Annotated in this window: 59 protein-coding genes, 9 tRNA genes, 1 rRNA gene and 2 pseudogenes; 9 read left to right on the top strand and 62 right to left on the bottom strand. The window is 43.6% G+C overall.

Features of this window, described 5'->3' with window-relative positions:
- Nucleotide 1 precedes the first annotated feature (1 nt).
- From P4361_RS08460 to acpS, 7 genes are all read right to left on the bottom strand, one after another.
- Nucleotides 2-358, bottom strand: coding sequence for an STAS domain-containing protein (locus tag P4361_RS08460; protein ID WP_007200230.1), 357 nt, complete (start codon nt 356-358; stop codon nt 2-4).
- 12 nt (nt 359-370) lie between these two features.
- Complete coding sequence (locus P4361_RS08455; RefSeq protein WP_091010564.1) at nt 371-1,186, bottom strand: STAS domain-containing protein; 816 nt, start codon at nt 1,184-1,186, stop codon at nt 371-373.
- Between the two features lie 171 nt (nt 1,187-1,357).
- Nucleotides 1,358-1,708: a type II toxin-antitoxin system endoribonuclease NdoA gene (gene ndoA, locus P4361_RS08450; protein ID WP_007200228.1), complete on the bottom strand. Its 351-nt coding sequence runs from the start codon at nt 1,706-1,708 to the stop codon at nt 1,358-1,360.
- 4 nt (nt 1,709-1,712) lie between these two features.
- The gene (locus P4361_RS08445) at nt 1,713-1,994 is read right to left on the bottom strand and encodes a CopG family ribbon-helix-helix protein (RefSeq protein ID WP_053356092.1); all 282 of its coding nucleotides are present in this window, start codon (nt 1,992-1,994) and stop codon (nt 1,713-1,715) included.
- Between the two features lie 187 nt (nt 1,995-2,181).
- Entirely contained in the window at nt 2,182-3,327 is a 1,146-nt protein-coding gene (gene alr / locus P4361_RS08440) for an alanine racemase (protein ID WP_328089018.1), read from the bottom strand.
- A 135-nt stretch (nt 3,328-3,462) separates the two neighbouring features.
- Nucleotides 3,463-4,497: a LolA family protein gene (locus P4361_RS08435; RefSeq protein ID WP_062240149.1), complete on the bottom strand. Its 1,035-nt coding sequence runs from the start codon at nt 4,495-4,497 to the stop codon at nt 3,463-3,465.
- A gap of 157 nt (nt 4,498-4,654) precedes the next feature.
- Nucleotides 4,655-5,014 carry a holo-ACP synthase gene (gene acpS / locus P4361_RS08430; RefSeq protein WP_053356095.1) on the bottom strand — a complete coding sequence of 120 codons (360 nt, stop codon included), beginning with the start codon at nt 5,012-5,014 and terminating at the stop codon, nt 4,655-4,657.
- A gap of 88 nt (nt 5,015-5,102) precedes the next feature.
- Between acpS and P4361_RS08425 the strand changes: the two genes are divergently transcribed.
- Nucleotides 5,103-5,708, top strand: a complete 606-nt coding sequence (locus P4361_RS08425) for a rhomboid family intramembrane serine protease (RefSeq protein ID WP_053356096.1) — start codon at nt 5,103-5,105, stop codon at nt 5,706-5,708.
- 126 nt (nt 5,709-5,834) lie between these two features.
- Here P4361_RS08425 and P4361_RS08420 read toward each other — a convergent pair whose 3' ends face one another.
- The 7 genes from P4361_RS08420 to P4361_RS08390 all read right to left on the bottom strand — a co-directional run bounded on the left by P4361_RS08420 (nt 5,835) and on the right by P4361_RS08390 (nt 11,019).
- Entirely contained in the window at nt 5,835-6,062 is a 228-nt protein-coding gene (locus P4361_RS08420; RefSeq protein ID WP_328089016.1) for a hypothetical protein, read from the bottom strand.
- A 379-nt stretch (nt 6,063-6,441) separates the two neighbouring features.
- Nucleotides 6,442-7,662 (bottom strand): D-alanyl-D-alanine carboxypeptidase family protein, encoded by a 1,221-nt coding sequence (locus tag P4361_RS08415; protein WP_256227765.1) that lies wholly within the window; start codon nt 7,660-7,662, stop codon nt 6,442-6,444.
- Between the two features lie 194 nt (nt 7,663-7,856).
- On the bottom strand, nt 7,857-8,801 hold the full coding sequence (locus P4361_RS08410) for a magnesium transporter CorA family protein (protein ID WP_328089013.1): 945 nt from the start codon (nt 8,799-8,801) through the stop codon (nt 7,857-7,859).
- A 26-nt stretch (nt 8,802-8,827) separates the two neighbouring features.
- On the bottom strand, nt 8,828-9,169 hold the full coding sequence (locus tag P4361_RS08405) for a hypothetical protein (RefSeq protein WP_053356100.1): 342 nt from the start codon (nt 9,167-9,169) through the stop codon (nt 8,828-8,830).
- Between the two features lie 24 nt (nt 9,170-9,193).
- Nucleotides 9,194-9,607, bottom strand: a complete 414-nt coding sequence (locus tag P4361_RS08400) for an NUDIX hydrolase (RefSeq protein ID WP_328089012.1) — start codon at nt 9,605-9,607, stop codon at nt 9,194-9,196.
- Nucleotides 9,608-9,627: 20 nt separating this feature from the next.
- Nucleotides 9,628-10,020 carry a VOC family protein gene (locus P4361_RS08395; RefSeq protein WP_328089010.1) on the bottom strand — a complete coding sequence of 131 codons (393 nt, stop codon included), beginning with the start codon at nt 10,018-10,020 and terminating at the stop codon, nt 9,628-9,630.
- A gap of 111 nt (nt 10,021-10,131) precedes the next feature.
- Nucleotides 10,132-11,019: a hypothetical protein gene (locus P4361_RS08390; protein ID WP_053356102.1), complete on the bottom strand. Its 888-nt coding sequence runs from the start codon at nt 11,017-11,019 to the stop codon at nt 10,132-10,134.
- 225 nt (nt 11,020-11,244) lie between these two features.
- Here P4361_RS08390 and P4361_RS08385 point away from each other — a divergent pair, with 225 nt between their 5' ends.
- Nucleotides 11,245-12,516: a tetratricopeptide repeat protein gene (locus P4361_RS08385; RefSeq protein WP_328089008.1), complete on the top strand. Its 1,272-nt coding sequence runs from the start codon at nt 11,245-11,247 to the stop codon at nt 12,514-12,516.
- Nucleotides 12,517-12,530: 14 nt separating this feature from the next.
- Nucleotides 12,531-12,761 (top strand): hypothetical protein, encoded by a 231-nt coding sequence (locus P4361_RS08380; RefSeq protein WP_062240124.1) that lies wholly within the window; start codon nt 12,531-12,533, stop codon nt 12,759-12,761.
- A 31-nt stretch (nt 12,762-12,792) separates the two neighbouring features.
- On the opposite strand, the pseudogene P4361_RS08375 reads toward P4361_RS08380, so the two are convergent.
- The 7 genes and pseudogenes from P4361_RS08375 to uvsE form a co-directional block, all read right to left on the bottom strand.
- Nucleotides 12,793-13,128, bottom strand: a pseudogene (locus tag P4361_RS08375) (L,D-transpeptidase); the annotation flags it as partial.
- 45 nt (nt 13,129-13,173) lie between these two features.
- On the bottom strand, nt 13,174-13,701 hold the full coding sequence (locus P4361_RS08370) for a DNA-3-methyladenine glycosylase I (protein ID WP_328089005.1): 528 nt from the start codon (nt 13,699-13,701) through the stop codon (nt 13,174-13,176).
- Between the two features lie 120 nt (nt 13,702-13,821).
- Nucleotides 13,822-14,370: a signal peptidase I gene (gene lepB, locus P4361_RS08365; protein WP_082683654.1), complete on the bottom strand. Its 549-nt coding sequence runs from the start codon at nt 14,368-14,370 to the stop codon at nt 13,822-13,824.
- A 412-nt stretch (nt 14,371-14,782) separates the two neighbouring features.
- On the bottom strand, nt 14,783-15,130 hold the full coding sequence (locus P4361_RS08360; protein ID WP_328089004.1) for a VOC family protein: 348 nt from the start codon (nt 15,128-15,130) through the stop codon (nt 14,783-14,785).
- 11 nt (nt 15,131-15,141) lie between these two features.
- Nucleotides 15,142-16,167, bottom strand: a complete 1,026-nt coding sequence (locus P4361_RS08355) for an S-adenosylmethionine:tRNA ribosyltransferase-isomerase (RefSeq protein ID WP_328089002.1) — start codon at nt 16,165-16,167, stop codon at nt 15,142-15,144.
- Nucleotides 16,167-16,892 (bottom strand): SDR family oxidoreductase, encoded by a 726-nt coding sequence (locus P4361_RS08350; RefSeq protein WP_328089001.1) that lies wholly within the window; start codon nt 16,890-16,892, stop codon nt 16,167-16,169. The genes P4361_RS08355 and P4361_RS08350 overlap by 1 nt, the downstream gene beginning before the upstream one ends.
- Before the next feature lie 153 nt (nt 16,893-17,045).
- Nucleotides 17,046-18,011 (bottom strand): UV DNA damage repair endonuclease UvsE, encoded by a 966-nt coding sequence (gene uvsE / locus P4361_RS08345; protein WP_328089000.1) that lies wholly within the window; start codon nt 18,009-18,011, stop codon nt 17,046-17,048.
- Between the two features lie 134 nt (nt 18,012-18,145).
- Here uvsE and P4361_RS08340 point away from each other — a divergent pair, with 134 nt between their 5' ends.
- On the top strand, nt 18,146-19,075 hold the full coding sequence (locus P4361_RS08340) for a DMT family transporter (RefSeq protein ID WP_062240104.1): 930 nt from the start codon (nt 18,146-18,148) through the stop codon (nt 19,073-19,075).
- 239 nt (nt 19,076-19,314) lie between these two features.
- Here the strand turns inward: P4361_RS08340 and P4361_RS08335 are convergent, their stop codons facing one another.
- The 10 genes from P4361_RS08335 to P4361_RS08290 form a co-directional block, all read right to left on the bottom strand.
- Nucleotides 19,315-20,241, bottom strand: coding sequence for a DUF4097 family beta strand repeat-containing protein (locus P4361_RS08335; RefSeq protein ID WP_328088998.1), 927 nt, complete (start codon nt 20,239-20,241; stop codon nt 19,315-19,317).
- A gap of 2 nt (nt 20,242-20,243) precedes the next feature.
- Entirely contained in the window at nt 20,244-20,795 is a 552-nt protein-coding gene (locus P4361_RS08330) for an HAAS signaling domain-containing protein (protein WP_328088997.1), read from the bottom strand.
- Nucleotides 20,782-21,111 (bottom strand): PadR family transcriptional regulator, encoded by a 330-nt coding sequence (locus P4361_RS08325; RefSeq protein WP_053358400.1) that lies wholly within the window; start codon nt 21,109-21,111, stop codon nt 20,782-20,784. The genes P4361_RS08330 and P4361_RS08325 overlap by 14 nt, the downstream gene beginning before the upstream one ends.
- Before the next feature lie 182 nt (nt 21,112-21,293).
- Entirely contained in the window at nt 21,294-21,752 is a 459-nt protein-coding gene (locus P4361_RS08320) for a C40 family peptidase (protein ID WP_328088995.1), read from the bottom strand.
- Nucleotides 21,753-21,859: 107 nt separating this feature from the next.
- Nucleotides 21,860-23,191 carry a hypothetical protein gene (locus P4361_RS08315; protein ID WP_328088994.1) on the bottom strand — a complete coding sequence of 444 codons (1,332 nt, stop codon included), beginning with the start codon at nt 23,189-23,191 and terminating at the stop codon, nt 21,860-21,862.
- Nucleotides 23,178-23,723 (bottom strand): RNA polymerase sigma factor SigX, encoded by a 546-nt coding sequence (gene sigX / locus P4361_RS08310; protein WP_328088993.1) that lies wholly within the window; start codon nt 23,721-23,723, stop codon nt 23,178-23,180. Before sigX ends, P4361_RS08315 begins: the two co-directional genes overlap by 14 nt.
- 259 nt (nt 23,724-23,982) lie before the next feature.
- On the bottom strand, nt 23,983-24,606 hold the full coding sequence (locus tag P4361_RS08305; protein ID WP_328088992.1) for a TetR/AcrR family transcriptional regulator: 624 nt from the start codon (nt 24,604-24,606) through the stop codon (nt 23,983-23,985).
- 75 nt (nt 24,607-24,681) lie between these two features.
- Nucleotides 24,682-25,599 carry a GNAT family N-acetyltransferase gene (locus P4361_RS08300; protein WP_328088990.1) on the bottom strand — a complete coding sequence of 306 codons (918 nt, stop codon included), beginning with the start codon at nt 25,597-25,599 and terminating at the stop codon, nt 24,682-24,684.
- Between the two features lie 180 nt (nt 25,600-25,779).
- The gene (locus tag P4361_RS08295) at nt 25,780-26,316 is read right to left on the bottom strand and encodes a general stress protein (protein ID WP_328088989.1); all 537 of its coding nucleotides are present in this window, start codon (nt 26,314-26,316) and stop codon (nt 25,780-25,782) included.
- Nucleotides 26,317-26,383: 67 nt separating this feature from the next.
- Nucleotides 26,384-26,677, bottom strand: a complete 294-nt coding sequence (locus P4361_RS08290; RefSeq protein ID WP_062240075.1) for a hypothetical protein — start codon at nt 26,675-26,677, stop codon at nt 26,384-26,386.
- Between the two features lie 189 nt (nt 26,678-26,866).
- On the opposite strand from P4361_RS08290, the gene P4361_RS08285 reads away from it, so the two are divergent.
- On the top strand, nt 26,867-27,208 hold the full coding sequence (locus P4361_RS08285; protein WP_256227745.1) for a DUF962 domain-containing protein: 342 nt from the start codon (nt 26,867-26,869) through the stop codon (nt 27,206-27,208).
- Nucleotides 27,209-27,344: 136 nt separating this feature from the next.
- On the opposite strand, the gene P4361_RS08280 is transcribed toward P4361_RS08285, so the two are convergent.
- Together P4361_RS08280 and P4361_RS08275 are read right to left on the bottom strand one after the other, a co-directional pair.
- Nucleotides 27,345-27,794 (bottom strand): DinB family protein, encoded by a 450-nt coding sequence (locus P4361_RS08280; RefSeq protein WP_328088987.1) that lies wholly within the window; start codon nt 27,792-27,794, stop codon nt 27,345-27,347.
- Nucleotides 27,791-28,876 carry a hypothetical protein gene (locus tag P4361_RS08275; protein ID WP_328088986.1) on the bottom strand — a complete coding sequence of 362 codons (1,086 nt, stop codon included), beginning with the start codon at nt 28,874-28,876 and terminating at the stop codon, nt 27,791-27,793. The genes P4361_RS08280 and P4361_RS08275 overlap by 4 nt, the downstream gene beginning before the upstream one ends.
- 312 nt (nt 28,877-29,188) lie before the next feature.
- Between P4361_RS08275 and P4361_RS08270 the strand changes: the two are divergent.
- Nucleotides 29,189-29,383, top strand: a pseudogene (locus P4361_RS08270) (YjcZ family sporulation protein); the annotation flags it as partial.
- Nucleotides 29,384-29,473: 90 nt separating this feature from the next.
- Here P4361_RS08270 and P4361_RS08265 read toward each other — a convergent pair.
- The 5 genes from P4361_RS08265 to proS all read right to left on the bottom strand — a co-directional run bounded on the left by P4361_RS08265 (nt 29,474) and on the right by proS (nt 37,178).
- Nucleotides 29,474-32,626 carry an efflux RND transporter permease subunit gene (locus P4361_RS08265; RefSeq protein WP_328088985.1) on the bottom strand — a complete coding sequence of 1,051 codons (3,153 nt, stop codon included), beginning with the start codon at nt 32,624-32,626 and terminating at the stop codon, nt 29,474-29,476.
- A 15-nt stretch (nt 32,627-32,641) separates the two neighbouring features.
- A complete protein-coding gene (locus tag P4361_RS08260) occupies nt 32,642-33,082 on the bottom strand; it encodes a MarR family winged helix-turn-helix transcriptional regulator (protein ID WP_256227741.1) in 441 nt (146 codons plus the stop codon).
- A gap of 156 nt (nt 33,083-33,238) precedes the next feature.
- Nucleotides 33,239-34,705 carry a sodium/proline symporter PutP gene (gene putP, locus P4361_RS08255; RefSeq protein ID WP_328088984.1) on the bottom strand — a complete coding sequence of 489 codons (1,467 nt, stop codon included), beginning with the start codon at nt 34,703-34,705 and terminating at the stop codon, nt 33,239-33,241.
- A gap of 181 nt (nt 34,706-34,886) precedes the next feature.
- Complete coding sequence (locus P4361_RS08250) at nt 34,887-35,330, bottom strand: DMT family transporter (RefSeq protein ID WP_328088983.1); 444 nt, start codon at nt 35,328-35,330, stop codon at nt 34,887-34,889.
- Between the two features lie 411 nt (nt 35,331-35,741).
- Nucleotides 35,742-37,178, bottom strand: a complete 1,437-nt coding sequence (proS, locus tag P4361_RS08245; RefSeq protein ID WP_425590238.1) for a proline--tRNA ligase — start codon at nt 37,176-37,178, stop codon at nt 35,742-35,744.
- A gap of 495 nt (nt 37,179-37,673) precedes the next feature.
- Between proS and P4361_RS08240 the strand changes: the two genes are divergently transcribed.
- Nucleotides 37,674-38,747, top strand: coding sequence for an FUSC family protein (locus P4361_RS08240; protein WP_328088981.1), 1,074 nt, complete (start codon nt 37,674-37,676; stop codon nt 38,745-38,747).
- Nucleotides 38,748-38,800: 53 nt separating this feature from the next.
- On the opposite strand, the gene P4361_RS08235 is transcribed toward P4361_RS08240, so the two are convergent.
- The 5 genes from P4361_RS08235 to P4361_RS08215 form a co-directional block, all read right to left on the bottom strand.
- Entirely contained in the window at nt 38,801-39,967 is a 1,167-nt protein-coding gene (locus tag P4361_RS08235; protein ID WP_328088979.1) for a mannitol-1-phosphate 5-dehydrogenase, read from the bottom strand.
- 1 nt (nt 39,968) lies between these two features.
- The gene (locus P4361_RS08230; protein ID WP_053356132.1) at nt 39,969-40,403 is read right to left on the bottom strand and encodes a PTS sugar transporter subunit IIA; all 435 of its coding nucleotides are present in this window, start codon (nt 40,401-40,403) and stop codon (nt 39,969-39,971) included.
- A 1-nt stretch (nt 40,404) separates the two neighbouring features.
- On the bottom strand, nt 40,405-42,525 hold the full coding sequence (locus P4361_RS08225; protein WP_328088977.1) for a BglG family transcription antiterminator: 2,121 nt from the start codon (nt 42,523-42,525) through the stop codon (nt 40,405-40,407).
- A 171-nt stretch (nt 42,526-42,696) separates the two neighbouring features.
- Nucleotides 42,697-44,514, bottom strand: coding sequence for a PTS mannitol-specific transporter subunit IIBC (locus tag P4361_RS08220; RefSeq protein ID WP_328088975.1), 1,818 nt, complete (start codon nt 44,512-44,514; stop codon nt 42,697-42,699).
- A gap of 87 nt (nt 44,515-44,601) precedes the next feature.
- On the bottom strand, nt 44,602-44,748 hold the full coding sequence (locus tag P4361_RS08215) for a hypothetical protein (protein WP_256227734.1): 147 nt from the start codon (nt 44,746-44,748) through the stop codon (nt 44,602-44,604).
- Between the two features lie 238 nt (nt 44,749-44,986).
- Here P4361_RS08215 and P4361_RS08210 point away from each other — a divergent pair, with 238 nt between their 5' ends.
- Nucleotides 44,987-45,277, top strand: coding sequence for a hypothetical protein (locus P4361_RS08210; protein ID WP_053356135.1), 291 nt, complete (start codon nt 44,987-44,989; stop codon nt 45,275-45,277).
- A 173-nt stretch (nt 45,278-45,450) separates the two neighbouring features.
- Here P4361_RS08210 and P4361_RS08205 read toward each other — a convergent pair whose 3' ends face one another.
- From P4361_RS08205 to sigW, 7 genes are all read right to left on the bottom strand, one after another.
- Entirely contained in the window at nt 45,451-45,723 is a 273-nt protein-coding gene (locus P4361_RS08205) for a hypothetical protein (protein WP_328088974.1), read from the bottom strand.
- 343 nt (nt 45,724-46,066) lie between these two features.
- A complete protein-coding gene (glmS, locus tag P4361_RS08200) occupies nt 46,067-47,869 on the bottom strand; it encodes a glutamine--fructose-6-phosphate transaminase (isomerizing) (RefSeq protein WP_328088973.1) in 1,803 nt (600 codons plus the stop codon).
- A gap of 468 nt (nt 47,870-48,337) precedes the next feature.
- Complete coding sequence (glmM, locus tag P4361_RS08195) at nt 48,338-49,678, bottom strand: phosphoglucosamine mutase (protein ID WP_328088971.1); 1,341 nt, start codon at nt 49,676-49,678, stop codon at nt 48,338-48,340.
- A 3-nt stretch (nt 49,679-49,681) separates the two neighbouring features.
- Nucleotides 49,682-51,103, bottom strand: a complete 1,422-nt coding sequence (locus tag P4361_RS08190; RefSeq protein ID WP_328088969.1) for a CdaR family protein — start codon at nt 51,101-51,103, stop codon at nt 49,682-49,684.
- Nucleotides 51,087-51,917: a diadenylate cyclase CdaA gene (gene cdaA / locus P4361_RS08185; RefSeq protein WP_305586218.1), complete on the bottom strand. Its 831-nt coding sequence runs from the start codon at nt 51,915-51,917 to the stop codon at nt 51,087-51,089. The genes P4361_RS08190 and cdaA overlap by 17 nt, the downstream gene beginning before the upstream one ends.
- A gap of 226 nt (nt 51,918-52,143) precedes the next feature.
- A complete protein-coding gene (locus P4361_RS08180) occupies nt 52,144-52,761 on the bottom strand; it encodes an anti-sigma factor family protein (RefSeq protein ID WP_256227729.1) in 618 nt (205 codons plus the stop codon).
- Between the two features lie 5 nt (nt 52,762-52,766).
- Complete coding sequence (sigW, locus tag P4361_RS08175; protein ID WP_062240018.1) at nt 52,767-53,342, bottom strand: RNA polymerase sigma factor SigW; 576 nt, start codon at nt 53,340-53,342, stop codon at nt 52,767-52,769.
- A gap of 212 nt (nt 53,343-53,554) precedes the next feature.
- Between sigW and P4361_RS08170 the strand changes: the two genes are divergently transcribed.
- The gene (locus P4361_RS08170) at nt 53,555-53,722 is read left to right on the top strand and encodes an aspartyl-phosphate phosphatase Spo0E family protein (protein WP_082316072.1); all 168 of its coding nucleotides are present in this window, start codon (nt 53,555-53,557) and stop codon (nt 53,720-53,722) included.
- A gap of 26 nt (nt 53,723-53,748) precedes the next feature.
- On the opposite strand, the gene rocF is transcribed toward P4361_RS08170, so the two are convergent.
- The 12 genes from rocF to P4361_RS08110 form a co-directional block, all read right to left on the bottom strand.
- A complete protein-coding gene (gene rocF / locus P4361_RS08165) occupies nt 53,749-54,651 on the bottom strand; it encodes an arginase (protein ID WP_053356158.1) in 903 nt (300 codons plus the stop codon).
- 248 nt (nt 54,652-54,899) lie between these two features.
- Nucleotides 54,900-54,975: transfer RNA gene (locus P4361_RS08160), tRNA-Ala, on the bottom strand.
- Between the two features lie 4 nt (nt 54,976-54,979).
- Nucleotides 54,980-55,053: transfer RNA gene (locus tag P4361_RS08155), tRNA-Gly, on the bottom strand.
- A 49-nt stretch (nt 55,054-55,102) separates the two neighbouring features.
- Nucleotides 55,103-55,178 (bottom strand) — tRNA-Lys (locus P4361_RS08150).
- A 31-nt stretch (nt 55,179-55,209) separates the two neighbouring features.
- Nucleotides 55,210-55,293 (bottom strand) — tRNA-Tyr (locus P4361_RS08145).
- A gap of 37 nt (nt 55,294-55,330) precedes the next feature.
- Nucleotides 55,331-55,406 (bottom strand) — tRNA-Thr (locus tag P4361_RS08140).
- A 19-nt stretch (nt 55,407-55,425) separates the two neighbouring features.
- Nucleotides 55,426-55,501: transfer RNA gene (locus P4361_RS08135), tRNA-Val, on the bottom strand.
- A gap of 35 nt (nt 55,502-55,536) precedes the next feature.
- Nucleotides 55,537-55,611, bottom strand: a tRNA-Glu gene (locus tag P4361_RS08130).
- A gap of 3 nt (nt 55,612-55,614) precedes the next feature.
- Nucleotides 55,615-55,690, bottom strand: a tRNA-Thr gene (locus P4361_RS08125).
- Between the two features lies 1 nt (nt 55,691).
- A tRNA-Asn gene (locus P4361_RS08120) sits at nt 55,692-55,766 on the bottom strand.
- A 39-nt stretch (nt 55,767-55,805) separates the two neighbouring features.
- Nucleotides 55,806-55,921 (bottom strand): 5S ribosomal RNA (gene rrf, locus P4361_RS08115).
- 108 nt (nt 55,922-56,029) lie between these two features.
- The gene (locus tag P4361_RS08110; RefSeq protein ID WP_328088965.1) at nt 56,030-56,173 is read right to left on the bottom strand and encodes a hypothetical protein; all 144 of its coding nucleotides are present in this window, start codon (nt 56,171-56,173) and stop codon (nt 56,030-56,032) included.
- Nucleotides 56,174-56,247: the final 74 nt, after the last annotated feature.

The following is a 56,247-nucleotide window of genomic DNA, read 5'->3' as shown; positions in this document are numbered from 1 at the left end:
CTCATCCCTCCAGTTCCAGTCGCAATTTATCAAGCCCTTGTTCAAGATCAAGCGCCGTCGGAACCTCTCTCATTGAAATCCCTAAATCAATCAGTGTAATTGCAACTGCAGGCTGAATACCAGTCAAAACCACTTGTGCTCCCATCAGTTTTGACATACGGACGACATCTCCTAATACTTTGGCGATGAAGGAGTCGATCATATCTACGGATGTCAGGTCAATTACTACACCTTTGGCGCCGGTGTCATGAATCTTATTAAGCAGATCTTCTTGAAACTGCAGAGCTGTCTGATCGTCGAGCTCTACTTGAATCGTAATAAGAAGATACTCATGCAGTTTCAAAATAGGAATCCTCATTTTCCCCACTCCCTATTTATCCTTAACGATTTGTTGGTTTGTAATTTCCAGAGCTCTTTCCATCCCTTTTTGCAGTGTGCTTTTCGTAGGAAAAAGGCTTAAATCAATGCCAAGACTAACAATGGTCTGGGCGATTTCCGGCCTGATTCCGACCAGAATACAAGTGGAGCCCAGCAGCCTGACTGCATCAGCAGCCTGGATAATATGGTGAGCAACCATTGTATCGACAACGGGAACACCTGTAATATCAATAAGAACGACTTGAGAACGGTATTGAATCACTCCCTCGAGCAGGTTCTCCATAATCAGCTTTGCGCGTTCTGTATCGATGGTTCCAATCAGCGGCATAACACTAATATGCTGAAATACCGGAATAAGCGGTGCTGATAATTCAAGCAACGCTGACTTTTGAATAGAAACGGTACGTTCCCAAATCTGAGAAGAATTTTGAACTACTGAATTTAAAATAGGATCCATCCAGCGGTCTACTTCCCTGTATATATCTATTGCTGTATCCTTTTGAATATCTTCCTCAATAATAATCTCCAGAACAATCCTTCGAAACGTCTGAAGACCTTGTGTTAAATATTCAAGCGGCATGTTCGTCCGCAATACTTTATCGAAAAAACGTTCCAATGTCCCATCAGCTGAAATATCGCCCTGGCTGATATGATGAATCAGCAATGATAAAAATTCCTTGTTCAGCTGATTGTACATGTGGGGTGTCATAACGCTTGTCTCACTTTTGAAAGCATTAAGCTCCCTGGACCAAAGCTCATCTATTTCGTTGCGTTTACTTAAGATAATATTGATGATGGCCGCGTTCATTCTATACCCCCTTACGATCGGTACACTATATTTATTATTCCATTTCTCACTCATTCTTGCAATCTTTTGCTATATAGTTCGCCTGCAATTCCCAAAAGCTGTGCTTATTTACATTAGTAAAAATTTTCAATTAAAAAGACTGCCAATTCCCAGGGAGAAATGGCAGTTTGTTTAAAAGTCTATAAGACCGAGACTGATTTGTAACGCTTCATCAACGCGACGCATCATCTCATCATCAAGATGCGTGATTTTGTCGGTCAGCCTTTGTTTATCAATCGTACGTATTTGCTCCAGCAAGATAACAGAATCCCGTTCGAATCCATATTTCTTCGCATTGATCTCAACATGCGTCGGCAGTTTTGCCTTTTGGATTTGAGCGGTTATGGCTGCGACAATAACAGTAGGACTAAATCGGTTACCGATATCATTTTGAATAATCAAAACCGGTCTGATTCCCCCTTGTTCCGATCCAACTACAGGGGAAAGGTCTGCAAAGTAAACGTCTCCGCGTTTTACGATCAAAGGGCTACACCCCGCTAACTAAGCGGTCTAAGGTAATTTCAGCTTCCTCCTCTAAAAGAAAGGCTTCTGATGCAATGTTCAAATTGATTTTTGCCATTTCCATATAACCCTGTCTCATAGATTCACGAATGTGACGTTTCTTCTTCTCGCGGATATACATCTTAGTCGCCTGATGTATAAATTCGCTGCGGTCCAAATTCTCATTCTTAATCATCCGGTCTACCTCATTGATAATCTGTTGAGGAAGACTAATTACGATCCTCTTTGTGTTAGCCAATTCGGACACACCTACACCTCCAGAGCAAAGCTTATCTACGATTTGCTACGATCATTCTTAACCAAATATAATCTTATCACTTAAGATAAGGGTTTGCAAAACGATTTCAAAGTAAATATTCTTCAAGATTTTTAATAGTCCTGCTAATATTCTGCTAAAAATTTAAAATTACATTCATTTTTTCTAAAATTCGACCTTACTTTTTGTAAACACGGGGGACACGAGATGTAATTAAACACGGAATTTCGTAGTTTATCGTACCGATTTGAGCGGCAAGATCATCAATAGAGATCTTTTCGTCCCCCTGGCAGCCGATTAACGTAACAAGATCACCGACCTTCATCTCACGGGGAAGGCGGATCATGCATTGGTCCATGCAGACCCTTCCTGCGAACGGAACTTTCCTGCCCCCAGCCAGTGCATGACCTTTTTCAGCATAGCGTCTCATCCAGCCGTCGGCATAGCCGATCGGAAGCGTGCCGATCCACTCTTCCTCCTTGGCGGTATAGGTGGCGCCATAGCTTACTGTATCTCCCCGTTGAACTTTTTTTACATGAACAAGCCGGGTATGCAGGGAAAAGGCTTCTTTTAACGGAATAGGAAGTACGCTTTTCACTTCCTCTGAAGGAGCGAGTCCGTACATCGAGATTCCGATTCTTGCAATATTAAAGACTCTGTCAGGGAACCTTAGAGAGGCCGCACTGTTTCCGCAATGGATAAAGAGCGGTGCTGCACCCGTTTCACGGATCCATTCCAAGCTTCGCGCAAACCTTTCAAATTGTTTGTCCACCAGATCAGATTCCAGTTCATCCGCCGTGGCAAAGTGGGTAAACACGCCCTCCAGGCAAAATTGGGGAATTTCCTCTATTTTCAAGGCCAGATTCTTCGTTTCCTCTGCTTCTCTCGTTCCAATCCGTCCCATTCCCGTGTCAATTTTAAGGTGGAGGTTGACCCTCTTCTCTCCTTGAATATAAACTGAAGCCTCATCGACCCAGTCCGCTTGAAAAACGGTAAGTGAAATATCATTTTCCGCTGCAAGTGCTGCATCTACCGGCCTGGTCCGGCCCAGTACAAGAATTGGTGCCTGTATGCCTTGTTTTCGAAGAGACAGTGCTTCATCCAATAATGCAACTGCAAGATAGGTTGCCCCTGCTTCAAGTGCCGTTTTTGCGACAGGCAGCGCTCCGTGTCCGTATCCATCCGCTTTCACTACGGCCATAATTTCCGTTCGGTCTGGAAGCAGGCCGCGGAATGAGCGAATATTCTCTTTGATGCTGGACAAATCAACCTCTGCCCAAGTGTCTCTGTAAAACTCCCGAGTATCCAAACTTATCCGTCCCATCTATCTATATCTTCTTCTTATAGAAATTCGTCTATTCGTTATTCTACAACATTCATCCTATTTACGTAAGGGCAAATACAGAATAAAAAAGGCTGATTCACAAAATGCGAAATCAGCCAAATCCTTTTAACTTTATTATTTTGAGCCTTGAGCGGAAACCGAACGCGCAATGGCCATCAGTTCTTCCTGATCAAGCGAATTGGATGCAAGGAAAAAATCCACTCCCTTATACGTCCATGATATCGACTTATCATTCATCGCTCCAACGGTGTAGCCCAGATCAACGGGTTCTCCGCCAGGCATGGTCAGCCTTTCTGGTTTTCCGGCAGTTGTCTGAACGGCTTCATTTTTTCTTTCAATCAATGTAAATGTTTTTTTATTATTTTCATCCGAGAAACTGAGAACAACTTGTTTGCCGTCATGCACGCTAACTTCCTTTTCATTGGTCAATTCGATATTCCCAGGGCCGCTGTACTTCGGATACAATACTTCCATCGCCTTTTGGTCACTTTTCTGGCTCATCGCCGGCAGTTCCAGCTGTGCTCCTGTCATGTTAGTCTCCATGTCAAAAGCGCCCTTATCAAATTTAGCATCGAACTTCACATTGGAGAATTGCAGCTTCACCAGTTCCTTTGCATCCTTATCCATAACTCTTACTGTTTTCGGAGCCAGATCTTTATTCAGCGTTATCTCCTGCTGATACAGGTTTTTATTTTGATAGTTGGTTTTCGTATGGAAAACATACGAATTCTCCTTCGCTTTAAATCCTCGGTCCGTATCATTCAGTATGTCTGCTGCCAGAGACTCAAACAAATAGACCTGACTGTTATTTTCCGGCCAGTCGCTTTGGAATCTGAAGCTTTTATTCAGAGCAGGCGTTAAAACAAAAACACCTTCTTTATTCCTTAGGATCATCTGGCTTTGATCCTTCTTGGCGTTTTTTAGATTCACACGATAGAAGTTTGGTTTCTTATGCCACACTTCCAGCTGATACTGAATTGGTTTCTCGCCCGTATTCAGTGTCATGACGGCATCTGCTTTGTATCCCGTCATTTCCTCCATCTTCTTATCCAGCGACGTTACTACATCTTCCTGGCTTTTCGCTCCGCAGCCCGCCAATCCGAATATGAATAGAAACGCCATCAAGGTTATTGACAGTGTCTTCTTCATGTTCTTATCCCCTTTGCCCTTTATTTTACAAAGGAAGGGCACCCTGTATTTACGCTCTCAACCACGCAAACAGGATGTCCTTCCTGACCGCATTACAATATATGTGGGCAAATGGGACAATATGCAGACTAGCATGACGAGCTCTGAAAATCGAAGCTTATTCTGGAGCAGTTTCCAGCACGACTTGTGCCACAGCAAATTCTTTGGAATGTGAAATGGAAAGATGGGCGATCTTATCCGTTCCGCCGAATATGACAGGCTTCCCGTTATCATTTTTCGCAATCTCGATATCCTGCCACGACAGATGCTTCCCGATTCCCGTTCCCACTGCCTTTGCATAGGCTTCCTTGGCAGCAAAACGCCCCGCCAGAAATTCAGCCTGCCTTCTTCCCTTTAAAACGCCATACGCCTCAAGCTCTTTTTTAGTGAGGATCCGATTGGGAAAACGAACTTGCTTCTGGCAGACCTCTTCTATCCTTGCAATCTCCACAATGTCAATTCCCGTGCCAATAATCATCATTGCTTCCTTTCTACGGCTTTCGTATTTCTTATTTGTATTGCCGTTGTGCTAAGATAAATATACTACATACAGGTGGTGATGCTGGTTGTTTGTAAGGGAGGAAAATTTCAAGACTTTTATCAGGCTTTACCCTGTCATTTCAATCCTGACAGCTCTTCATTTGATCGTTTTTCTCCTGCTTAATATTGGACCGCAGGCGGACTTTCTTTATTATTATTTTGCCGGCTCTAACTATTACATCTCCCAGGGAGAATATTGGAGGCTCGCCACACCGATCATTACACACGTCAGCCTTACGCACGTGCTCTTCAATTCATTTTCACTCGTTATTTTCGGTCCTGCCCTTGAGAGAATTCTTGGCAAAGGCAAATTTCTGATCGGATATTTTGGTGCCGGCATTATTGCAGATATCGCAACCTATTTTATTCTCCCCCTTAACTTTGCCCATATCGGAGCATCAGGTGCTATTTTTGGGCTGTTCGGCATCTATCTTTATTTGATGTATGCACGCAAAGAATATTTAGTAGGGGCAGGCAACAAACAGATATTGCTTGTCGTTCTGGTCTTCAGTTTAATCACCACGTTTACCAGCGAAGGTATTAATATTTACGGCCATTTATTCGGCCTCATTGCCGGCGCTGCCCTGGCACCCGTCTTAATGGCGTTTGTGCCAAGGCAAAAATTCCGGTAAAACAGCGAAAAGGGGCTGTCCAAGAAGTCTGTAAGCTGTTGATTTCCGTTCCAGGCTGCTCGCTTTCCGCGGGGCGTGCGGTGAGCCTCTTGGTGCAAGCACCGGCGGNNTCTGGACAGCCCCTTTTTATAGGTGCTTTTTCATGGCCTCCTGCAGCGTCGATAAAAAGGAGAATTCCTCATCTGCATTCAGCGCGTTCATTTGTTTCGCATGTTCAGGCTTTACTCCGACGATGACTGCTTCAATCCCGCCCAATATAGGATAAGGCAGTGAACAAGCTTTCCATCTGCTGCAGCCCTTCACGTGTAATAGAGCCTGCACCGGTAAAATCGAACAGCATCGTATCCAGGTCATGCTTATACGCGCTTTTCAGCGTATTTGTCTGACAGTAGGAACGATTGCTGCAAGCTCCTGAAGTATAACAAAACACTGCAGCTTCATTTAGTAATTTCCATTAGTTGGATATTAAGGGGAAACTATGTGAGTACTGCGGCATAAAAAAAGAGAGGAGATCCTCTCTTTACGTATAAATACACTTTTTTAATTGGTCAGCGACATGATCGCGGTCATCATCATTAAAATAAACACCGTCACTACAAGTATCCTGATTTTCGTATTAATATCCATAAAAACCCACCTATCAGCACCCTTATTTATACTTCTACTATATTTCTTTCGATTCAACTGCCGAATTTATGATGATTTCAGAAGAAAACACCCTCCAAAGAAGGTGTTATTTAATAAACGTATAGTTCTTCTCCAGCCTTTTCATCCGCTGTTCTTTTCTCTTTTTCTTTTTCATGCGGACGATCACCATGCAGGAGACAAGCAGTAGAAACAGGCTGTAGAAGAAGACTGCCGTCCTTGTGGTTAACTGCAGCGGCGTTATTTCTTTTACCTTTTCTGCCGTGCTTGAAGCCATTTTGCTGGCTGCTTTTTTGGGGCTTGGATGAAACAGCTGAACTGCGGCCAGCTCATTTCCTTTGCTGTCCTGCACCGTTAATTCCCCGTTTGAAGAAACATTCTTTGTATAATTCTCCCCCATAGGGAGTGTAAATTCAAGGTCCCTTTTCAAGGCATGTTCTTTTCCGGCAGAATCCTCAATCATGGTTCCTTTGGAAAGTTTCTGCCTCTGAAAATGGTTAAACCCGTATTCGAAAAGTGAAATGGTATCTCTGTAAGACGCCTTAGCCGTCGGAGCTTTTAAGACCACCGCAATAAAATCCATTCCATTTCTGGACACCGAGGTGACAAGCGTGTGTTTCGCCTGACTGACATAGCCGTTTTTGACCCCTGTCGTGCCCGGGTAGTCCCATAGCAGACGATGATGATTCACAAGGGTTGTATTCCAGCCCTTTACGTGCCAAGGGAGATCTTTTATACTCACAATTCTTTGGAACTCCTTATTTTTCATGGCGACTTGAGTGATCTTGGCCATATCTTCTGCTGTTGTATAATGATCAGGATTAAATAATCCGTTCGGCGTCACAAAATGGGTATGCGTGGCTCCTGCCTTTTTCGCAAATTCATTCATTTTATCGGCAAATGAAGGCACATCTCCTGCAAGATATTCCGCAATTGCTACAGCTGCGTCATTTCCGGAGTTCACGATCATTCCCTCTACAAGCTTCTTTAAAGGAAGCTGTTCTCCCTCAGATAAATAGACCCTTGTTCCATCTGTCAGGGTCGCATTTTTACTAATGGTTACCATTTCATCCATTTTACCGGACTCGATGGCAAGGATTGCCGTTACAATTTTAGTGATACTTGCAGGATACATCTTCTTGCTGCCCTTTTTATTATAAAGAACGTTCCCGGTTTTCTGATCAATCAGGATGGCACTCTGGCTTTTTACTTTCGGTGCTTCGCTTGTGCTGGCGTGCGCCGGTACCGTTGGTGCCAGAATTCCAGATAATAAACATAAGGACATGATGGTTTGAAAAATTTTCTTCATTCGCCGCTGACAACTCCCGTCTACATACTCCCTATAACATTTCGAACGAAATATCCTACTATTAATGGTAAGTTGGTTGGTTTTTAATTTAAATTTTTTTCCAATAGTTTTGGATTCGACAAAAGTAGTCAAATCTTTTTTTCTATCGGATTTTTGCGGCAAATGTTTATATTTATTTTTATGGGAGTGTGTATTTATTTAAACGGGTGTTTTTTTCTGCGGCTTTTTAAAAGGTCTCCTGTCCACCCTTTCATCCTGAGCCATATGTAGATACTGATAATAGATAAACCGATGAGACCGAGTGCCCAAGCATAACCCGTTTTCCAATCGAGCTCGGGCATGTTCTTGAAATTCATACCCCAGATTGAGCCGAGCATCATACCCGGAGTGAAGATAACGGTCATAACCGTGAGTGTCTTCATAATTTCGTTTCCTCGATGTGAAGAAAGAACTTCTTCAAGGTTGATCATTGTATCTATATCTTGTTTGTAATGGCTGATCAGATTCAGTGTACGTTCGATCCTGACGCACGTCCTCCTGTATTCTCTCGTTTCTGTAATGTCATCTAAAAATGCTTCTTCCGCTGCCAGCTTAATTTCCTCAACTGGTATGGTCAGGTCTGTCCAAATTAATAATTCCTGGCGCAGATCATAAATGCGTTCCAGCAGGTTTTGATTATTATTTTTCTTCATATCATGCTGAAGGGTTTTCAGCCTGTGCTCGAACTCATCGATTCCGTCGAGATAGTTGTTCAGCACTTCGCCAAGCAGGATAAAAAAGCCTTCTGCCGCTGTTTCGCATCGATGCATCTGTTCAAGCATGCCTTTTTTCTCTGTCCGGATCAGCTTCGAAACATCCAGCCCTACTGTAACAAAATAATTTTTTGTTACGTAGAAATGAAAAAAATCATTGTTATATTCATCTTCTCCCAGATCATCTTTTTCATAGATAAGGCAGCCGTTCAGGACGGGATTGCCGTCGTGCTCTATTCGTAAATAATTGCTTGTTTCTTCTTTTATATTGTTGATCCAGTGAGAACTATCCGGCAGCTCGTGAACCATGTTCTTGAGGTATTGTGCCTTTTGTCCTGCTGACTCTATTTCATACCATTTCCACTTCGCTAAAAATTGATGGTTCACAAGATCTCTTCCTTTCCTGACCGCTGCTACATCTCAAAATCTCCGGCTCCTTTTTTCCTCGCCCAGGCCAAACAGTGCTGCACAAGCATTTGGCGCAACTGGCCCTCCCCGGACATGGTACATAAATGGGTGATGAGAGCCCTCGGCTTTTCAGTTAAGGAAACGGGATCTTTCTTGTTGAGCCGGACAACCGCATAACCATGGAGAACTCCCTCTTCTTCCGCAGCAAACACCCCGACATCTTCACGTTCCAACGCGGAGACCCATTGTTCTTTTGACCATTCATCCATTAAATTATCCGGATTTCCTACTAATTCTTTCATATTTTGAAAATCAGCAGCCGTGCCCTTTCGAATAGATCTGCTCATTTTTCTCCTCCCCTAACATTTTTTCTAAACAGAGACCGGTTCAGCCATTTCAATTAAAACAGGCCGGTCTTCCGGAAAAGAGAGAATTAACCGGCCAATTTCTTCTGCCGATTTCCAGGAGATTTCATGGATCAGCTGGTCGGGGTCCTGTATAGCCGGAACACCCGAAAGAATAGTTGCCTCAAAGTAATGTACCTCAACTTCAATGCCATATGTTTTGCCCTTTTTAATGAAAAGACGGCTGCCCACTTTTACCCGATAACCTGTTTCCTCCCAAAATTCCCGTGCACAGCATTCTTGAAACGTTTCCCCGGGTTCAACCTGCCCTGATGGAACGCTCCATCTCTTTTCTTCCCCCATCTGACCCTGCAGCACCATGACGATTTTGTTTTCTTCGTTTCTGCAAATTCCCGCCGCTCCATACCAGACTGCGTCCATCCTTTATCATTTCTCCTTTATTAGAACTTCATGTGAGGAGTATGTGCAACTTCCAGCACATATCCGTCAGGATCTCTGAAGTCTACCGTATAATATCCCTTTGAATAGCGGGGTACTTCAACAGGGCCCCTGATCATCTCTGCACCGGCTTCCTGCAGATAGCTGCCGACACGATCAACCACATCGCGTGAGACTGCCTGAAAGCAAATGTGCCTTGGCCCTGCAGAATCAGTCCGCGGAACGTCGGCCTCCTTTAAATAGACCTCGATATGTCCAGAACTGAACATGCCTTTCCCGATCTCTTTCCACCCAATCAAAGCAAACAGCGTTTCATAAAATTTCAGAGATTCTTCCATCGAGTTCACCCAGAATTCAATATGGTTGATTCCTGGGATCCATTCTCTTTCTTTCACGTATCTCCCTCCTTTCCAAAGCATGTTCATTCATTAGATAACCTCTTCTTCCGAATAAGAAAAAATCCTGCAGTATCACCACCGCAGGATTGAACATTATGTGTATTTGATTTAAGAAATCTTTCGGCTTTCAACGATTTTACGATTCGTATGGTCCCAAGTAAACAAGGTTTTGCTGTCTTGCTGCAAGAGAGAAAGCGAGCGGCTCGTACATTCCACCACTTGCGAGTTTGGAATTGCATGTGTGAACTGTTCACCGGTATGCAGATTAACATACACAATCTTTTCCGTTTTCCCTGTGGCAAGATCCAATTCATACACCATGATCTCATCCTCTACATGATAGAGTGTTCTCGGCGATATACTCAGCGGATATTCTCTTACCACTTTCTCTTTACTGTTCAAGACAATGATTTTCTTTGGATCGCCGTTTAGAATGGGAGCCGCTGAAATGTAAACCTCATCCTTAATGCAAAGGATATCGGTAGGTGCCATATTCTTTCCCAGGTTCACTCTTTTTTTCTTATTGTCTTTAATGACGTAGAGGACAGCTTGATCTTCCTCTACAATATAACAGGAAACATAAATGGCTCCTTGGTTCTTCTCGACTTCCCACAGGTAACCGTTCACTTTCCATTCTTTTATAAGCTTCGGCTGTTCCTTTGAGAAAATAAGAAGCGAGCCTTTAGACCCATCACCTTCACAAGCGATGACAACACTGTCATCAAACTCATAAAAATTCGGTCGGCCGTTGACTTTATGTGAGATGAGCCTGCCATTTTCATGGTCAAAGATATAGATGGTGTGCCGTTTGTTTTTTGTATCCTGGGCTTTGGCAAACCAGTAATTTTTTTTATTATCCATGAACACATCAGTATATGGAGTAGAGTCATCAAGTTCGCTGGCTGAAGGCTTTCCGGCTGAACCTGGATCATTTGAGACATATAGCAGCTCCTGGATGTCTGATTCTTGCGCTGATAATGTATACATTTTCGCCATTATGTTCTCCTCCATTTCTTTATGGCCGGTTATAACTTTCTTACCATCCGGACAAATCTTTGAAATTATTTTAATTATGTAATTCTAGCAAAAACTGATTATTTTCTGTTATATTTATCTTAACAGACTATTCTGTAGGTATGTATTGGGAAAAGTAGTAGTATTGGTACGTGATGAGTAGGGGGTTAGCATGACAATTTTCCCAAGTTCGGAAAGGGGGATTTTATGGTCGGTCAAAGAATAAGATATTATAGAAAAACCAAAGGCCTAACCCAGGAAGAACTGGCTCAGGGAATCTGTTCTGTTTCCTACTTGAGTAAGATTGAGAAAGGGGATGCGAAGTCCAGCGAGGAAGTCATTAATCTCCTATGTGAACGTTTAGGTATTTCGCCCGAGGAAGTCGACAGCAACGAGATCCTCGAACTGCTCAATGAGTGGAATATGCTGATGGTGAATCGTCGGTTTGAGGAAGCGGATGATTTTTTTGAGAAAGTTCAGGAAAAAATGCAAATCGTAAATGAGCCTGAGCTTATTTTAAGATATGAGTTGTTTTTGGCGAGGTATTATATTGTTACGGCTAACCCAAACATAAATGCAGCCAGCAATCTTTTATTAAAAGTTAATAATCTAAAAGAGCAACTTACGCCTGAACTTATATTCTATTTTAATATTGTTTCGGGCAGCCTTAATATTAATCAAAATAATCATAAACTTTCAATACAATTTTTCAAAAAAGCTGAGGACATTTACAATACAACAAACAGTAATATTAACGAGAGTGATGTTGCAGTATTATACTATTTAACCGCTCTTGCCTATGGTTACTTGATGCGTATAAGCGCAGTCAATTCTTATGCCTTTAAAGCGATAGGAATTTTTGATAAAGAATATAATTATAGTAGAAGTGCGGATTGTCAAATATTGCTAGCTATTAGCTACAGAAGAGTTCAAAATTACGATCAAGCAGAATATCACCTTAATCAAGCTTTAAAATATTCTAGATCGTTTCATGATAATTTCACCTCAGGTGTTATTTATCATAACCTCGGCTATGTTTTTTCTTGTAAAAAAGAACATCTTAAAGCTGTAGAATTTTTTAAAAAAAGTCTTTTTTATAAAGAGAAAGATGGGGACCCTGAACGTATAGCTGGAACCAGTTATATGCTGGCTCAAGAATTTTTTGAACTTCAGGATTTTGAACAGGCCCGACAGTGGATAAAAAAAAGCTTTGATAACTTGGGTAATAATACGACTAGTGATTTTTATTACCATTTGCAAATATTAAATTATAGAGTTGAAGGTTCGGAATATACCTGGTCAGAGTTTGAAACATTTGTTAGTAAAGAAGCTATACCTCATTTTGAAAAAAGAAATATGTGGGAATATGTTTCGCTTTATTCTGAACTGCTTGCTGATTCATATTTTGATCAAAGCCAATATAAAAAGGCAAGTTTGTTCTATAGAATATCAAATAATAGTAGAAAAAAGATATTTTAATGGAGGAATTTTTCATGAAAAGAGTTATTACTGGTTTTTTGATACTAACATTTATGTTGGCTTTAGCTTTCCCTATTTTTAAAAACAGCGCATTTGATGAGCTTCCTAAAACAATCGTGAAGCTTACTGCCTTTGATGAACTTCCTAAAACCTTTAAGCTTACTGCCTTTGATGAACTTCCTAAAACAAGCCCTAAACTTGTAGCTTTTGATGAGTTACCTGACTTGGGTTCTAGCAGTTGCTGAGTATATATTTTGAGCCGCTTAGGCTCTTTTTTCATCTCCCAATATAAACTTTCGTACCAACCGGAAGAATTCTGGACAATTCGAGCACATCTCTGTTAAACATTCTGATGCATCCTTTTGATACCCTTTTTCCGATGGATGACGGGTTGTTGGTTCCATGAATCCCATAGTGGGGCGCTGAGAGGCCCATCCACATGGCTCCAAACGGGCCGCCTGGATTAGGCTGTTTATTAATAATCCGATACGTACCCACTGGGGTCGGGGTCAGCATTTTACCCACTGCTATAGGATATCGCTTGATTGTCCTTCCATTTTGCATTAAAACAAGTCTCTTGCGGCCAACCGATATTAAAATTTCATATGCCAATTGAGCCACCTCCACTCTTACAGTATGTAAGTGGAGGTGGTTCTGTTATCTGGCCTTTTCCTTTATCGCCTGTGAATGGAGATGGCAGCCTTCCTCATGCTGCGGCTGCATCATTCCCGTTGCCATTAAAAAGCTTTCCGCAGTTGTCAGTCCAATATGTTTGAATGTCTGCTTGATGGCCTTTTGCTTCTCCAGATGATCTGCTGGCAGCTGCTCAAAAAAAGTAATAAGGCTCCCCTGCTCATTAATCAGTACATCACATCTTCTCGCATTCTCAATGGTTGCTTCAATCTTTCTTCGGTGCCTGACAATACCTTCATTACTTAACAGCCGTACAATATCATCCTCAGTGAAATTCATTACCTCTTTGATATCAAACTGACAGAATGCTTCTCTGAAATTCTCACGTTTGTGCAGGATCGTCCTCCAGCTGAGGCCCGCCTGGAACATCTCTAAAGCTAGACACTCAAATAATTTAGTGTCGTCTTTAACCTGTTTCCCCCACTCCTCATCGTGATATGCCGTCAGCAGTTCACTGTCACGGCTCCACTTGCATCTCACTGTCTCTTCCATTTCTTTAACCTCCTTGGTGCCAGGCACCGCCAATTACATACTTGTGTAAAATCGGTGCCTGGCACTTCTACATAGCATCTCTAAAATAAAAACCTGGCCAGTGTGGTCAGGTTTTTTAGCTTACTTTGTTTGTCGGATGTCTTTGAACGGATAGATGACCACTTCGGAGCGGCCTTCCACTGAGCTGATGTTAATGAGGCCCAGGCCGTTTCTTGAATCCATACTGTTCAATCGGTTGTCACCCATTACGAAGATTTTTCCTTTAGGAATTTTAATCGGCCCGAAGTCTTCTGTTAAATAAACACCGAGGCTTCGCGCCTGCTTTTTGTTTTTAGATAAATAGGGTTCTTTTATCGGCTTGCCGTTTACCAAAAGCTTGTCACTGTGAACTTGGATGGTGTCACCTTCCACTCCAATTACACGTTTAACATACCGTTTGTCCGTGCCTTTGATAATCACGATATCCCCAATTTTCGGTTCAGATACCGAATAGATAATTTTATTTACATATAATTTATCATGGTTATGCAAGGTTGGAGACATGGATGCTCCTTCTACCATGTATGGTGCGAAGAAAAAGGTTTTAATAATATATACAAGGACGAGAGCAAATACGATAGACTTGATCCAGCTGAAGAGTTCATTCCCTTTTTTAGCTTTTTGCTCCATAATGTTCACACCTTTCTTGGTCAGGTGAACTAGTCACCCATTTTCTCTTTTTATTGTACCGTATGTATATCTCTGCGGTCACGTAAATTATCGGCTGTCCCGCTCCGGGCTGTCAAGAATACGGTTTGGCGCGTATTTTGCGAGAATCGGCGCGTATTCCGGGCAGATTGGCGCGTAAACCAGCTTAAGCCGCGCGTATTTCGCTAATTACGAAGATTTCTCTATCGGATCAAGAGCTTTACCTCGGGTATTTTAGCCCGCTGTCTTTTATTGTAGCAAAAACAGCGAACGCCAAAACACTTTTGAAAAAATTTACAAAGTCATTTAAAAGTGTTACTTGATAATCTTTTATAATGCCAGGAAATACTCATTAAAAAAGCCAGAGGTACCTTGACCTCCAGCCATTCTCCACCTATTGTTCTTCCACAAACTCTATCATTTCACCTGATGGCCCTTCATAAAAGACAGTACGCCAGCCGTTTTCCAAAACATATGGTCCTTCTGACGGAACAATTCCTTCCTGCTGAAGTCTGCCAGCCAAATATTCTAAATCGTCCGTTTGATAAGCAACATGGACTGCTTCACCTACCGTACCCGTTTGTGCAATCAGTTCGATCTTCATGCTTCCGCTCTCTAAGAACAAGAGTTCCTCCCCCATCCAGCGGGTACGAAACAGTTCCTTCATGTTTAATGCTTTTATATAAAATTCCGCTGCCGCATCCAAGTCTTTCACTGCAATCCCGTAATGATGGACCCTCATGTTTTCCATCCTTATAGGATCAGGTTCATGTCACCGAACTCATGCCAAAAGTACTTTTGGGTGATCGCCTCTTCGTATGATACTTTTAAAAGTTCTGGAGAAACAAAAGCTGACAGCAGATCGAGGTGGCTTGCTTCGGGCTCATGCAGACCTGTGATCAATCCGTCTGCGATTTGAAGTTTGGTTTCGGCGGTAATATATAAATTCGTCCACCCGCTAGCCGCCTTTAAGCGGCCATCGTGATCGGCGCCTGACTCAAGGGCACGGACGACTGTCGTTCCAACCGCAATCACTTTATTGCCGTTCTTCTTCGCTTGGTGAACCGCCTGCACAGTTTCTTCAGGTATCGTGTATTCTTCCATATTTTCGCGCGGCTCTACATGCCATTTATCATCCATTAAATAACTTAAGCCCGTATGCAGCTGGATATAGGCAATCTTTACTCCTTTTTTCTGAAGGCGGAAAAGCAGTTCCCAGCTAAATGCCCGCCCGGCTGACGGCATTTCAACAGAGCCTGGAGAGGTCGCAAAAACAGTCTGATAGTAATCAAGTTCCCACGGTGTCTTAATATATTCATAACGTACCGGCTGTCCGATCTGATAGATTTGATCATACAGTGCCGAGCAGCAGAGATTAAACTCAAGTACAGCAAATGGATTGGCTGTTTCCGTTGTTAAGATAGAAGCGGTTAAGAGTGGGGAAAACATGATTTTGTCCCCTGCTTTCACGGTATTGGAAAGGATCAAGGCCTCCCAGATCCCTTCACTTTTCCGGTGAGCCAGCCTGACTTCTACCACGGTTCCATCCTCAAGCTGTCCCTGCAGCACCGCAGGAATCGTTCTGCTTGCGTTCAACACGAGAACATCTCCCGCTTTCAAAAAGTGGTCCAGCTGATAAAACCGCGTATGAGAAGTATGGCCGTTTACTCTGTCTATGACCATCATTTTTACATAATCTCTGCGCAATCCTCTCCGTTCAGGAGGCATGCTGGCATTTAACTCTTCTGGAAGGAAAAAGGAAATGGCTTCTGCACTCATCAGCTTTCTCTCCCTTCCATCGTAAATTCCTGCGCACTGAACCGTTTACCGTTCTCTACAGAAGAATCTTCGGAAGCAAGGTATCCGAAGACATGAACAAGATCATTCGGATCAGCCAGTTCATAATCACAATCCGGTACAGCAAGGGCATGCATTTCGGTATCCATTTCCCCAGGGTCCACCATGTTCACCCTTACACCAGTCTCTGCCACTTCGTCTGCCCACGTTTCAGTCAGCCCTTCAAGTGCAAACTTCGAAATTCCATATGCTCCCCAGCCTGCGTATCCTACGTTTCCAGCCTCGGACGTTACATTGATGATGCTTCCTTTGTTCCGCTGCAGCATGGCCGGCAGGACTCTGCGTGTCACCAGGAACGGTCCGATGGAATTGACGCGGATCACCTCAGCAAAATCCTCTTCCGGATAATCCAGCAAATAAGGCATCGGGCTTGGTCCGAGCATGGAGGCATTGTTAATGAGTACATCAATATGTCCGAAATAGTCTTCTGTCAGCGCAACGAAACGTTCCACATCTCTCGCCCGGGAGGCATCCGCCGTTACCGCCAGAACGTCAGCACCATATGCTTCTGTTTCCTCCTTTACGTTGAGCAGTTCACCTTCTGTTCGGGCACAGATCGCTAGGTTAAATCCTTCCTTTGCAAAGTAAAGAGCGAGTGCCTTTCCTAATCCTCTTGAGGCTCCGGTAATCATCACTACTTTCTTCATTTTTTATTCCTCCTTATTTTTTATACTTTTTATACATTTTTGTTTAATAAGTATCTTTATTATAATTGTATGAAATTTCAAACGTCAATGTCTTTCGCCCGATAATTTTCGACAAATGAAAAAAACCCCTTGCAGCAAGAGGTTTTTGGCTGGTTATTTTAAATAAAAAGAAGCTCCGTTTATGATCTCTATATCGTTTCTTTTCTTTATGTCCTCCATCAGCTGAAACAGCGCGTCATCCTTTCGCTTGGCTTCAATCATGCAATCGACCTGCCCCACGCTTCCTTTTATGCCCTGAAGGAAACGGAAGAACATTTCAGGATCCACAAAATCAGCATGATGCCGGTATTCTTTCTCGCTTTTCGGACTTGAAATATGAATCTTCAGCGGAAGGGGCGAATATTCCCATGACTGAACGACACGATCCCAGTTCTCTTCCCAATGGATGTTCTGATGATGAGCCAAGTGATGATGGTAGTCAAAAACGAGCGGTATACCCAGCTTCTCACACAGATAAAGGGTATCATCCATCGTAAATGAGGAATCATCATTTTCAAGCATCATCATTTGCTGAATATGATGCGGAACATACATCCAGTTATGTATGAAACGTTCAAGTGCGACATCGGTTTCTTTGTAATTGCCTCCAACATGCATGACACATCGGTGGACAGGATCAATCTCCATCCCTCTTAAGATCTTATAATGAAGGTTCAGCGTTTGTATGGAATTCTTAAGTATCTCATCTTTGGTCGAATTGATCAGTACAAAATGATCCGGATGGAAGTCCAGTCTCATCTGATGTTTTTTTGCAAAAGATCCGATTGCTTGCAGCGACTCTTTTAGTGGAAGCATGTACTTCCAATCCAGCAGTTCTTTATGGTTGGCCAGTGGAATAAGCCTTGATGTCATCCGGTAAAATTGGATATCATTGGCTGCATTGTGCATAAGTAGCCTTAGCGTGTTTTTCAGGTTGGAGTTTGCAATCCGCTCCAGTTTTCTTAACGCTGCTGCCCTGTCCTCAATCTGCGAAAAACGGGCATAAGTCATCGTTTGCGACGGAGAGGAATTTTGAAGCTCCATGCTCATCGCCACATACCCGAGACGGATAATGGTCATACCGTTCACCTCAATTCTACTAACAGTATTCCCAAAAAATATTTTCTTCGATCATCTCCCAGGTTATAGACAAATATTTGAAATGGGTTTATATTCGGTTAGCAGCTCACTAACCAACACAGAGGGATTTGACTATGGAGAAAAAACGATATTATCTGTTGCTTGTTTTATTAAGTCTAGTTACGGTTATTTGGGGATTAAATGTCATTATGATCAAGTATCTGTCGGGTATTTTCCCTGTGGTACAGCTTTCTGCCTGGAGGATCTCCATGGCAGCTTTGGGTCTTATGCTCTTTACATACGGGAAGTGGAAACTCGGGATTAAACAGCTTTCTAAATCTGCCTGGTTCCTCATTTTCCTTGTAGGGTTTACGTCGATCTTTTTGCATCAGCTATTAATCTCCCAGGGCCTGCGCTATACGACTGGCTCTGCCGGGTCGCTCATTTTGGGGCTTAATCCTCTTACAACCGCTCTTCTTGCTATGCTATTTCTCGGTGATAAGTTCGAACTCAAGCGGTTCATCGGGATCGGTATGGGGTTTATTGGCGTCATTCTTGTCGTTGGCCATCCAGGGGCAACAGGTACAGATGCGATAAAAGGAAACCTATTCGTATTCCTATCCATGCTCGCCTACGTGGCGGGAGGCTTGCTGATCAAACAGGCGGTCAAACAAGCCAGTGTTTATCAGGTTACAGCATTCAGCCATTTGTTTGGTGCCGTGCTGCTGATGATCATGTGGGCCGTTCATCCTGTTCAGCCTGCCGTCTATCACGTTCACTGGTTCTCATTTGGTGTCATGGCCTTCTCAGGATGTATCGCAACGGCTCTATGTACATCATGGTGGAACATGGCCATCTCAGAAATTGGTCCAAGTAAAACCACCCTGTTCTTAAACGTCATGCCGATCAGCTCCCTATTTTTCGCTTCACTCTTTTTGAATGAAAAGATTCACTGGTACCACTCGCTTGCCCTTCTCCTGATCGTGGCAGGCATTTACCTCGGTCTTGCGCGAAAAAAAGAAAGTACTCGTTCCAAGAAAGTGAACATGAATAAAGCAATCTAGCACTAAAAGGGGCTGTCCAAGAAGTCTGTAAGCTGTTGATTTCCGTTCCAGGGTGCTCGCTTTCCGCGGGGCGTGCGGTGAGCCTCTTGGCGCTAGCGCCTGCGGGAGTCTCACCTGTCACGCTAGTCCCGCAGGAGTCTCGCACCTTCCACTTCAATCAACTTTTCATTGAAGATTTTCAAGCCAAAAGGAGCTGCTGAAGGTCAATTTTCGACTTTCAGGACAGCCCCTTTTTTATGTTACTTTAGGTAAATATCCCCTGTATCCGTTTTTACAGAAACGCTGAATCCTCCCTGACCCGCTTTTCCTTTAGCCTCGTGATCGCTTTTTTCTTCATAGTTCACTTTCCAGTCCGGGGAAACTTCAACATCGCCAGTGTCAGAGGATGCACGCAGCTTAAAATCAGATGGAGACTGATCCATTTGCAGTTCAACATTTCCTGTATCCGATTCAATGTGAACATCCTTGCTGGCACTTTCCATCGAAAGGTCTTGAATATCTCCGGTAGAGGTCTTGATCATCACCTTCGCATTCTTTGAAATGCGGCCAGCTTGTATATCACCTGTGTCAGTTGATAGATCTATAGATGTTCCACGATAGTCATTGAACGACAAATCTCCGGTGTCGCTCTCTGCATTCAGCTTGCTTACTGTAAATTTTCCTGAAGCATCAATGTCACCTGTATCCGTCTCGATGTTTGCCCTATCGGACTTCAAATCTTTAATACTTACATCTCCTGTGTCAGTTGAAATATTAAAATGGCCATAATTTTTATCAGGCACATACACCGTCAGCTTTGGACTCCAGTGAAAACCCATGTTAAAGAACTTATTTTTCCCGATAACCTCTACATCCAGCACGCCGCCATTCTGCTCAGCCTGAATGCTGTAGTCTTTCTTGTCGCCCTTTTGGCCTTCAAGAACCACTCTGGTTTCCGGTCTGTTAGATTTCTTCACGGTAATATCAGCCGTATCTGAGGTGAGCTTTACCGATTTAAGTGAATCGCTGCTGAAGGTTTTTTCAGTATAAAGCACGGTTTCTTTGCTTTTGTTGAAGGAAGAGAAAACAGAATGGCTGGTTGAAGCATAAATGCTGTAGGTTCCAATCAACCCAGCTGCCAAACCGATTGCTGCAATGACCGTAATTTTTTTCAACACTGATTTCATCCCTACCGCCCCTTAATAATATTGACATTGAATTGCAGATACTTAATAAGAACTTTCACAAACCATCGTGTCAGGACAATGGATGCTACTCCTAACAAAACCCCTGCACTAAGCAAGGCGACGATGGAGAACAACCCCATCAGCCAATTCGCAGAACTTCCTAGTTGCTCCCATCCAAATAAGACGGCGATTGGGGACAGCAGCAGTCCGATGGATATGGCATAAATGGAAAGAAGTACACCCACAACCGCAAAGAACGGCCCCAATATAAAGATAAGATTAAAGAAACCAAGACTGACGGTAGATAGAACCGCTTTTACTACGGATTCAAACGATGGCTTAGATTTTGCTTCCTTCACACGAAATTCTGCTCTCACTTCTTTCGCAATCGCTTTTGGCTGGCCGAGTGAAACTGCGATTTCCTCTTCTGTTTTTCCTTCTTCCAAGCCCAACCTGAAATGCTCCTCATAGTCATATAAAATGTCCTGGCGGTCTGCTTCAGGCAATTCCTTCAATTGATCCTTCAGCTGTGACAAAAATTCATTTTGCACCATCCGCTAACCCCTCCTCAATAATTTGATTAACCCCTTCATAAAACATCTTCCATTCGCCTACCAAGGACTCCATATAACGGTTTCCTTCTACTGTCAGCGTGTAATATTTACGTGGAGGACCGCCTGAAGATTCCTTTAAATAGGTGGAAAAGTAACCTTCTTTCGTCAGTCTCCTAAGAAGGGGATAGACCGTTCCTTCGGCAATATGAAATTTCTCAGAGATCATCTGTACGAGTTCATATCCATATTTGTCGCTTTTGGCAGTAAGCACTAAAACACATAACTCTAATATTCCTTTTTTAAACTGGGCATTCATTTGTTTCCCGCCGCCTTCCAATCTGTCTCCATCTTTTTCTGTTTTCTATCCATGGAAGATAATTGGCTTATTTTCCAATTACTTACTTTACTAACTATAGAGTATCATCCACTACTGTACATTGCAAGGTACTAAACAAAAAAATAATCAGGACTGTTTTTCAGCCTGATTATTTATCCGTTTTATTTTAATACCCGTTTAGCTCCTGCATAAGCGGCTTTCCAGTACTTTGTTTTAAGAGACTGGATCCTTACTCCTTTGGAGGTTACCCCTGCAAATTTACTGTTTCCAAGGTATATGCCTGAAAAGGATACTTTTTTGCCATCTGTTTTAAAGAAAACAATGTCTCCCTGTTTTAAATTTTCTTTTTTTACTGCTGTACCTGTTTTATACTGCTCAGCAGAAGTCCTTGGCAAATTCATGTTAACTGCAGAATGCTTATAAACATATTGAGTATACCCAGACGCATCAAAGCCTTTTGGTGTCGTACCTCCCCATTTATAAGGAGTTCCCACAAAGTGTTTTGCTGTTGCGGTTACCTCCTGATCATAGGAAGGCGAAGCATTGGCAATATGGGTTCCTCCCAATAAAATTCCTATAGCCGTTCCCAACGATACAAGTGACATTACTACTCGTTTCATCATCATTTACCCCCTGAAATGGATTGGAAGAAGAAGCCATGTTTTCTTTTCCTCGTTCCAACCTATTAGACGCCTTGCCGATCAAAAGGTTACATATATTGGAAAAATTATTTAACGTTCATAAAATTAACAACAGCCACATGATCAATTGGCTGTTCAAGGTCATAGGGTCCAACAGCTTCAAGGTCAGTATTGGTCACCGAAACAGACTGGCTTCCATAGTTCTTAGCCGTCACTAAGATGGCATCCATCATTTTTCTTGTTTCCTCATCATTTTTCAAATCATTTCCATCCACCCGGATCGCGGTCATTGTTCCCGACCTGGTCGCTGTAAGCTTAATACCATCGGGAACCGCCGGCATAAGTTTCTGATCCTTATAACCCTTGCTCAGCTGCTCCAATGCTTCCTGCAGGCTTCCGGCAGAATCTGCAAAGCTCGTCGCATTGCTTTCCACCAGAAACTCATCACCTGATGGAGAAGTATAGAGATAGCTGGCTCCTCCAATGCTCCTATTAATGTCCATTTCCTCTTTTGGTCCAAGATTGGAAAATTCATAGCCTGGCTTATCGTCTGTCATAAATTTCACGTTGGAGTATTCCTTGTTGTACGCAAAGGTATAGTTTAAAATTTTTGGAAGCAGTGCTTCTTCTGCAGAAGAAACCGAACCTGGGGGCAGATCCACTACTACCGATCCCTCTTTTTCAGTAAGCTTCGCCTTGTTCAGAAAGGTCGGCTGAAGCCCCACTCTCTCTGGGTTAAAGCTTCCTAGCACATTCTCCACCTTATCCACGTATGTTCCCTTCCCATTTACGAGGAAAGATACCGGCACAACGAACTGCGCCTGTTCGTCACTATAGGCTACCGTCACCACCGATTTTCCTGAAGACAGCTGCTGATTGAGAGCTTTCATTGTCATCGGAGGATGGTATTTTCCGCTTTCAACAGCAGCCGTAATGGAAACGGTTGGAGGTGCAACAACCTTAACCTTCCTTCGCTGTACAGGAGTATCAGCACTTGTTTCAGGCTTTGCTGGACCTGATGGCTTCACCCGTTCCTGAGGAGCCGCAGGTTTCTTTTGTTCTTCCAAACGGGCTGTTTTCACTGACTGCTTCGGCTGGGCCGCCGGACTGGGTTCTTTGACCTGATCTTTTGCTTTTCCGGCCATTTTGTTATCCATGGAATTCTCATGCAATGATGGCGCCGAGACTTCTTTTTTAAACAAGGTGCCTGGCACCAGGATCATGATGATGGCCAGCAAGCAGGCGGCAGCGAGCCCCGGCATAATCCAGGTTCTTGTGATCTTCTTACTATGCTTGGATTCTTCCAGTCTTCCTTCTATCTCGTGAAATATTAATTCACGGGAGCGCTTGTCTTTAACAGGGGGCATCTTTTCAAGCTGCTTTTGTATTTCTTCTTCCGTCCATTTAGACGATTCCATCTTTCCGTTCCTCCTCCTGGCCTGACGTCTGATCCAAAAGACCTTTTAGTCCCTTGATCGCCCGGTGTTGTGTTGTTTTCACTTTGCTTTCTGTCCAACCGAGCACTGCAGCAGTTTCCGCGATGGAGAGCGATTGGATATAGCGGAGGATTAGCACTTGCTGCTGCTGTATCGTACATTTTTTTAACGCGTGATATAACTCTTTGACCGATTCCTTCTGGGTGACAAATTCATCCGGCAGGGGGTGGAGATCAGCAAGCTGGTTCTCGTTCTCCGATAAAGTAAAAAACAGGAGTTTCTTCTTCCGGCGGTTCTGCTTGCGGATCCAGTCAATGGTGACATGCCTTGCTATTGAATAAAGCCATGTCTTTTCAGAGCTTTTACCTTCAAATGTTTCATAGGCTTTGAGAACTTTTATATACACTTCCTGTACAATATCTTCTGCCGCCTCCCTGTTTCTGACCATGTAGAAAACAAACTGAAACAAGGAATGATGGTATTCCTCATATAGCCGGTCAAACGAGTCTTTCACTGCGTTGCCCCCCTATCTATCTATTTTTTTAGTCGTTGTTTTGAAGTAAAAGGTTTCAAAAAAAACCCAAACTTAAGTGTACTCCAATTTTTGTAAATTACAATGCATAACCAGTCGCTATTAATATAGAAATATCGGGGTATTTTGACATGCTCTCCGTTCTTGCCTATCCTCGCGGGTTGACCCTGCCTCCATTCGACAAAATCTTTTATATCCCGGGAAATTATTCTCTTTTTCTCCACAAAAAAAAATCGGGATTCTACTCCCGATTCTTTGGTGTGGTTAAGCAGCCAATAAAATACCCCTCAATCATTTCCCACGTTTTTTTATACTGTTCTTCTTCTCCAAGCAGAGAGTAATGAAGAACGTTGCCGTCCCTGAGCGCCCAAAAAATTTGAGAAATAAACTCAGAATCGACCTGTTCGTTGAACTCTCCGGTCTCTTGTCCTTCTTTAATAATGTCTTTTATAAACCCAGTAAATTGCAGGTACCTTTCTTCCATCAGTTTCTTTAGATCTTCCTGACGGGCGCTGTACAGCCAGAATTCCGTATATAACCTCATGGATTTCCTGCGCTCATCAGTCAACGGCTGATTCTGGAACCTTTCAAATAAAAAACGCAGTTTATCTGTTGCACTTGATCGCTTATGATATTCACTCTCTACCTCTGAGAAGAAATCCTTCGTTCGCCCCTGAAGGAGCTGAAGATAAATTTCTTCCTTGCTGTTAAAGTAATTGTAGATGGCGCCCTTGCTCAAATTGGATTCTCTCACAATATCATCTATAATGGTCGCTTCGTACCCTTTTTCGCCAAAACAGCGAAGGGCACTCTCCAGAATCCTGTTCTTCTTCTCTTCTTTGTATTCTTCTGAAACCTTTGGCATGCTCTTTCCCCCAATGTTTTGATCTCGTGGTTGTATGCACACCTTTTTCTGCATGAAAATTACGAAACCCTTTATTTATGATTGTACTGCTTTTGTTTCTGTTTCGCTGCTGGACGGTGTACGTACCGCTTTGGACATATGGACCTGCTCGATCATCACTGTAAAACCTTCTTTAGAAAGGGCATCACAAACCAGCTTATTGCTCTTTGAAAAGTTTACGGTCATGCGGCGGCAGGCAGGTTCAGCAGGACTATAAACGGAACGAAGCATAAATTGAATAACATCATACGCTTTCTCATATCCTGGTTTTGCTTCACACTGATAAAGTGCGATGCCCTCAATCTTTCCTTCCGCATTTTTCGTACGTTTAAACACAGCATAGCCAACCGTTTCCTGGCCACATTTTACAATGAGCGATTCACTGTCTTTAAGGCTCTGATACTGTGTCTGCCATGCTGTCATATGCTGATAAAATTCAATATCCCTTACATCCTGCGGAATTCCGTGAATCAAGTCATAATCACCTTCAAAGTAAAAGGCACCCTCAGAGAGAGGCTCATTATTTACGAGGAAAGTAAGTTCATCAAATATGCTGTAACCCATGCTCTCATACAACTTGATGGCTCTTGTGTTTTCAGAAATCGCTTCAAGAAGCAGCAGTTCTACTCCTTCTTCTTCATAAATATCCATACAAGCAGTTATCATCTCTTTGCCTATACCCTTGCCCCGGTATTCAGGTATGATGCCCGTTCCGCCATTCCAGGAAATCTTTTGGCCATTTACAGTTCTGAATCCGTTGATGACAAAGCCAACCGGTTTTTCCTGATCAAAGGCGACCACTGATTTTTCAGGAGAGAGATCTTCATTGGCCAGTTTTTTAATCAGCGAATCGACAGTTAACGTGATATCTGTAAAATAATGCTTGAAACCTTCATTAAATAAATCAGCAGCCTCTTGAAAATCGAGTGTATTCAACCTTTTAATGGAAACCATAATCTTATACCTCCAATAAAAATGACTAGTCGTTTTATTTTATTTTTACATAACTTCCCATCCTCTTCAACTATTATCCTTCGACAAATAGACCGATGAACAAACAAAAAGAAGCTAAAGCATTCCAGCTTTAGCTCCAACCTAAACTTTTTATACTGTTGCCTTACCGCGTGCCACTTGTTAATAGATTCTACCGCTGTCTCCTCCAGGCAGTCTTTCATAATAGCGGGAGTTCAGCGTATTGTTGTTCCGGAATGTGTCGTACACATGCTCCCGGCGCTCAGCATCAGCATCCACCATAACTAAAATTTTCCCATTTTCTACGTAGTTCCGGTATTCTTCTGCTTCCTCTTCAGGAATACCCATACCAACCAATGCACCCACAAGTCCACCTGCACCTGCACCGATGGCTGCTCCGCCAAGGGTAGCTGCGATCGGACCGGCAGCTACAATCGGACCAATCCCAGGAATAGCGAGTGCGCCAATACCTGCGAGCAAGCCTCCTACACCGCCTAGCACACCGCCGGTCGCAGCACCCGCTGCTGCTCCTTCACCAGCTTTTGTTCCTGTTTCGTCTTCAATGTGTCTCCGTTCTTCTTTATCCTGGGCGATTACTGAGATGTCCCCTTCATCATAGCCTCTTTCCCGTAAAGAATTAATCGCTGATACGGCTTCTTCTTCTGTCGAAAAAACACCAATGACTTTTTTCTGATCCATCGTAATCCCTCCAAGTTTTAATAAAGTTCTATTAAAGCATGTACCCTTGTTCAATGCATCTAAAACATTACTGCTCCTCCAACAGTTTTTTGAGATGCTCGTAATACTCGTTTAACTCTTTTTCCTTTGAATGAAGGAAACTTTTTTTATCCCCTTGGGTTTCGAGAGCGTCCTGCCCAACGGCCACAATGTCATTAAAAACTTCAGAAGTTTGTTCGCCAACTTCAACGTCTTCCTTTAACAGCTGGCAAAGTTCGGTTATTTTTTGCAGACGATCTTTGTTATATTCCTTCTCTTCAAGCTGCTGCCCTAATAGTGAATACAGTATATTTACGCGTTCGGCTGTTTGTGTTTTTAACATTTTTCGGCACCTTCCTTTTTGTCTGTTACGCATGTCTTATTTAATTTACCCGTCTGACAAAATACTAACCTTGCGTTTATCAAAAGCTAAGAGCTCCGTCACCTGATGAAGTGACGAAGCTCTTATTAAAGGAAAAACCTAACCTATACCGAAGTACATAAAGAAAAGATGATTAGGAGGCTGATTTTTATGCAACCAGGTATTCTACAGGATAACAAACTAAAAACATTTGATGAATTTTGGGTATTCTATTTAACTCAGCATTCCAAGAAAAGCACAAGGGCCTGGCATTTTCTTGGAACCTCCTTTGTATTTATCTTCTTGGCACTTGGTGCTTCGGTCAATGCCTGGTTTTTACTGGCGGCTCCCGTTACAGCCTATGGGCTTGCGTGGTATAGTCATTTCTTTATCGAAGGCAACAAGCCGGCTACATTCGGGCATCCCCTTTGGTCATTACGAGCAGACTTTAAGATGTTTTTCTTTACCCTGACAGGAAGGCTCGAGCAAGAATTGAAAAGGTTATCCCTTTAGCACCCTGTTTCTCTAAAGCAGGGTGTTTCGTTTTCTCATTCCTCCTGATTCTTTCGATCATTTCCGGGGAAATTCGATCTCCTGCGCCATCTTTCCCCATCATGGCAATCAATTACCCTGCATGATTGGCTGACTTTTACAGATAGAGGCTGATCTTATCCTGATGGTGCTTGTCATGCTCTGACAATCCTTTAATATAAGCGGCGAGCGTCAGTGTCTTTTTTTTATAGGAAAAAGGGTGAATCCACCATTCTTCCGGAATCATTTGTAGCTGCTGGACCAGATTGGCCCTTGTTTCAATCGTTTCCTGAAGCAATTGAGATTTGGAAACACCAAATTTGGCATAGCGAGAGGCATCCTGATTCATCCTTTCCGAATCCACCTCATTCTCCGGGAAGGCTTGATGTTCAAGAAAATAAGGAAGACGATGGTGGATCACGAACAGGTCCCATGCTTTAAAATGAGAAACCACTTCACCTATTGACCATTTCCCGCTTGAAATAGGCTCAAGCCACAATTCCTCTTTCACCGTCCTTAATTCCTCCAGCCAGTCTACTTGTTCAGCAAATGACTTCACAAGACTCATCGTACGCCTACTTTATCTCTTACTTCAAAGTTTTCGAGCAGTCCAAGGAGCAGCATGAGCCGTTCTTTCACCTCGTTCAGATTACCCATTCGGATCTGCTGTTCCCTGCTCAGTGTATTGCTGGCTGTCTTTTGATAATGAACATGAGCCATTGATAATAGCTTCAGCATCCGCTCAATTTCCAGGGCTAACCCCATCTCTTCTGATTGTTCCGCATATCCCTCTCTGAATCCTTGGCTGTTTGCCGACAGCTGATCTTTATATAAATGGAACTGATGTTTCTTGTACCTTGGTGCATTCCTATAAAGAGGAAAAGTAACTTCGTAGTTATGTATATGATTAGCAGCAAGGCTGACCCCACTGTAGATAATAGGGACCGGATCAATCAGCTTAGCCCGTTGGCCATTTATGATGAGGTTCTCTGGCGACGTATCCTGATTGGATAGTGTAACCCCGAATTTTTCGATCTGTCTTAAATTTAGAAGTTCTTCTACTTTTTGTTTTAAGAGATTCTTACGAAAAGGAAGATCAGATCTCAACAGATTATCAAGCTCCTGCTGATATTCCGCCTTTTCATGAATCAGATATTGAATAGGGTCTTCCTCCAGTTCACCCGACGCTTCTGTTCCATTCCATTTTAAATACCCAAAGCCTTGGCGCTCTAAAGGAAGACTGTCCATCTTTTTATAAAATGAGCCTAACTGAAACCCGTAGTCATACATCTGCTGTTTTGTTGCTGCTGAAAGGTTAAGAGTTTCTCCCATGTAACTTTCAATCGTGTAAGTCAGTTCCCGGGATACATGATAATGGTAGAATTCCGGGCAGATTCCCTTTACTGCCCTGTTGGCTGTTCTGTAATACCACTTTGCCCCATCATATTCAGCCAGTAAGCTCTCTTCATGATATTCCACCATTCGATCATAGGCGACAGGCTTAGGTATCCGTATTACATAATCCCCTTCAGAAAGAACGGCACGATAAGCTGCGTGCCAGGCACCCTCACCCAGAAAGTAATAATCCGAAGAATCTTTTAACGCAGGAAGGCCGCTATGCCGCAGAATTTGGTTGACCTTTTCAAGCATGATCTCACCTCATCCGAATTTTCAAAAAACTTACAGTTCCCTAATTATATAACAAATTCCACCATTGTCACGACAATTGTCCAAACCCTTCCCGTGTTTCTACATACTCTATATGGCAAGTAACTTTTAATTGTTGGAAGAAAGGAGATCTACACATTGTCTGGAATTAGAAATCAGCGTCAAGGATTTGGTTATGGATACGGGTATGGCGGTGGTGCCCCTGGCTACGGATACGGGTATGGATATGGTTCCCCTGGCTACGGATATGGCCCAGTTGGTGGATTCGGAGGCGGATATGGCGGTGTTGGTGGATTCGGAGGCGGATTCGGAGGCGGATATGGCTACGGTTATCCTGGCTTCGGCGGCTGCGGTTATGGCGGCGGACGCGGATTTGCCATCATTGTGGTCCTGTTTATCCTCTTGATCATCATCGGCTGCACATCGTGCTTTGGCGGCGGGCACTTTCTTGGTGGCTTCGGCGAAAGTAGCGTTAAAGGCTGCTGCTAACCCTCTGGAGACAAGATCTGTATCTTGTCTCTTTTTTTTTTGGCGTCAAAAAAGCAGCGCACATTTCGTACGCTGCTTTAATCAATATTTCTATTCTTTTTTTGAATCCATAAATGGCCACCAGTTTGCTTTTCCGAACGTTCTCACCATAACCGGGACAAACAGCGGCAAAATGACAAACGCATAAAGCAATAGACCACTTAAAATAATCGTCGCGATTTGCAGCAGCGACAATACCCCTGAAGGATACATCGCCGCGAATGTTCCTCCGAGAATGACAACCGCTGAGATAATGACGGTCCCCATATTCTTCATGGAGGAAAGCATCGCTTCTTTTACGGACAGTGACTTGTATTCGTTAAACCGGTCCATAAGGAAGATACTATAATCTACTCCCAGCGCTACCAAGATAACAAAGGCAAAAAACGGTACCGCCCAGTTGATGCCGGAATAACCCAGTACATTGACAAAAATGGTTTCTGTAAAAGCCATCGCTGTATAATACGTTAAGACCAGGGAAGCGATAATATAAAGCGGCATAATAAAGGATCGCAGCATGATGATGAGAATAATCGCAATTCCTACTAACATTAAAACAACCGTTCTCGAATAATCAGAAGCCGAGATATCATTCAGATCAGAGTAGATGCTTGTTACTCCGCTGATCCCAACCTGTGCATTCTCAAGGTTGGTACCGGCTGTTGCACGCTTAACCGCTTGCTTGATTTCATCCACCTGTCCGAGCGCTTGCTGTGAATAAGGGTTTTCTTTAAAAATGACATCAAGCGTTGTCAGTTTGCGGTCACCCGGCATATAGTTATCGAACACCTGCTGAAAATCCTTGTTGTTCAGTACATCTTCAGGCAGGAACCAGCCCGCCATCTCCGGGTCAGGTGATGAAGACAGAGAGTGAAGGTAATCGTTGGCAGAATCGATTCCGCCTGAAACCTTTTTAATGCCTGCCGCGCTTTGCCCAAGCCCGTCAGAAAGCTCTGAAAGCTGGCGGTCCATCTGTGAAAAACCGCTCTTCAGCTGCTCCTGTCCACCGGCGATTTTAGCTAAACCGCCCTGTACTTCTGGCAGCTTTCCGATAACTTGCTTCTGTCCGTCTGCAGCCTTATTGATTCCTGTTTCTAACTGGCCAAGCCCCGCTGAAATCGAGCCGAGTCCGTCAGCCAGCTGTTTTTGGCCGCCGACTACTTTACTCAAGCCGTCATTGGCTTTCCCCATGTTGGTTTTTACCTTATTCAAATTTCCATTCAACTGGTCCAGACCCGCTGCCAGCTGGCCTAGGCCGTCTTGAAGCTGAGTAAACGTGCCTTTGATGGCCTGGTAATCAGAATCGCTGTTAATGTCTTTGCTTTTATCTGTACTCGTGTATTTTTTTTCTAAATGAGTGAAGCTTCCCTTTAGTTGGGTAAGACTTTTTGAGGTGGTACTCAGCTGCTTTGCCGTTTTGGCATAGCCGCCTTGCAGCTGTCCCAGACCGCTTTCCATTTCTTTATAGCCGGAAAGAAGCTTCTGATTACTTTGGTATAGCAGGTCTGCACTCGACTTCGCTTGCTGCACGCCCTTTTTCAGGTCTCCTGCGCCTTTGGAGCCGTCACGCATTCCTTTTTCGATCTGGGAAAGCGCGCCGGACAGGTCACCGATTCCTGTTTTAAGTTTGTTGGTGCCTGTCACCAGCTCACTGATTCCGTCTGTCGTCTGCTTCATCTTGGGCTGGGAATTGCTAAGCTGCGTGCTTGCTTCGGCTAATCCTCCGCTGATTTTTTTCAATCCGTTGTTGCCTTTTTCTAATCCATTATCCAGAGAATCTGCCTGATTAGCAACCTGGAGATCTTTCAGCTCCTCGCCGACCGGCCGTGTGGCACTGCGCACCCGGTCCACACCTTTAATCTGTCCGACTTCACGGCTGATTTTCTCAATGGTTGCCAAATACTCCGAGCGGTCCATCGGCTCATCATTCTTTACGACAACTTTGGCAGGAAGGGATTCTCCTGGACCAAAGCTGTCAGAGATAACATTAAACGCTTTTACCGAGTTATATTTATCGCCGATCTCATCCAAAGAGTTAAAGGACAAATCTCCATCATAAGTTGCAAGAAAAGGAGTGACGATGGCGGCTACGATAAGAAGCGTAACGAGTGGGCGTTTAAAGGAGAACGACCCTGCAGCTCCCCAAATCCTGCTTTGTTTATGCTCCATCGCGGCTTTAGACGGCCAGAACAGCTTGGTGCCGAGCACCGCCATGAAAAACGGAACGAGCGTCAATAATGCCAGAAGCAGCACCGCGACTCCAATTGCAACAGCTGCAGCAGACTGATAGAGTTTAAAAGTTGAGAAACCGATGGCTGCAAAGCCGATCATCACAGCAAGTCCGCTGAAAAATACGGTTCTTCCCGCCGTTTTGTACGTGGTGATAATGGCATCCAGTAAACTCTCATTCCGGCCCATCTCTTCTTTAAAGCGGCTGAGAAGCAGGATGCAATAATCTGTTCCGATACCGAACAATACCGCGACAAGAAAGATCTGTGTAAACGTGGACAGAGGGAAGTTCCATTTATCCACTAAAAAAGCTACGATCGACTGTGCCGCAACATAGCTGATTCCAACGGTAACAAGCGGGACTAGCGGTGCAATAAACGAGCGGAAAACAACGAACAGAACGGCAAGAATGAAGACGACCGTTATGTATTCGGTTTTTTTGAGCCCTTCCTGAGAACTTGCGACCACATCCTCGTCAATCATCCAGCTGCTTGTGTAATAATGCGGTACTTTTACGTCTTTTAATTCATTGTAGAGTGATTTTGAAATGTCAGCCGGCTCCTTGTCGCCTGTTTTTACCGTGACTAAGGAAAGGATGGTCTTTCCATCCTTTGACGCAAGCTGGTCTTTCAGCTCTTTTTCTTTGAAATGTGATAACACTTCGCTGATCCCAAGGTCGTTCTTATCCTGTTCCAGTTTCGCTACAGCGCTTTTGACCTCGTTTTTTTCGTTTTCAGTCAGTTTTTTACTGCTATGAAACACAAGGGCAACCTGCGATTCATCCGCCGATTTTTCTTTTTTATCCAAATCATTCAGCATTTTTTGGGCATAGCTCGACGAATATCCGTCTGGAACATTAATCTGCCCCTTTTCCCTCACCAGGTCTGCCATATTAGGTGCGAGCAGCGCCAGCACAACGACAAGTGCCAGCCAGACTGCTGCAATGGTCCACTTTCCTTTTAACACCGCTCTCATTCTTTCTCTCCTCCCCTACTCCTCATTCAGTACAGATGCCAGTTTCTCGTACAGGTTCAAGAACGATTCAATCTCTTCTTCACTGAACACCTTAAGAAAAGGAGCAACCACCTCAAAAACTTTCTCATCTGCCCATTGAAAGACCTTTAACCCTTCTTCTGTCAAAGACAAGTACACAATTCTTCTATCCTTTTGGTCTCTTATCCGATCGATATATCCTTTCTCTGCCAGCCGCGTAACAATAGCTGTAATGGCGCTCTTATGTACACAAAACGCCTCTGCCAGCTCAGTCGTCGTGCAGGATCCGAATCTTTTAATATAGCTCAGCGTCATGTGCTGGTCATTCGTCAGCACATCCTGAAGCTGCTCCTTGATCAGGGCACCGAACCTTTTATTTACTGTAAAGGAAGCCGCTTCATACCGGCCAAGTATGCTTTGCCATTTCCCAACATCCATTGTATTCACCCATTTTCCGACTTAGACTATAACTAGTTCAAGAATTGAACTGTTAACGATGATAACTATATGACAGAATGGCGGTTCCGGTCAAGATTGAATTTTCCAGAAATTTAAAAAAGCCGCCCTGTCAGACAGGACGGCCTTTCATACGTCTTACGCAATCTTTTGTGCTTCTTCAAATTCTGATTCGATCTCAGCAGATGGTTTTGCTGTCATCATGCTGACCGCTACAATAACGACGGAGCAAACGATAAAGCCTGGAATAATCTCGTACACTGCTTCAAACGCTTTAATTTGCTCCCAGATAATAACGGTCAGTGTACCCGAAAGCATGCCATAAAAGGCTCCCCATTTCGTCATTCTTTTCCAGTATAAACTTAGAAGAACGACCGGCCCAAACGCCGCTCCAAATCCTGCCCACGCATAGCCAACAAGGTTAAGGATGGTTTTATTCGGATTAAGAGCAAGAACTAAAGCGATCACTGAGATCGCCAATACAGAAAGGCGTCCGACCAATACAAGTTCTTTGTCTGAAGCGGATCGCTTAAAGAACGCTTTATAAAAGTCTTCTGTCATAGCACTCGATGTGACAAGCAGCTGTGATGAAATCGTACTCATAACCGCTGCTAAAATAGCGGCTAGCAGGAATCCCGTAATCAGCGGATGAAACAGCACTTCCGATAGCACGATAAATACGGTTTCAGCCTTTTTCTCACCAAGCCCTCCGCCGTTAAGATTGAAATATGCAATACCAACCAGACCTGTAAACATTGCTCCAACAATGGAGAAAATCATCCAGCCCATTCCGATTCTTCGGGCATTTTTCATCTGCTTGACAGAAGAAATGGCCATAAAACGGACGATGATATGAGGCTGTCCAAAATAACCAAGTCCCCACGCTAAGAGAGAAACGATTCCGATCAAGCTTGTCCCCTTAAAGGCGTCGAGCAATTTCGGATCGATGGATTGAATTTCTGTAAAAGTCGGACCTGTTCCGCCGAGTTGAAAGATTGTTACGACCGGCACGAGGATTAACGCAATAAACATGATCGTCCCTTGAACAAAATCCGTCCAGCTGACGGCAAGAAAACCGCCAAACAGCGTATACAGAACCACGACACTGGCGGTCAGCCAAATTCCCCATGTGTAATCGAGATTGAATGCCGTCTTAAAAAGTTCGCCGCCTGAAACCATTCCAGATGAAGTATAAAACGTAAAGAAAATCAAAATAACAATTGCTGATGTAATTCTTAGAATTCGGGATGTATCCTTGAATCGATTTTCAAAGTAATCCGGAATAGTTATAGAATTATTTGCTATTTCCGTATACGTACGAAGACGCGGTGCAACAAATAACCAGTTTAGATAGGCACCCGCTGTCAGACCAACAACGATCCACCCCGCACTTAAACCCGAAACATACATTGCTCCCGGCAGACCCAAGAGCAGCCAGCCGCTCATATCTGATGCCCCCGCACTCAGTGCTGTGACTGCAGGCCCCAAATCTCTGCCTCCAAGCATATAATCAGACAAGTTTGCTGTTCTTCGGTAAGCAAACCAGCCGATCAGCAGCATCCCGGCCATATAAATGCCGATGGACACTATTACCCCATATTCCATTGTTTCTCCCCCTTTTTCCCTTTCGATACTTCTCTCTTTGTTAACGCTTTCAGATTGAACAGAAAAAATGCTGCTCCCCGGCTTTCTTACCAATGGATAAGTAACTGAAAAGTAGCTCTATTTAAAAATTTATCACAGCAAATTTTTTTAAACAATGCTTTTATTTAGTAACTATTTGTGCTTAATGCTTGTCCGAGAAAACAAAATAGAGGCCGGCAAACATCAGAACGAGCCCGATCATCCTTTTATAAGTAAAATGAAAAGGTTCATTGCCAAACCATCCAAAATGGTCAATGACAACACTCATGATCAGCTGGCCAATGATGACTGCCGTAATGGCACTTGTTACTCCAATCTTCGGAACAGCCATGATAACAATAAATACATAAATGGCCCCTAGTATACCCCCGATAAGGTTCCATTTTGGAACGTTCCACACTGTACTGAGACTGCCGTTCCCCCAGATCAGCATAAAAATAAGGAGCATCACGGTTCCCGTAAAAAAGGAAACGAAAGCACCTTCGATAGAACCAATCTTCTTTCCAAGCGTTCCGTTTACAGCTGCCTGCATGCTTTGCCCCATTCCGGAAAACAAAGCAAGCAGCAGCACGATGATTTTTGCCATTGCATTCTCTCCTTACTCTTTGTTTTTTCAACTATGTACTTTTACTCAACAAAAAACACCACACAGTTGGTGGTGTTTAATTATTAATCTGGCTTGAAGATATAGTCTACAAGATCTTGAAACACATTGACATTGTCAGTCAGCAGGAACACCGGAAGAAGTAAAATGGCGAAAAGCACTAGAAGATTAGATCCTATTACGCGAACAACTATCTTTTTTAAAGTATTCATTGTTCTCACTTCCTTTTCAATGATTATAACGCCTGTTGCCTGAGTAGTCAAAAAATTTTGTGAAGTTTTTTAAATGGATAACTGTAGTTTATTGTGCTTCCATGGTTTCTAGAAGCAAAATTCTTAACTGTAATTCAGTACATTCCCTTTTTGTTTTATATTAAAACTATATAGGAATCGATCAATAAGCTTTTGCCCAATAGACAAGCTCTTCCGCTTCTTGTCCGCAGCAAACACACGTTTCCGAAATAACCTCCTGCTCAAATGGCATACAGCGGGAAGTCGCACCTGTCTCTTCTTTTATTTGATCCTCACACTCACGGTCTCCGCACCACATGGCTTTAATGAAACCAGGATTAGATTCCAGCACCGCTTTGAATTCGTCTATGCTGAGGGCGATGTTCGTTTTCTCTTCGCGGTGTGCCTTTGCTTTTTGCAGCAGACCTTTTTGGATTTCTTCCAGCAGAAGCGGAATACGTGTTTCCAGTTCATCAAGAGAAAGGAAGATTTTTTCTCCTGTATCCCTGCGGACCGCAACAGCCTGATTGTTTTCGATATCCTTCGGGCCAATCTCAATGCGAATCGGTACACCTTTCATCTCATGCTCGCTGAATTTCCATCCCGGTGACTTATCGGATGCATCAATCCCCGCTCGGACCGTTTTGTTCAGCTGGTCTTTAAGCTCATACGCCTTGTCGAGCACCCCTTCCTTATGCTGAGCAATCGGGATGACCATCACTTGGACTGGAGCGATTTTTGGTGGAAGAACAAGCCCTCGATTGTCTCCGTGCACCATGATCAAAGCACCGATCAGGCGAGTCGTGATTCCCCAGGATGTTTGGTGTACGTGCTGAAGTTTCCCTTGCTTGTCGGTGTATTGAATGCCAAATGCTTCAGCAAATCCGCTTCCAAGGTGATGGGATGTCCCTGTCTGCAATGCTTTTCCGTCATGCATCAAGCTTTCAATCGTCAGTGTGAACTTCGCTCCGGCAAACTTTTCTTTGTCTGTTTTCCGGCCGCGAAGGACAGGCACCGCTAAATACTCTTCACATACATCCGCATAAACTTCAAGCATCCTTCGGGTTTCCTCTCCCGCTTCCTCATCGGTCGCATGGCACGTGTGGCCTTCCTGCCAAAGAAATTCAAGAGAGCGAAGGAAAGGACGCGTGGTTTTCTCCCAGCGAACAACATTGCCCCACTGGTTATACAGCTTTGGAAGGTCGCGATATGAATGAATGATGTTCGCATAATGCTCGCAGAAAAGCACTTCAGAAGTCGGACGGACACAGAGGCGCTCCGCAAGCTTCTCCTCTCCCCCGTGTGTAACCCATGCCACTTCAGGAGCAAATCCTTCGATATGATCTTTCTCTTTTTGAAGGAGGCTCTCTGGTATAAACAATGGAAGATAGACATTCTCATGACCGGTCTCCTTAATCTGGCGGTCGAGTTCTTTTTGGATATGTTCCCAGATCGCATATCCGTATGGACGGATGATCATGGATCCTCTTACACTTGCGTAATCGACGAGATCCGCTTTACGGACGACGTCAGTGTACCATTGTGCAAAATCTTCTTCCATAGCAGTAATTTCTTCAACCTGCTTTTTTTCTTTTCGCATCATTATCTCTTCCTTTCTATTGTAAGAACCGTGAAAAAGAACGCAAAAAAACCCGATCCTTTAAAAGGGACCGGGGTATTGGTGGTACCACCCTTATTTACAGACGAATTCACTCTGCACACTCATTTTGGTAACGGAACCTTCCGCAGACATCTTATGAACGATGCCGAACTCCAAGGCAGGTTCGAATGCTGTCTCCCGGAAACCTTTCAGCTGTAAGTTTCCTCTCTTTGGAAAGACGAAGTTTTTTTTCTGAAGGAAAAAAAACCACTACATTCTACTAATCCTTTTCAACGCTTCTTTTATATTAGATTAAGAAATAATATATTCATTTTTCTGGAAAAAGTCAAGAACCGTTTGCAGAGAATATAGAGCTGCATCAATTACTAAGAAACAAGGTTATACTGTAAACAGGTAAGGCTGCTGAACAGGTTTCAGCTCAAGCCTTTTTGGAAAAAACAACTTACAAGACTATGTGCAGAAAGGATAACGCCATTGAGAAAAGGATTGGAAGTCTTTTTACGTCTCGGTCTGACGTTACAAGTATTGAAAACAGCAATCGCCGCAGCCCTTGGCTGGATGGTTTCCTCCCATCTCTCTCAAAATGACAATCCGTTCTTTGCTCCGTTGGCAGCTGTGCTGACGATGCAGGTCACTATTGCTGGATCGATGGAAAAGGCGATCTATAGAGTAAGCGGGGTCATTGGCGGAGTCATTATCAGCATGCTGATTGGGCACTGGCTAAAATTGAACGCGGGATCTATCCTTCTAGTCGTATTGGTCGGCATGGCAGTAACAACGGCCTTCCGGATGCCGGCTCAGGTGGTCTCTCAGGTGTCTGTAAGTTCCATTCTTGTCCTCGCGTTTGGACAAGGTTATGCGCTCAGCCGTATTGTGGAAACGATCATCGGTTCAGCCATCGCAGTACTGACAAATGCTCTGCTCGTCCCTCCCAACACGATACCTGCTGCAGAAGAGCTGCTCTTAAAGTTATCGAATAAGGCATCCATAACCTTAAAAGATCTTGTTCTCCTTTGGGACAGGACGCTCTCTCACCGCCGAGAGATCCAGCAGGAGGTCAAAGAACTGACAGAGCAGAACGAGAAAGGCATTGAAGCTGTTGTTCTCGCCAGTCAAAATCTCCGGTTCACCCCTTTCTTTACGAAGCGGCGCATACGGCTGGAGCACCTTGAAACCGGAATGAAGCATCTGAATCACATTACACTGCAGATTCGCGGCATTGCCCGCGGGATTCGGGATCTTTCCACTAATCTTGACGATCATGCCGCCTCTGAAGAAATCACGCAGTTAAATTTGGCCATTGAACATACGTCAGACTGTATTGCTCATTATGGAATGACGGTCATTGATCCATCCGCCGAAAATTTGTTAAAACTCATCTCAACTGTAAAAGAAGCACAGGAAATTCAGTCTCATTGTCTTTTCATTCTAAAACGCTACGAGTCATTGACAATCCTGCGGGATGTAGGTGCCATACTTACCGATTTAAACCGAATTTTAAAAGAGACTGGCGGACAAACCGTCGTAAGTACAGGGAGAGTGTTTTAAAATCAGAAAAGCAGTGAGATCTCCGTTAAGGAATCCACTGCTTTTTGTTCTTTTTACTTTATTGTGATGCCCGATTTTAATTGATGATAATGGTTGAGCACGGTTTCAGACAGGATGGACCCTGCTTCAATTCCGGTAAACTGCTCTATAGCTCGTTCGATACCTTTTTCATATATCGCTTCCTGAATAGCGACTGCTTCTGGATCCTCTTTATAATCATAGAGAAGAGCTGAAGCAATGACTCTTGTTAACGAAACTGGGACATCTCCAGTCAGCTGAAGATATTGAACGGCTGGGCTCACAAGACGGTCTGCCGGTCCAAGTTTACGGATCGGAGAACGTCCAACTCTCGTCACCTCGTCCGTGATATAAGGATTCACAAAACGATTTACAATTTTTTTGATATATTTCTGATGTTCATCAGGGTCAAAGGCATATTTGCTGACGAGCATGCGTCCTGTTTCCTGCAGCGTTTGTTGAATCAGTTCTTGCAGTTCTTTGATTTTCATCGCTTCATCAATGGTTCGCATGCCAGCTTGATACCCGATGTATGCAGCTGCTGCATGTCCAGTGTTCACCGTGAACAGCTTTCGCTCAATATACGGTTTCAAATCCTCTACATAGGTGATTCCTTTGACTTCAGGTCTGCTCCCGATGATTTTCGTCTCATCTACTGCCCACTCATAGAAAGGTTCTACCTTAACCATCAGTTTATCTTCATTGGACTGATTGGGAACGATGCGATCAACCGCTGCATCCGGAAATCCAAAGCGGGAATCAAACAGCTGCTTCTCGCTTTCTTCCAATTTCTCGTAAACTTTTTCTTTTAAAAGTGTACTTCCGCCGATCATGTTTTCACAGGCGATGATATTTAAAGGAGCGTTAGTTGCTGCTATTCTTTTACGAAGTCCTTCAGCAATGGAGCCAGCGATAAACGGAAGAATGTTTGGTCCAACTGCTGCTGTTACCAGGTCCGCATTTGCGATGAGCTCAATTACCTGATCAGGATCTGTTCCGCTGTTAACCGCTGATACATTCCTGATCTGAAGTTCTTCCTGGCTTTTATCCGCAAGAACTACAGTATACTGATTCTTTTCATTCAATAAGTCTACGATTTCCTGGTTTACGTCTACAAATACTGTTTGATAGCCTGATTGAAACAATAAGTTGCCAATAAATCCTCTGCCAATGTTACCCGCTCCAAAATGTACAGCCAGCATATTAGTTTACTCCTTCAAAGTAGTCTAGAATCTCTTCTTTTGAACCGGCATTAACGATCCCCAGTACATTTTCTTCTTCAGAACAAACAATGGCGATTTGTGAAAGAATCTCCAAATGCTCGTCGCCTTTTCCAGCAATTCCAATCAGCAGTTTCACTTCATTTCCAGGTCCAAATTCCACTCCGCCCGGCACTTGGATAATAGCAATCCCTGACTCCTTGACCGCTTGCTTTGCATCCTCCGTACCATGCGGGATGGCCACAAAGTTCCCCATATACGTAGAGGTCAGCTGCTCCCTCTCCAGCATTTTTTCAATGTATTGCGGTTCAACATATCCATTTTCCACTAACAGGTTTCCGGTTAATCGGATCGCATTTTCCTTGCTCTCCACTTCCGCATTTAATAGGATGTTTTCTTTCGTTAACACTGATGACATATTATCCTCTCCTTAATTCTGTTAGTTTTTCTTTATAAAACTGATCAAACTTTTCCGCCAGATAGGCTGATAGTTTCTGTTCATCCTTTGATTCGAACAGCGCAATGCTTTGTTCGTTTTCAATAATAATGGAACTGATAAAGCTGAGTACCTCTAATCCCTGGCTTGAATACTCGCTGGGCGCAAGCAGAAGCAGTATATTGTCAGCTTCAATGACAGTCTGATCCATGGCGGGCACCCTGACGGCATCTTCCAGCCCATAAATGGTAAAGGAAGGTTTAACGACCTCATCACTGCGTGCATGGTAAAGCACAAGCTCGGTATTCGGTATCCCAAGTCCGCCCAGTTTTTCACGTTCAAACAGTGCAGCAGCAACCTGTTCGCTGCTATGCAGGGCACCTGCTGCAGCCAGAGCTTCACAGGCTTCCTTTAGGATGAGCTCAACGCCTTTCCGGCCATGGACAGGGGTCAGTTTAAATCCTTGTAAGAGGTCCACGATGGCAACGGTATACTTCTTGATGCTCTCCATCCCTTCCAAAAACTGTTTAGGATCTTTTTCCCCCGTGCTGGGTTCGAGCAAAGCCGAACGCTTCTCTTCTGAATGTGCTCCGGCTGTCTCTGCGATGTATTGCTTAACCTTCTGCAGTTCCTCCTCGTTAGGGATGGGGCTGAGGACAATATACGGAGAATGATAATCCGGCAGATGTATCGTAGAAATGACAAGATCATACTCTTCCGTGTCCATCTTATTCAATTCAAAGAGTGATACATTTTTCAGTTCCTTAATTTCAGGTATTTCCCGTTTCAGTCGAGTCGCAAGCATTTTGGACGTCCCAATACCCGTAGAACAGATCACTAAAGCTTTCAATCGTTCAGCATGGCGCCCGTTCATCAAAGCGGAACCAAAATGCATGACAAGATAGGCCACTTCCTCATCTGGAATATGCAAATCCGGAAAAATAGCTGCGGCCCCATCCTGTACGATGTGAAAGAGATCTTCATAATCTTTTTTAATCTTGGGCATGAGCGGGTTAGAGATCCCCATGTTTTGCTTGATCCGGTACAGCGCCGGTTTTAAATGCGTAACTAGCCCCTGAAAGAGCGATGCGTTCCCTAAAAGTTCAATACCAGTCTTTTCACCGACAAACATCATCAGGCTTTTCGCTTTTAAAGCCGTTTGAAAACTCGACTCCTCCAGCAAGTATCCTTTGTCCTGCCTAAGCTTGGCACCTTGCAGATGCATCGTAATATAGCCTACCTCTGCTTCAGGTATGTCGGCATGAATGACCTTCTTCAGCTTTTCAATAATTTTTTCAGCTGCCTTATATTCCGGTGCAGTCTTTAACGTCTCCAGAAAAGCCTCGTCCATATTGATGTTTTCTCCCTGCAGAATCCGTTCGATGGCCAGTGTCAGATGGACGACCAGGCCGATATACGCACTGTCTGCAATAGGATAGGGAAGCTCTTCATTCACTTCTTCGATCGCTTTCTCTACCGTCAATAGCCGGTTCTTTTCAACGAGTCCCAATAACCGCTCAGAAATGGAATCAGCCGTATGAAGAGATTTTTTCTGGATATTTTCTTTTACGAGTGATAAGAATTCAGTTTCGTTAAGATTTTGCGCAATAATTTGGCTCATCGCTCTTCTTTTTGCTTTTTCGTCCCCTGTAATTTCTACCCCGTATCCTCTTTTTCTAACAAGGGTCAGATCAAATTCAAGCAGACGGCTTTCTAATTTTGTTAAATCATTGCTGATCGTAGCGATGGTCACGTTTAAATCATGAGCCAGTGAGACAAGCTTAACCGGTTCCTTCGCTTCCAGAAGGGAACAAAAAATCATGGTCTGCCGCTCTTCAGGCGTGTACTCGTTATACGATAAATGAAACAGCGCCAGCTTCAGTTCTTCCATTCTCTGTTCGTCCCCGATGATCTGTATACCCACTCCTGATTTTTTGATCAGCTCCAGTTCATACTCTTTTAGCGTATTTTCAAGTTCTTTTAGATCACGGTGGATCGTCCGGGTACTCACATCAATTTCATCCGCAAGATCCTTGACCGTCATCTCTTCTTTTTTAGATAATAAGATTTCAAATATCAGTCGTTCTCTTGCCGATATATACATGTTCTTCACTCCACGTTAATGACAATATTTAATTTGTATACCCTTAATTAAATAATAAAGCCCCGCCGTTCCTTAATACAACGAAATGAAAAGCCGATTTCGTCATCATCATTGTTGCCATGATTTAAAAAGTATAGAAAAAGTCCGATTCCTTGGAACCGGACTTTTCGATCAGTGCAGGCTTTTGGCTGCTTTTAACTTCTCAAGCAGTTCTTCATATTTCGGTGAGTTTAAAAAGTTCTCAACTGAAATATGTTTTGCGCCCGGTAATTTAGCTTTTGCACGATCGGTTAAATCTTTGTGGGTGATGACCAAGTCTGCATCAGCGGGCAGATTGGTAATCGAAGTATTGGACACGGAAACATCCAGCCCTGCTTTTTGAACTTTATTTTTGAGTATAGAAGCTCCCATCGCACTCGAACCCATACCCGCATCACAGGCAAAGATAATTTTCGAAACGTCTTCATACTCGTTTTCTGCGATTGGCATACCTTCAGGCTCGGCAGGTGCTGTTGTACCTTTGCTTTCTACTAACTCATTCAGCAGTTTTTCATATTTAGGACTGTTCAAGAAATTTTCTACTGAAATGTGTTCGGCATTCGGCAGTTTTGCTTTCGCCCGGTCTGTTAAATCTTTATGCGTAATGACGATATCTGCATCAGCGGGAATATTCGTAATCGATGTATTAGACACCGATACATCCAGTCCCGCTTTTCGTGCTTTGTTTTTTAAGATTGAGGCGCCCATTGCACTTGAACCCATACCTGCATCACAAGCGAAAATAATCTTTTGAACGTCGGCACGGCTTTTTTCTACAGCGATGTGGTGCCTGGCACCACCAGACGTTTGTTGCGCTTGCGTTTCTTTCGGTTGGACAAGAGATGAAGCACGGCTTTCTTTTCCTTTAAGTGCAGATGTTTTTTCTGTCGCTTTTGTCAAATCATCTTCATCTGTTTGTTTGGAAGATTTTAAGATGACAGAAGAAATCAAGAAGGATACGGCTGCCGCAACCAGAACTCCAGCTATGACCCCAAGGTAGTGTCCTCTCGGTGTCATGGCAATAAGAGCAAAGATACTTCCTGGTGACGGAGCGGCTACCAATCCTGCGTCAAACAGCAAGAAAGTGAATACACCGGAAGCACCGCCTCCGATTACCGCTAAAAGAAGTAACGGTCTCATCAGAATATACGGGAAGTAGATCTCATGAATCCCGCCAAGGAAATGGATAATGGCAGCCCCTGGTGCCGATTGTTTCGACATTCCTTTTCCAAAAAGGATGTAAGCCAATAGGACACCCAGCCCTGGTCCCGGATTGGATTCCAACAAGAACAGAATGGATTTTCCTGCTTTGGTGGCTTGCTCAATTCCCAGCGGGCTTAAGATCCCATGGTTAATGGCATTGTTTAAGAATAACACTTTTGCTGGTTCGATAAAGATGCTGGCCAGCGGCAGCAAGTGTGCGTCTACAATAGCCTGTACTCCTGCAGCAAGCGTTTTGTTTAACGTTAATACAACCGGTCCAATTCCTTTGTAGGCAATGATCGTTAAAATTCCGGCAATAATCCCGGCGGAAAAGTTATTCACGAGCATCTCGAAGCCGGATTTCACTTTTCCTTCAATCATCTTGTCAAACTTCTTAATGGCATACCCGCCAAGAGGCCCCATAATCATGGCACCTAGAAGCATTGGAATGTCGGCTCCGACAATAACCCCCATCGTTGCCGTGGCACCAACGACACCGCCTCGCAGGTCATACACGATGCGTCCGCCTGAAAATCCGATAAGCAGCGGCAGCAAGTAAGTGATCATCGGGCTAACCAGTTTTGCCATATCTTCATTTGGAAGCCATCCTGTAGGAATGAATAATGCCGTGATGATTCCCCAGGCGATGAACGCCCCTATGTTTGGCATGATCATACCGCTCAAATAGCTGCCAAACCGCTGTATTTTTACTTTAGCGCCTGTCTTTGTCTGTTCAGAACTTGCCATATCAATCGAAACCCCTTTCCTATTTGGTACTATTCGTACAATCTATAGGTCTTATGCTCTAATAATAAAGCGTTTACACACCATACTTCAATTAAAAGAAAAGGGCATTTTGTCACCATACTTGTTGTCATGTTTAAAACATAAAAAAAGCTGCCATCCATAAATACCATCTGGAAAGCCTTCTTCAAAATCTAAAATTTCTTTACGTAGCTTGTCCTTGTCCTTTTTCTTCATTAGACTCACCTCCTGAAACAATTACCTTTGGCTCATTTTCGTGATTATTTATGCCTCTTGTTCTATAAACTCGCGGAGCTTAAACACACCTTCAAATAACATCTCAGCACTATTCTGATCAAATAATATCTATATATATTGGTGCTGGTTAAAATTACAAAGGATTTGACCAACAGCAATTCATCCTGAGGCAGCGAATGATTATAGGGAAAATCTACATAAAGGAGTTGGTGTAGGAGTGTACGCTGCCGGAGTAATTGACGAAGCAAAAATCCCTTCATTTAAGACTCATGAACAGGCAAAGTTATGGTTTAAAGAAAAGTATGGCGATGCTTTTCAGCTCTCAAATGTTGAGCCGATCGATGGCCAGCAATGCTATTCCTATGTGCTGATCTTAGATGTGCACACTTACATACGCGGACAGGCTGATTTAAAAGAGCATGGAATAATGAAAGATGCACTGAAATATTTAAGTAGCCATCAATCTATTTATATTACGGATGATGGAAGCGTTCACTTCGTTAATTAAATGATAATTGTGAACGATTCATATGTATTTAGATGTCTTTAAACTTGTTCACCGACGGGTTTAATTTGAAGACACCATTTTTATAAAAAAGAATTGAGAATTTGGATAACCACAAAGAAGTACATAGGATTGTTGTCTGATTTAGTTGATGTAAAAATAACTTGAAATAATTACTACAAAAAAAGGGGCTGTCCTGAAAGTCGAAAATTGACCTTCAGCAGCTCCTTTTTGGCTTGAAAATCTTCAATGAAAAGTTGATTGAAGTGGAAGGTGCGAGACTCCTCGAAAATGAACTTCACATTTTCTTCGTGCGATAAAAAGCTGCCGGAGCCTTCCTTGTCCTGCGGGACTAGCGTGACAGGTGAGACTCCCGTAGGCGCTAGCGCCAAGAGGCTCACCGCACGCCCCGCGGAAAGCGAGCACCCTGGAACGGGAATCAACAGCATACAGACTTCTTGGACAGCCCCTTTTTGATTTGGACAGCCAGGGTACAACTTAGTTTTAAAAAGACATTTCTGTTGTAAGATAAAAGAGTTCTTTACTGATACTTGTCAAACTTTTTTGTTGTGCTAAACACTTAATCAAGGACATAGCCTGCTTCATAGTGGAATGCTATAAGAGTGAAATATCCATATAATATTTCACTAAGTGCTCCATAATGAAAAAACCCCTGGAAGTTAAATTCCAAGGGAGAAAAGCACTTTATTATTCAGTAAGGACTTCTTTATCTAGTAAAATGCTATTTTAGCGTAAAACACCAGTAAATTTCCACTGGCTTTTACTTAATACTTATTCTACTGTTACACTTTTCGCAAGGTTACGCGGCTTATCAACATCACAGTCACGGTGAAGTGCTGCATAGTAAGCAATCAATTGAAGCGGTACAACAGATACGAGCGGAGTAAGGTACTCATGTACTTCTGGAAGTACGATGCGGTCGCCTTCGTCCTTCGTCGCTTCTGTACTAATTACGCAAGTTTCTGCTCCACGGGCTGCTACTTCTTTTACATTTCCGCGGATGCTCAAGTTCACGTGTTCTTGTGTAGCTAGAGCGATAACTGGCGTTCCTTCTTCAATCAAAGCAATCGTACCATGCTTAAGTTCTCCTCCTGCAAAGCCTTCTGCTTGGATATAAGAGATTTCTTTAAGCTTTAGAGAACCTTCCAAACAAACAAAGTAATCAACCGCACGGCCGATAAAGAAGGCATTGCGTGTTACTGATAGGTATTCCTGTGCTACACGATCCATAGTTTCTTTTTGGTCTGTCAATGTTTCCATTGCGTTTGCCACAATCGCAAGCTCTTGAAGCGGATTGAAATCAAGCTCGATGCCTTTTGCACGAGCAGAATCAACGGCAAGAATAGCAAGGACAGCAATTTGCGCTGTATAAGCTTTTGTTGATGCTACTGCGATTTCAGGTCCTGCATATAGGTGAAGTGTATGGTCAGCTTCCCTTGAAAGGGTAGAGCCAGGAACGTTAGTAATCGTCAACGCTTTATGGCCAAGCTTTTTCACTTCTACCAATACCGCACGGCTGTCGGCTGTCTCTCCTGATTGAGAGATAAAGATGAACAATGGCTTCTGAGAAAGAAGCGGCATGTTATAAACGAATTCACTGGCAATATGAACCTCTACAGGGATATTGGCAATGTTTTCGATCAGCTGTTTACCTACAAGTCCTGCATTGTAGCTTGTTCCGCAAGCCACGATGTAAATGCGGTCTGCACCTTTCATCGCGCTGCGAATATCGTCATCAAGCTTAAGATTGCCTTCTTCGTTTTGATACTGCTTGATGATGTTACGCATAACAAATGGCTGCTCATCAATTTCTTTCAGCATATAGTGAGGGTACGTTCCCTTTTCGATATCACTTGCATCCAATTCAGCTGTGTATGGATCACGTGCTACTTCTTTGCCGTCCAGTGTTTTGATGGTATAGGAGTCACGTTTTACGATAACGATCTCCTCATCCATCAGTTCAACGTATTGGTCTGTTTGAGAAATCATGGCCATAGCATCACTTGCTACAACGTTAAATCCTTCTCCTACGCCGACCAATAGCGGGCTTTTATTTTTACCAACATAGATGGTGTCTGAATCTTGGTTATCGACTAACGCAATCGCGTAAGAGCCTTTAATAACAGAAAGCGCGTGGCGGAATGCTTCTTCCACGTTCTCTCCTTCGCTGACAAACTTTTCAATAAGCTGTACAACAACTTCTGTATCTGTATCACTTACGAATTCAACATTCGGTAAGTATTCTCTTTTAATATTCTCATAGTTCTCAATAACACCGTTATGCACAAGCGTAAATCGCTCTGCAGTACTTTGGTGTGGGTGAGAGTTCACCTTGCTTGGCGCTCCGTGTGTTGCCCAGCGGGTATGTCCGATCCCCATTGATGTTTCAACGCCTGAGTCAACGATTTCACGCAATACAGCGATTCTTCCTTTTTCTTTGAAGACTTGAACGCCGTCGTTATCAACTACAGCAATACCTGCTGAGTCATAACCGCGGTACTCTAATTTTTCCAGTCCGCGAAGCAAGATTTCTTTAGCATCCTTATTCCCTACATAACCTACAATTCCGCACATTTAATATATCCTCCCTTGGGTCAGGTATAGCCCAAAATATGGGCTGGCACCTGCCTCTGTAACAGGGGGACTGTGAGCGGGGCTCACAGCCCCACCTATGTTTGATTTATTTTGTTAGCCACTGCTTTTAATTTTGTACAGGAAGTCGCCTTGCCTGTTTTATTTAAAAGCTTACGAAAGTGACTGGTTCCGAGAGGCATCCGCCGAAAAATCGATGAACCTCTTCCTCGTCAACTATTTTCTTCCGTCCGAAAATAGTTCAGGCGCTTAGGTTAATAAATTGGCCGCTCTATCCACCTTCCCGTTTCGAAGTAAATTCAAACCTAATGATATCTTGTTTCGATTTAAGCGTCAATTGGTTGCTAAGCAGCTTAATAAATATTTAATAAAATATGCATAAGCGAACCCGCTGGTGATACGCTTATGCATAGGTTTCGTGCCTATCTTGATGAATGAGGGTGCATTTGACTAAACAAGTTCCGCCTTGACCACATCAGCTATCTGATCAGCATAGATTTGGCATTGTTCCTTCGTAGGTGCTTCGACCATGACACGCACCAACGGCTCAGTTCCCGATGGACGGACAAGTACACGCCCGTTTCCGTTCATTTCTGCTTCGACCTTCTCGATTGCAGATTGGATCGTTGTATTGCCTTCAAGCTTTGTTTTATCTACAACTCTTACGTTGATTAAAAGCTGAGGGAACTTTTTCATTTCATCCGCAAGCTCAGATAATGGCTTTTTCGTCTGCTGGACGATGCTTGCTAATTGAATAGCCGATAACATGCCATCACCCGTCGTGGTATGGTCAAGGAAAATGATATGTCCTGATTGCTCTCCGCCCAGGTTATATCCGCTCTTTCTCATTTCTTCCATCACATATCGGTCGCCGACAGCAGTCTGAACCGATTTTACTTCTCTGGCTTCAAGTCCTTTATAGAATCCAAGGTTGCTCATCACAGTGGAGACGATGGTATCGTTCTTCAGTCTTCCCTGTTCTTTTAAGTAGACGGCGCATATAAACATGATTTGGTCGCCATCCACGATGTTCCCCTTTTCATCAATCGCAATCAGACGGTCTCCGTCCCCATCAAAGGCCAGACCCATGTCTGCTCCTTTTTCCTTGACCAGTTCAGCCAATTTTTCAGGGTGTGTGGAACCTACACCATCGTTAATATTTAGACCATTTGGGCTTGTTCCCATCGTTGAGATATCGGCTTCCAGGTCAGCAAACAGATGCGGAGCCAAAGAAGATGTTGCACCGTGAGCGCAGTCGAGTGCGATATGCATACCGGAAAAATCGCCAGGGACGGTTTGTTTTAAATATTGAAGGTACTTTTGTCCGCCTTCGAAATAGTCGCCTACTGAGCCGATATCGCCGCCTGAAGGGCGCGGAAGCTCGTCTTTCTCCTGATCGAGGAGAGCTTCAATCTCTGCTTCCTGCTCATCCAAAAGCTTAAAGCCATCCGCTCCGAAAAACTTAATTCCGTTGTCAGCGACTGGGTTATGGGAAGCAGAGATCATGACACCTGCCTGAGCGCCAAGTGCCTTTGTCAAGAAAGCAACGCCAGGTGTCGAGATGACACCTAAACGCAATACTTCAGCTCCCGTAGATAAAAGGCCAGCCACCAATGCTCCTTCAAGCATATGACCAGAAATTCGTGTATCTCTGCCGATCAGTACTTTTGGTTTTTGGGTTTCCTTTGTTAATACATATCCCCCAAATCGGCCAAGTTTAAAAGCTAATTCTGGTGTAAGCTCTGTATTGGCAACTCCTCTTACCCCGTCTGTTCCAAAGTATTTTCCCATGATTTAATTCTCTCCTTCAGTAATTGATTCGGTACGATCCGATTGTCCCTCTGCCTTTGATTGAGAAAAGGTTGGGTTATTGTCCGGCTTGCTGCCGGCTGTGCCGTTATTCTCGTTATTGCTGTTCTTATCCCCGCTCTGCGATGTGGTTTGGTCCGTCTGGTTATCAGAGCCAGTCTGGGTTTCTGTGGTTTCGATTTTGATTTTCGCCGTCGTAAACTCCTTTTTCATTTGAAGGTTCTTGGAGTTTGAGGCTTTTATCGAAAGCGTATGCTCGCCTGGTTTCAGCTTGCTGACATCAACATATGCCCTAATATCTGAAGCCACCAATGCATCAACTGTTTTTTTGCTGCCTGTAATGGTCACATCCATCTTTCCGCTCGCAGGAGATAAGAAGGACGCCTGCTGTTCAGGAGTCTCTCCCCTCATTTCAATAGGGATATCCTTGAAGGTCTTTGTTTTTAAGTCATTCTCTACATCCACTTTTACTTGGACTTGTTTGGGATTTACAGCTTCTGTGCCTTTTGGAAGAGGCACATCAACGTCTATCGTTGAATCTTCTTTAATCTTGTCTAAATCTATGTCTAAGCCGCTTACTTCACTGATTTTATCAAGGGCGGATGAAGGACCTGTTAACGTCACTTCTTTTGGATCCACAGTTATACCTGCAAGGGTAAGCCCGTCAGGAAGGTTGCCTTTTTCATTCAGGCTCAGCGGTACCGTTTTACTTGGTTTTGTAATAGGGACCGTAACATTGACAGACTTTGGATCAATCAGTACATCGAGCAGATTGCCTTGACTGTCGTAAGCCCGCAGCGGCACCCTTGATTCTACCTTATCCTTGGCATTCGAAACATCCACAGATGCCCGGATACTTGCAATATCACTGATGTAATCCTCTGGACCTGTTACATACACACTCTTCGGCGAGTAGCTAAGTTTTCCGGCTTCATAACCCTCCGGCAGCTTATTCTTGTTCTTGATATCCACAGAAATCGGGATCTGCTTCGTTTGTTTTCGGTGAAGCGTTACTTCCACTTCCTGAGGTGATGGAACGGCTCTTAACCCTTCCGGAACATTCCTGATTTTCACAGGAACTTTTTTTGTACCTGGACCCATCTTCGTAAGATCGATATAGACTTCCATTCGACGGTCTACTTTTAATGCTTTCGTCAGCAGATTGGAAGAACCCGTCAGCTTGACGTCCACCGATCGGGGCAAGTCTGTAAGTACGTATTTATTTTCATCAAAAAAAGGCGTAATGGCAACCCCGCTTACTGTTTCACTCGTCTTGGAGACGGAGGTGAACAGGGATTGCCGGTCAGATTGCTGCTGGTTTTCCATGGATAGGACGGTATATAGCATTAATGCCAAAAGAAAAGCGATAATTTTTACAAACCAATTGCTCTTAAGGAGTTTGTCCATTTTTCTTCCCCCTCCAATTCCAGCGTGATGAGGAAGCATTTCTGCCTGATACCATTAATTCCGCATTCAATAAAACTCTCAGTGTTTCCTCATTCAGGTTGCGATGGATTTCTCCGTTCTTCGTAATCGAGATGCCACCGGTTTCTTCTGAGACAATGACAGTAATTGCATCTGTCACTTCACTTACACCGATAGCCGCTCTGTGCCTTGTACCCAGTTCTTTGGAAACAAACGGGCTTTCGGTCAACGGTAGATAACAGCCTGCCGCAACGATCTCATTCTGCCGCAAAATAACTGCTCCGTCGTGCAGAGGCGTGTTGGGCACAAAAATATTGGTCAGCAGCTCTGATGACAATTTCGAATGAATAGGAATCCCTGTTTCCACATAATCGGTAAGACCGGTTTCTCTTTCAAACGATATGATGGCCCCAATTCGGCGCTTGGCCATATAACTGGTTGACTTAACGATCGCATCAATGGAGTTTCCCATCTCCTCTTCGTCAGCTAAACCAGATCGGGAAAACAGTTTTCCCCTTCCGAGCTGCTCCAGCGCTCTCCTTAATTCAGGCTGGAAAATAATAATAATGGCCAATAATCCATATGTAATGGCTTTATCCATCAGCCAGCCCATTGTCCGCAGTTCAAAGAAACTGCTCGCAAGCCATACAGCTACAATGACCACAATTCCTTTTAAAAGCTGTACCGCCTTGGTTCCTCTTATCAGCATTATTAATTTATAAAAAACATAGGTAACCAGCAAAATATCAACGATCTGGCTGATATAGCTACCTAAACTAAAACTTCCAACAGGCAACATGACATCACTCCACTTCAGGGAACTACTCTTTCTATGTTAATGTAGTGCAACAATGATCATAATTATTCGGTATCCCTTATTATAGCATATCCCTTCCGCTGCCATAAAAGTTGGAGACTGGCTGGCCGGGTGTCTTTGGCTGCGTTATAAAGTCCCGAAAAAGTAAAAAGCCAGCCATAAACAGGCGGCTTTTTAGATCTTCATATTAGTTCGATACTAAATATTATTTTTGTTCCTCTCCTGTGAAGAACATTTTAAGTTTATACCAGACCCATTCAACCACTTGATGGATTTCCTGGCTGTCACCGGTTATCTGGCCCGCGGAAGCCATATATTTTTTCCCTTTGATGACGACGACATTGCCGTCAACCTTTCCTTCCACCCTCACATCGCCATTTTCTACGACCAGGTCACCTTTGACCGTTTTTCCTTTAGGAACGATAACTGTATGCGTGGATGGCTTGATCTGAACGTTATCCGAGCCGGAGACTACTGATAGTTCATTCCCCGTACTCCAATTGGCCATGACTGAACCGAACATTAAGATTAAGAATACTGCAGCCGCAGTCAGGACTGGATAACGCCTGATCCATTGAGCCGGCATCCTTTTCTTTTTCACGGCAGGAAGCTTCTTCATTACATTCTCTGTAAAATGGTCGGGAGCAACAACAGGCGCTGATTCTTTCATGTCGGAAATGATTTCCTTCAGGGCATAATAGTGCTCTCTGCAGGCTTCGCAATTTTCCAGATGTATGTTCAGCTCTTTCTGCTCCAGCTCCGTTATATCCCTATCCAGGGCTTTATCAATCAGGCTCATATATTTTTCTGTATCACATGACATTATGTTCACCTCGATTTTGCAACCTTTTTATACACCTTTTTTAACGCTTCTCTTCCCCGATGTATCCGTGTTTTGACAGTCGGAACGGGCAAATCCATAACAGAGCTGATCTCTTCAAGCGATAGATCTTCGACATACTTTAGCAGGATCGCTGTCCTGTACTTTTCCGGAAGTTTCATGATTTCCTGCTGGAGATGATCCCGCTTCTCCTTTTCCTCCACTTCCTCTTCCGGAAGTGGATCCGCTCCTGCCACCTGGCTGTAAAGCGTTGCTCCTTCCGTTCCTGGAATTTCAGCATCCATAGAGTAATCCGGTTTCTTTTTCCGCAGTTTATCAATACACAAGTTTGTGGCGATGCGATACAGCCACGTTGAAAACTTATAGCTTCCACTGTATTTATCAATGTTTACGTAAGCGCGGACAAATGCTTCCTGAGCAAGGTCCTCCGCCTCATGGCTGTCTCCGACCATTCTGTAGCACAGCCGGTATATTTTATCTTTGTAAATTTCAACAAGTCCTTCAAAAGCCTCCTGGTTCCCTGCTTTCACTTGGGTAACCAGATTATTAATTAATGAATCCATTTCAATTTTCCACCACCAGTTGCGGTTCGTATTTTTCTACGTTTAGTATTCAAAAAAGTTTCATATTCCATAAAAAATTGAGCAATTTTTATTTTAGCATGAAAACAGACAGGGATAGAGAAATGTTTTGTACAAAATTTAGAAAATGAGTTTCAATTTGGATAATTGAGGGAATAGTGGAATTAAAGATTTTTTTTAAGGAGCGTGCACACATGGACCGCAATATCCTGCTAAGAGAAATTGAAGTTTCACGGAAAAAAATGAATGAAATGTCTAAAATTATGCCTTTAATCGCTGAAGAAATTGTTGAAATCAGCCAACACATAGATGAGCTATTAAATGAATTCCAAAAAGCAAACGTAAAAAACAGCTACTCGTAATCGAGAGCTGTTTTTTTGATTTATAATTATAATAATTTTTCGCCAAATAATGATCCCATTAGCGCCACAGCCACTGTCGCTGTCTTGTTTCTTTCGTCAAGAATTGGATTGACCTCTACAAATTCAGCTGAAGTAATAATCTGAGACTCGGCCAGCATTTCCATCGCCAAATGGCTTTCTCTGTAGCTGATTCCACCAAGAACCGGTGTACCTACACCCGGTGCGTCAAGCGGATCCAATCCATCAAGGTCAAGGCTTAAATGAACACCGTCCGTTTTTTTAGAAAGGTATTCAATCGTTTCCTCCATTACCTTGGTCATGCCGATCCGATCAATTTCATGCATCGTGTATACTTTAATACCGCGTTCTTTGATTAATTCTTTTTCTCCTTCATCCAATGAACGGGCACCGATAATAACAATATTTTCAGGCTTAACTTTTTGCTCATATCCTCCAATGCCAGTTAAGGATTCATGCCCGATTCCCAAACTTGCTGCAAGGGGCATACCATGAATGTTTCCGCTTGGTGAAGTATCAGCGGTATTCAAGTCTCCATGAGCATCATACCAGATGACGCCAAGATTTTCGTAGTGCTTGGCAATTCCTGCAAGAGAGCCGATCGCGATACTGTGGTCTCCTCCAAAGACAAGAGGAAACCGGTTTTCCTGAATGACATTAGAAACCGTGTCTGCCAGCTTTTCACTTGCAGTTGAAACTTCTTGAAGGTTCTTAAGATTGGTGTCTATTTTTTCTTCTATTGTCCCAGGCCGGGCAATCTCTATGTCCCCGAAATCCTGGACATTATAATTTATATCTTCTAAACGTTCCACAATTCCTGCATATCGAATGGCGCTTGGCCCCATGTCAACGCCGCGCCTTGTCTGCCCTAAATCCATCGGTACTCCGATGATCGTAATATCCTTCTTCATTCTGTATGGCCTCCCCTTATGTTGTGTTTCAAAAAATTCTATAAATTCATTGTAGCCTGTCTATTCGTGTTGGTTCAACTGGACAGAAATATGCATAGATATACCGATACGTAAGCGCTTTCGAGAAGGTTGATGGATAATTATTAGGACAAAAGCACCGTCCTCTTTATTGGATCAGGAATCCTTGAAGGTTTGAAAGACATAAAAAAGCCCTTAGACATTCGTCTAAGGACAGTACTTATTATGTATGGTGGAGCCTAGCGGGATCGAACCGCTGACCTCCTGCGTGCAAGGCAGGCGCTCTCCCAGCTGAGCTAAGGCCCCATAATGGAGCGGGTGATGAGAATCGAACTCACGACCAGAGCTTGGAAGGCTCTTGTTTTACCACTAAACTACACCCGCATATTATACTTTGTAACCATTGATATCATCTTTTATTCAGAAGTTCAAATGGTGAGCCATGAAGGACTCGAACCTTCGACCCTCTGATTAAAAGTCAGATGCTCTACCGACTGAGCTAATGGCTCGTGTTGTAACATAATCTGTCGGAAATAAAGATGGTGGAGGGGGACGGATTCGAACCGCCGAACCCAAAGGAGCGGATTTACAGTCCGCCGCGTTTAGCCACTTCGCTACCCCTCCACATAAAAAAAGGCTTCAGACATTACTTATAAAAAAATGGTGCCGGCTAGAGGACTTGAACCCCCAACCTACTGATTACAAGTCAGTTGCTCTACCAATTGAGCTAAACCGGCCTGCCGTTGGGATAAATAATGGTGGAGGATGACGGGTTCGAACCGCCGACCCCCTGCTTGTAAGGCAGGTGCTCTCCCAGCTGAGCTAATCCTCCGTATTAATGAATGTTATTTTCTTAACGAAAAAAATTGGTGACCCGTACGGGATTCGAACCCGTGTTACCGCCGTGAAAGGGCGGTGTCTTAACCGCTTGACCAACGGGCCGACTGGAGCTTCCAACCGGGCTCGAACCGGTGACCTCTTCCTTACCATGGAAGCACTCTACCTACTGAGCTATGGAAGCATGGCTCCACAGGTAGGACTCGAACCTACGACCGATCGGTTAACAGCCGATAGCTCTACCACTGAGCTACTGTGGAATAATAATAAAACCACATACGAGTATGTATGAAATGATAGCCTGGCAACGTCCTACTCTTACAGGGGGAAGCCCCCAACTACCATCGGCGCTGAAGAGCTTAACTTCCGTGTTCGGTATGGGAACGGGTGTGACCTCTTCGCTATCGCCACCAGACTGTCTTTCAAAGGATGTCCTATTTTCTCAAGGACAAGTTACATTTTACAATGTATTTGCTCTTTTGACAAGAGCTTTTTTAGAAAAATGAGGTATATTCCCTCAAAACTAGATAACTTCATCCAAACTTTCACTGATGCTAACGTCCAGCTCCATGAACCATATCCTCGAGGTCGTTTCAATCCCTCCTGCGAACACCAAAAACGTGTTCTCGTCAGGATCTCCAACGCTTGTCGGATATAAACGGTTCATACCGCTTTTGTTAATAAGGATAAGCCCTCGACCGATTAGTATCTGTCAGCTCCACGTGTCACCACGCTTCCACA

It is taken from the genome of Fictibacillus sp. B-59209, assembly GCF_036216745.1.
In the GTDB taxonomy this organism is placed as follows: Bacteria; Bacillota; Bacilli; order Bacillales; family Fictibacillaceae; genus Fictibacillus_C; species Fictibacillus_C marinisediminis.
This window is presented reverse-complemented; position numbering and strand designations above follow the sequence as displayed.

Bases quoted from the DNA above. Each gene is read 5' to 3' on its own strand.
- P4361_RS08460 (WP_007200230.1), bottom strand. From the start codon at position 358: ATGAGGATTCCTATTTTGAAACTGCATGAGTATCTTCTTATTACGATT.
- P4361_RS08455 (WP_091010564.1), bottom strand. From the start codon at position 1,186: ATGAACGCGGCCATCATCAATATTATCTTAAGTAAACGCAACGAAATA.
- alr (WP_328089018.1), bottom strand. From the start codon at position 3,327: ATGGGACGGATAAGTTTGGATACTCGGGAGTTTTACAGAGACACTTGG.
- P4361_RS08435 (WP_062240149.1), bottom strand. From the start codon at position 4,497: ATGAAGAAGACACTGTCAATAACCTTGATGGCGTTTCTATTCATATTC.
- acpS (WP_053356095.1), bottom strand. From the start codon at position 5,014: ATGATTATTGGCACGGGAATTGACATTGTGGAGATTGCAAGGATAGAA.
- P4361_RS08420 (WP_328089016.1), bottom strand. From the start codon at position 6,062: ATGACCTGGATACGATGCTGTTCGATTTTACCGGTGCAGGCTCTATTA.
- P4361_RS08415 (WP_256227765.1), bottom strand. From the start codon at position 7,662: ATGAAGAAAATTTTTCAAACCATCATGTCCTTATGTTTATTATCTGGA.
- P4361_RS08405 (WP_053356100.1), bottom strand. From the start codon at position 9,169: ATGAGCAGATCTATTCGAAAGGGCACGGCTGCTGATTTTCAAAATATG.
- P4361_RS08400 (WP_328089012.1), bottom strand. From the start codon at position 9,607: ATGGACGCAGTCTGGTATGGAGCGGCGGGAATTTGCAGAAACGAAGAA.
- P4361_RS08390 (WP_053356102.1), bottom strand. From the start codon at position 11,019: ATGGCGAAAATGTATACATTATCAGCGCAAGAATCAGACATCCAGGAG.
- P4361_RS08385 (WP_328089008.1), top strand. From the start codon at position 11,245: ATGGTCGGTCAAAGAATAAGATATTATAGAAAAACCAAAGGCCTAACC.
- P4361_RS08380 (WP_062240124.1), top strand. From the start codon at position 12,531: ATGAAAAGAGTTATTACTGGTTTTTTGATACTAACATTTATGTTGGCT.
- P4361_RS08370 (WP_328089005.1), bottom strand. From the start codon at position 13,701: ATGGAAGAGACAGTGAGATGCAAGTGGAGCCGTGACAGTGAACTGCTG.
- lepB (WP_082683654.1), bottom strand. From the start codon at position 14,370: ATGGAGCAAAAAGCTAAAAAAGGGAATGAACTCTTCAGCTGGATCAAG.
- P4361_RS08360 (WP_328089004.1), bottom strand. From the start codon at position 15,130: ATGAGGGTCCATCATTACGGGATTGCAGTGAAAGACTTGGATGCGGCA.
- P4361_RS08355 (WP_328089002.1), bottom strand. From the start codon at position 16,167: ATGAGTGCAGAAGCCATTTCCTTTTTCCTTCCAGAAGAGTTAAATGCC.
- P4361_RS08350 (WP_328089001.1), bottom strand. From the start codon at position 16,892: ATGAAGAAAGTAGTGATGATTACCGGAGCCTCAAGAGGATTAGGAAAG.
- uvsE (WP_328089000.1), bottom strand. From the start codon at position 18,011: ATGACCATTATCCGTCTCGGGTATGTGGCGATGAGCATGGAGCTTCAA.
- P4361_RS08340 (WP_062240104.1), top strand. From the start codon at position 18,146: ATGGAGAAAAAACGATATTATCTGTTGCTTGTTTTATTAAGTCTAGTT.
- P4361_RS08335 (WP_328088998.1), bottom strand. From the start codon at position 20,241: ATGAAATCAGTGTTGAAAAAAATTACGGTCATTGCAGCAATCGGTTTG.
- P4361_RS08330 (WP_328088997.1), bottom strand. From the start codon at position 20,795: ATGGTGCAAAATGAATTTTTGTCACAGCTGAAGGATCAATTGAAGGAA.
- P4361_RS08325 (WP_053358400.1), bottom strand. From the start codon at position 21,111: ATGAATGCCCAGTTTAAAAAAGGAATATTAGAGTTATGTGTTTTAGTG.
- P4361_RS08320 (WP_328088995.1), bottom strand. From the start codon at position 21,752: ATGAAACGAGTAGTAATGTCACTTGTATCGTTGGGAACGGCTATAGGA.
- P4361_RS08315 (WP_328088994.1), bottom strand. From the start codon at position 23,191: ATGGAATCGTCTAAATGGACGGAAGAAGAAATACAAAAGCAGCTTGAA.
- P4361_RS08305 (WP_328088992.1), bottom strand. From the start codon at position 24,606: ATGCCAAAGGTTTCAGAAGAATACAAAGAAGAGAAGAAGAACAGGATT.
- P4361_RS08300 (WP_328088990.1), bottom strand. From the start codon at position 25,599: ATGGTTTCCATTAAAAGGTTGAATACACTCGATTTTCAAGAGGCTGCT.
- P4361_RS08295 (WP_328088989.1), bottom strand. From the start codon at position 26,316: ATGGATCAGAAAAAAGTCATTGGTGTTTTTTCGACAGAAGAAGAAGCC.
- P4361_RS08290 (WP_062240075.1), bottom strand. From the start codon at position 26,677: ATGTTAAAAACACAAACAGCCGAACGCGTAAATATACTGTATTCACTA.
- P4361_RS08285 (WP_256227745.1), top strand. From the start codon at position 26,867: ATGCAACCAGGTATTCTACAGGATAACAAACTAAAAACATTTGATGAA.
- P4361_RS08280 (WP_328088987.1), bottom strand. From the start codon at position 27,794: ATGAGTCTTGTGAAGTCATTTGCTGAACAAGTAGACTGGCTGGAGGAA.
- P4361_RS08275 (WP_328088986.1), bottom strand. From the start codon at position 28,876: ATGCTTGAAAAGGTCAACCAAATTCTGCGGCATAGCGGCCTTCCTGCG.
- P4361_RS08265 (WP_328088985.1), bottom strand. From the start codon at position 32,626: ATGAGAGCGGTGTTAAAAGGAAAGTGGACCATTGCAGCAGTCTGGCTG.
- P4361_RS08260 (WP_256227741.1), bottom strand. From the start codon at position 33,082: ATGGATGTTGGGAAATGGCAAAGCATACTTGGCCGGTATGAAGCGGCT.
- putP (WP_328088984.1), bottom strand. From the start codon at position 34,705: ATGGAATATGGGGTAATAGTGTCCATCGGCATTTATATGGCCGGGATG.
- P4361_RS08250 (WP_328088983.1), bottom strand. From the start codon at position 35,330: ATGGCAAAAATCATCGTGCTGCTGCTTGCTTTGTTTTCCGGAATGGGG.
- proS (WP_425590238.1), bottom strand. From the start codon at position 37,178: ATGCGAAAAGAAAAAAAGCAGGTTGAAGAAATTACTGCTATGGAAGAA.
- P4361_RS08235 (WP_328088979.1), bottom strand. From the start codon at position 39,967: ATGCTGGCTGTACATTTTGGAGCGGGTAACATTGGCAGAGGATTTATT.
- P4361_RS08230 (WP_053356132.1), bottom strand. From the start codon at position 40,403: ATGTCATCAGTGTTAACGAAAGAAAACATCCTATTAAATGCGGAAGTG.
- P4361_RS08225 (WP_328088977.1), bottom strand. From the start codon at position 42,525: ATGTATATATCGGCAAGAGAACGACTGATATTTGAAATCTTATTATCT.
- P4361_RS08220 (WP_328088975.1), bottom strand. From the start codon at position 44,514: ATGGCAAGTTCTGAACAGACAAAGACAGGCGCTAAAGTAAAAATACAG.
- P4361_RS08215 (WP_256227734.1), bottom strand. From the start codon at position 44,748: ATGAAGAAAAAGGACAAGGACAAGCTACGTAAAGAAATTTTAGATTTT.
- P4361_RS08205 (WP_328088974.1), bottom strand. From the start codon at position 45,723: ATGCTGTTGATTCCCGTTCCAGGGTGCTCGCTTTCCGCGGGGCGTGCG.
- glmS (WP_328088973.1), bottom strand. From the start codon at position 47,869: ATGTGCGGAATTGTAGGTTATGTAGGGAATAAGGATGCTAAAGAAATC.
- glmM (WP_328088971.1), bottom strand. From the start codon at position 49,678: ATGGGAAAATACTTTGGAACAGACGGGGTAAGAGGAGTTGCCAATACA.
- P4361_RS08190 (WP_328088969.1), bottom strand. From the start codon at position 51,103: ATGGACAAACTCCTTAAGAGCAATTGGTTTGTAAAAATTATCGCTTTT.
- P4361_RS08180 (WP_256227729.1), bottom strand. From the start codon at position 52,761: ATGTCATGTGATACAGAAAAATATATGAGCCTGATTGATAAAGCCCTG.
- sigW (WP_062240018.1), bottom strand. From the start codon at position 53,342: ATGGATTCATTAATTAATAATCTGGTTACCCAAGTGAAAGCAGGGAAC.
- P4361_RS08170 (WP_082316072.1), top strand. From the start codon at position 53,555: ATGGACCGCAATATCCTGCTAAGAGAAATTGAAGTTTCACGGAAAAAA.
- rocF (WP_053356158.1), bottom strand. From the start codon at position 54,651: ATGAAGAAGGATATTACGATCATCGGAGTACCGATGGATTTAGGGCAG.
- P4361_RS08110 (WP_328088965.1), bottom strand. From the start codon at position 56,173: ATGAACCGTTTATATCCGACAAGCGTTGGAGATCCTGACGAGAACACG.